This window comes from Streptomyces sp. SID5464, assembly GCF_009862985.1.
In the GTDB taxonomy this organism is placed as follows: Bacteria; Actinomycetota; Actinomycetes; order Streptomycetales; family Streptomycetaceae; genus Streptomyces; species Streptomyces chartreusis_D.
Map to the genome: position 1 here is coordinate 204,258 of NZ_WWIQ01000071.1, position 40,918 is coordinate 245,175.

A 40,918-nucleotide genomic window follows, 5' to 3' on the forward strand; every position below is an offset into this window, starting at 1 on the left:
GGAAGAAGATCTTCTCGCCGGGGATGTCCTCGATGCCCTTGGGGTCCGAGCCGCGCGAGAGGATGTGGAAGCTGTCCAGGCAGGTGCCGAGCGCGGGGTGGCCGGCCGACTCGACGATGTGCCAGGCGTGGTCGTAGGTACTGACGTGCCGCCCCCAGGCGAGCGCCTCGTAGGCCACCCGGACCCCGCAGTCCCGGGCGAGGTCGGCGAGTCGGCTCAGCTGCTCGGCGGCGAGGGCGTCGTCGTCCACCGCCCGCGGGGAGACGCTGGAGCAGACGAGGACCGTGTCGGTGCCGAGCCTGCGCATCAGGTCGAACTTGTGCCGGGCCCGCCGCAGGTTCCGGGCGAACTCGTCCTCGGGGACGGCCTCGATGTCCCGCATCGGCTGGTACAGGTCGATGGAGAGGCCGAGGTCGGCGCAGCGGGCGCGGATCTCCTCGGGGGTGAGGGGGCTGGCCAGCAGGTCGTTCTCGAAGATCTCCACCCCGTCGAACCCGGCCCGGGCCGCGGCCGTGAGCTTCTCGGTGAGGGACCCGCTGAGGGAGACGGTGGCGATGGACGTACGCACGTGTCGGTACCCCTTTTCTAGTTGCGTGCCCCTACGGCCCCGGCCAGTGCGGTCAGGTCCGCCAGCATCCGCGCGGCGTCGGGTTCCCGCCCGGTGAACAGGCGGAACGCGTCGGCGGCCTGGAAGGCGGCCATGCCGCCGCCGTCGAGGGTGGCGCAGCCCAGCGCGCGGGCGGTGCGCAGCAGTTCGGTCTCCAGCGGGCGGTAGACCACCTCGGCCACCCACAGCCCGGGGTGGAGCAGCTCGGCGGGCAGCGGCAGGCCGGGGTGGGCCGCCATGCCGGTGGGCGTGGCGTGGACGATGCCGTCGGCGTGCGCGAGCAGCCGCGCCTGCCGGTCCGGGGTCGCGGCGTCTGCACGGCCCCGTCCGAAGGCGCGGTTCAGGGAGTCGGCCAGGGCGGCGGCCCGTTCGGGCAGGGCGTCCACGACCGTGACCCGCTCGGCGCCGAGGGTGAGCGTGGCGTGCGCGACGGCCGCGCCCGCGCCGCCGGCGCCCAGCTGCACGACCCGCTCCAGCGGCGCGTCGGGCAGCCCGCGTGCGAAGGACGCGGCGAAGCCGGTGACGTCCGTGTTGTGGCCGACCGCGCGGCCGTCCTCGAAGACGACGGTGTTGACCGCGCCCAGCGCCTCGGCCTGCGGGGCGAGCGCGTCCAGGTGCTCGATGACGAGCTGCTTGCAGGGATGCGTGATGTTGAGCCCGTCGAACCCGAGGTCGCGGGCGGCCCGGACCAGATCGCCCACCGCCTCGGGCGGCACCCCGAGCGGGTCGATGTCGATGAGCCGGTACAGCAGGCGCAGGCCCTGCCGGTCGCCCTCCCGCTCGTGCAGCGCCGGGCTCAGCGACGGGCCGATGCCGGAACCGATCAGTCCGACGAGATACGAGTCCTTGGGCACACGGTCCTCCCGAGCGGCTCACTAATGTACGAACTAGTACGTTAGCTATATCAGCCGAGTGCGACCACGGGAAGCCCCCGGTGGGACACGGGCCCTGCTTCTACAATCACCGGCACCGGCCCCTCCGCCCGAAGGAACCTGATGACCAGCGTCGAAGAACCGGCACGCCCCGGCGAGCGCGAGCGCATCCGTGACGCCGCCCGCACCCAGGCCGAGATCCTCGACGTCGCCACACAGGAGTTCGCCCGGGCCGGCTACGACGGTGCCCGGGTGGACGAGATCGCCGCCCGCACCCGCACCACGAAGCGGATGATCTACTACTACTTCGGCGGCAAGGAACAGCTGTTCACGGCCGTGCTGGAGCGGGCCTACGGCGTGATCCGCGAGGCCGAGCAGGAGCTCGACGTCGAGCATCTCGACCCGGTGGCGGCCATCCGGCGCCTGGCCGAGGTGACCTTCGACCACCACGAGCAGCACCCGGACTTCATCCGCCTGGTCAGCATCGAGAACATCCACGAGGCCCAGCACATCGCCGCCTCCGAGATGCTCGGGAGGATCGGCTCCCCCGCCCTGGACGTGATCCGCCGCATCCTGGAGGAAGGCCGCAGGTCAGGGCTGTTCACGGCGGACGTCGACGCCGTCGACCTGCACGCGATGATCTCCTCCTTCTGCTTCTTCCGGGTCTCCAACCGGCACACCTTCGGCGCGCTGTTCGGCCGTGACCTGGTCGACCCGGCGCAGCGCGCGCACTACCGCACGATGCTGGGCGACATGGTGATCGCGTATCTGACGGCGGAGCGCGCGGCGGACTGAGCGTCCGGCACCGGACACCTGGCGCACGACCCCTTGACACCGGCGGCCCACCGGCGCAGCATCCCTAGCCAACCCCTACTAACTATCCAGTGGGTTAATTAGCCGCGATCCGGCACGTCCCCCTTCGCTCGTCCTTCTGTCCACTCCGCCTAGGGTGGAGCCCTCAAAGGAGCCGCCGTGTCCGTCCCCGCCATGCCCCGAGGGGCCGCAGCCCCGCCCGGTCAGCCCAGGAAAGCCGCGACCGCCGCCTGGATCGGCAGCGCGCTGGAGTACTACGACTTCTTCATCTACGGCAGCGCCGCCGCGCTGATCTTCCCCGCGGTGTTCTTCGACGAGTCCGACCCGGCCACCGCGACCCTGCTGTCGCTGGCCACGTTCGGCGTCGCGTACGCCGCCCGCCCGGTCGGCGCGCTGGTGCTCGGGCACTTCGGCGACAAGCTCGGCCGCAAGAAGATCATGGTCTTCACGCTGATGCTGATGGGCCTGTCGACGTTCCTGATCGGCTGTCTGCCGAGCCGGGACCAGGTCGGCACGCTCGCCCCGGTCCTGCTGGTGCTGTGCCGGGTTCTCCAGGGCATCTCGGCGGCGGGCGAACAGGCCAGCGCCAACTCCATGACGCTGGAACACGCACCGCCGGACCGGCGCGGCTTCTTCACCAGCTTCACCCTCAGCGGCACGCAGGGCGGCCAGTTGCTGGCCACGCTGGTCTTCCTGCCGGTCTCCGCGCTGCCCGAGGAGCAGCTGCTGTCCTGGGGCTGGCGGGTGCCGTTCTGGCTGAGCGTCGTGGTCGCCGTCGTCGGCTGGGTCATCCGGCGCAAGCTGGACGAGACCCCGGCCTTCGCCCAGCAGGCCGCCCGGGCGGGCGTCGTAAAACTGCCGCTGGTGGTGCTGCTGCGCGAGCACTGGGCGGACGTGCTGCGGGTGATCGCGGGCGCGCTCATCGCCTCGGTCAGCACCATCTTCACGGTGTGGGCGCTGGCGTACGCCACGAGCGACGCGGTCGGCATGTCGCGCACCGCCATGCTGTGGGTGGGGGCCCTGGCCAACGTCGTCGCGCTCGCCGCGATCCCGCTGTGGGCCACCCTCTCCGACCGGATCGGCCGCCGCCCGGTGTATCTGATCGGCGCGGTCGGCAGCGCGGTGACGATGTTCCTTTACCTGTGGGCCGTCTCCACCGGCTCGTACCTGCTGACGTTCCTGCTGGGCATCCTCTGTTTCGGCGTGGTCTACAGCGCCGCGAACGGTGTGTGGCCCGCCTTCTACGGCGAGATGTTCACGACCCGGGTCCGGCTGTCCGGCGTGGCCATCGGCACGCAGATCGGCTTCGCGGCGGCCGGCTTCGCGGTGACGTTCGCCGCGCGGATCGCGGGGCCGGGCGGCGACGACTGGTCGGCGGTGGCCCTGTTCACTGCGGCCCTGTGCGTGCCGCCGGTCATCGCCGCGCTGTCGGCTCGCGAGACGCACCGGGTCCCGACCCAGGCGCTGGGGGAACGCCCGGCGCGGGCGACCGCGGAGCCGGAGAAGGTGACGGCCGCCTGAGCCGGACCACCCCCTGCCGGGTCCTTCGGGGGCCCGGCGGCGGGTGGTCGGCCGGGTGCGGGGGGCCGGTCGTTCAGCTGTTGGACCAGGCCCGGCGGCACAGCACCAGGCGATAGCCGTCGGGGTCCTCGATGGTGACGCCCCACTCGTTCCAGTAGGGGTTGGGGGATGCGACCCGCTTGCCGCCGTGCTGCTCCAAGCGGGCGACCAGATCGTCCGGGACCGGGTCGTCGGCGTAGACGACCAGCAGATCCTCCTCGGTGGGGCGGGGCTCCACCGGCCGGGCGGGCTCGTGCACGAGCTCCAGATGCCAGTCGGCGTCGGGCCAGCCGAGCATCAGCAGGTCGTGGTGGCCCGGTCCGGATCCGCCCTCCGACCGCCACACGACGCTGAGCCCGAGTCCCTCGCGCCAGAACCGCTCGGCCGCCGAGAGGTCCTTGGAGGGGCGGGCGATCCTGATGTGGCTGCGACCGTTCACGGGCATGGCGACCTCTTCTCGTGGCGTCCTGGTCTACGACGGCGATGCGCCTCGCAGCCTAGGGAGCCGGCCGCCGCGTGACATCGGCCATCGGCCCTGGGTCCCGGAGACTAGGCCTTGGCGTGCACGAGCTGGATCAGGTTGCCGCAGGTGTCGTCCAGCACCGCCGTGGTGATGCTGCCCATCTCCAGCGGCTCCTGGATGAACCGGACCCCGAGCCCGCGCAGCCGCTCGAACTCGGCCCGCACGTCGTCCACGGCGAAGGACGCGGCCGGGATGCCGTCCTCCACGAGCGCCGTCTTGTACGGCTGCACCGCGGGATGGCCTGACGGTTCGAGGAGGAGTTCCGTCCCGTCGGGGTCCTCCGGCGAGACCACGGTCAGCCACCGGTCCGCGCCCACGGGGACGTCGTGCTTCTTCACGAAGCCCAGCACGTCGGTGTAGAAGCGCATGGCCTTGTCCTGGTCGTCGACGAAGACGCTGGTGATGTGGATCCTCATGAGTTGTCCTCCGGTGCGTCGGGCTTGAGCCAGCGGGTCATGACGCGCTCAAGGGGTGTGGTGTTCAGGTCGTGGAACTTGTAGCGGCCCTCACGCCGGGACACGACCAGACCCGCCGATTCCAGGACGGCCAGATGCTGGCTCACCGCCTGGCGCGACAGCCCCAGACCGTGCTTGGTCACCAGCCGCGTACAGATCTCGAACAGGCTCTGGCCGTCCCGCTCGGCCAGCTCGTCCAGGATGCGCCGACGGGTGGGGTCGGCCAGCGCCTTGAAGACATCCTCCGCCATGACCCAACGATAGGCAAGTAGCCACTTGCCTATCAAGGCCGGTGCGCCGCGCGATCACGAATGGTTCCTGCACGAGGATGAGGTCTGAGGCGGACCGGTCGGGGTATGCCGGATCTCACCTCGACGAGCGCGACGGAGGACGAGTGATGGCACAGCTGCGACAAGAGGTCGACCCGGGTGCGGCCGGGCTGGATCCGGGGGCGCTGGCCCGCATGGACCGGCACTTCGCCGGTCTCGTCGACGAGGGCAGGTTGCCGGGCTTCCTCGTGTCCGTCGCCCGCGCCGGACGCGTCGCCCACCTCACGACGCACGGCCTGCGCGACATCGCGGCCGGGCGGCCCGTCGAGCCGGACACGCTGTGGCGTGTCTACTCCATGACGAAGCCGGTCACCGCGGTCGCCGCGCTGCTGCTGGTCGAGGAAGGCCGGCTGTCGCTGGACGACCCGGTCGCCGACCACCTGCCGGCCTTCGCCGACCCCCGCGTCTACGTCGGCGGCTCCGGGGCCGACGTCCGAACCCGCCCGGCCACCGGCCCGATACTCGTCCGCCACCTGATGACCCACACCTCGGGCCTGACCTTCGGCTTCTACCACACCCACCCGGTGGACGCCCTGTACCGCGAGGCCGGTCTGGAGTCGTCGGTGCCCCCGGGCGCGGACCTGGCCGAGACAATCGAGGTGTACGCCGGCCTGCCGTTGCAGTTCGAGCCGGGCACGCAGTGGAACTATTCGGTTGCGAGCAACGTCCTGGGCCGGGTCATCGAGGTCGTGTCGGGGCAGCCGCTCGACGTGTTCTGCGCCGAGCGGATCTTCGGCCCGCTCGGCATGACGGACGCGGGGTTCCACGTCACGGACGAGCAGGCGCCCCGGCTCTCCGAGATGTACGGGGAGAAGGAGGGCGGCGGCATCGAGCGGATCCCCGGGCTGCCGCTGCGCGGAGGCCGGCCGCGGTTCCTGTCCGGCAGCGGCGGCATGGTGGCCTCCGCCCATGACTACCACCGCTTCATGGAGTTGCTGCGCCGCCGGGGCGAGCTCGACGGCGTCCGGCTGCTCGCCCCCGGGACAGTGGACCTCATGACCCGCAACCACCTGCCCGGCGGCGCCGATCTGCGCGCCTTCGGCAGCCGCCCGGCCCACGACGAGCCCGGAAACGAGGGGGTCGGCTTCGGGCTCAGCGTCTCCGTGGTGATCGACCCGTCCCGCACCCAGGCGCCCTCCGGGCTCGGCGCCTACGGCTGGAGCGGGGTGGCCACGACGACGTTCTGGGTGGACCCGGGCCGTGACCTGACGGTGCAGTTCATGACGCAGGTGCGGCCCAGGTCCTCCCACACGGTGTTCCGCGACCTCAAGAGGTTCGTCCACGAGGCCGTGTCGGACTGACCCCCGCTACTGGTCGACGCGGAGCGTGAACTCGACGCCGTCCCGGGCGAGTTCCCGCAGCCACTGTCCGGACCGGGCCGCCGTCTCGGCGGCCCGGTTCAGGCCCGGCGGCAGCGAGCCGGCCAGGACGTGGCGGACGCCCAGGGCGAGTGTGCGCGAGACGCAGCGGGCCATCGCGCTCTCCCGCTCGTCGCCCACCAGGTCCAGGAGGTATCCGCCCGCCCAGGACCGCCCGGTCTCGGCCCGGACGTCCAGCGACACGGCGAGGACGACCCGGTCGCGGTCGTCGTCCGTGGTGGGGTAGGCGGCGGCCAGCTCCTGGGCCAGGGCGGTGATCCGCGCGTCGTCGCCCCTCTTCAGCTCCTCGAAGACGCCGTCCCAGGCGCGCAGCCAGCCCTCCAGTCGCAGGGTGCCGCGTACGAAGGTGCGCGGTGCCCAGGCGTCCGGCAGTCCGTACTGCTCGACGAAGGGGACGCTGTCGCGGTTGGGGTAGACCTCGAAGGTCTCCCCGTCGAGGACGTGCCGCCGGGTCGCCTCCCACGGGCGGTCGGCGACCGTCTCGGCGCCGCCCTCGATGTAACGGGCCGGGGAGCGCAGGGCGTTGAGGACACCGGCCGGTGCCCAGCTGAAGCGGTACGTGAAGTCGTTCGGGACGGCCGGGACGCCACCGCAGTACGACGTGAGGGTGTACGAGGCGGGTGTCTCGTCGCCGATCGCCTCCCGGGCCCGGGCGACGAGGGCGTGGGCGAAGAGGTGGTCGATGCCCGGGTCCAGCCCGGCCTCGGTGAGGACGACGACCCCGGCCTTCTCGGCGGCGGGCACCTGCTCGAGGACCGCCTGGGACACGTAGCTGGAGCAGGCGAAGTGCGCCCCGAGCCGGACGCACTCGCCGAGCAGCGGCGCGTGCTCCGGCGCGGGCAGCATGGACACCACGACGTCGCCGGGCGCCAGTTCGGCGGCGAGGGCGGGCAGCGTGTACGCGCGGGGCTCGGCCCGTCCGGCGAGGCCCAGCCGGTCCAGGGCGTCGGCCGCGCGGCTCTCGGTGCGGTGCCAGAGCCGTACGCGCTCGGCGGTGTCGCACAGCGCGGCCAGGCCGCTGCCCGTGGACAGGCCGGCGCCGATCCAGTGGACGGTGCCGCTCGCGGGTACCAGGTCAGTGGTCAAGGATCTCCCCCTCTTCGAGGCCGTGTTCACGGTATGCCCGACGGAACCGGTCCAGACAGCGTCCCCAGGGCCCGGTGACGCCGAAGTCGAGCAGGTGGGGCAGGAGGGCGGCCGAGAAGTCGGCACTGGACTCCAGCGGCAGCAGGGAGGGCAGGTTGTCGATGGCGATCAGGTCGAGCGGGGGTTCCTCGCACAGCCGGCGGACGGGCTCGTCCCAGTCGGTGGTCTCGTCGTACACCGGAAGGACGTTGAGCGGGGAGCCCACGTCGCACGTCACGTCGCACAGGGTGCGCAGGCGGCGGTCCGGGGTGTCGAGGTCCTGCTCGCGGAGGAAGGGCGGGACGGGGGTGGTGGCGAGCACCGCGTTGACCATCACGTCGTGGCCCAGCAGGGCACGGCGGTCCAGGTCCCGGGTCTCGGCGAGGTCCCAGCAGGTCGGGTCGACCCCGGCGGTGGCGAAGGCGGCGCGGGCACCGCGGCCGCTGCGGCCCAGGGCACCGATGACCAGGCCGGTGAACCCGGCGTCGGCCGCCCCGGGCTGCAGCGTCTCGTCCAGTGCCTCCTTCGTCGTGGGCGTCAGAGGTGCCCGCAACCGGCCCCGGTGCTGGAGCACCGCGAGGGCCGCGCCCAGGTAGCCGGCCCAGAACCCGAACGCGGCGAGGCGCCGCCCGCTGTCGTCGACCAGGTACTCCAGGTCGAACAGCGCCCCGCCCCCGGCGGCGAACCGGCGCAGCAGGCCGGCCGCCCCGGGCTGGCCCTTGTAGGCGTGGCCGAAGAAGATGTGCCGGTGCGTCAGCTCGGCCGGTTCCTCGGGCAGTTCCTTCAGGCCCAGCACGACGGCGTCCCGCGGGGCCGACACCCAGGAGCCCGCGGGGGCGACGCGGCAGCCGGCCGCCTCGTACTCCTCGATCGGGTAGACCCGCTGCGGGGAGTCCTCGACGGTCAGTGCCACTCCGTTCTCGACGAGCCGCCGGGCGTCGTCGGGCACGACCGGTGTGCGTCGCTCGGTCGTTCGGGCCTCGTGGCGCAGCCACAGATGGAGCTCGGTCATACCAGGTGGGCCTCCGGACGTGAGGCGTCGGCCGCTGACTGAGGGCCGACGCTCAAGGGGCGGACGTCCACGAAGCGTACGCGGCCCGTCCGCGGGTCGCGTACGACTGCGCCCAGGTCACGTCGCGGGACACCCGAACCCGCCCCGGCCTCTCAGGAGGAGCTGACCACCGCGTCGAGGTGGGGCAGGTGGTGGTCGAGGCGCTCCCGCTTGGTCCGCAGGTAGGTGATGTTGTTCTCGCACGGCGGGATCAGCAGCGGCACCTGCTCGGCGACCTCGATGCCGTGGTCCACCAGCGCCTCGCGCTTGCGCGGGTTGTTGGACATCAGGCGGACGGACTTGACGCCCAGGTCCTCCAGGATCCGGGCGGCCACCCCGTAGTCGCGGGCGTCCACCGGCAGGCCGAGGGCGAGGTTGGCCTCGACGGTGTCCAGGCCCTCCGCCTGGAGGGCCATCGCGCGCAGCTTGGCGAGCAGGCCGATGCCGCGGCCTTCATGCCCTCTGAGGTAGACGACGACACCGGCGCCCTCGGCGACGACCGCGCGCAGGGCGGCGTCGAGCTGGTCGCCGCACTCGCAGTGCTGGGAGCCGAAGGCGTCGCCGGTCAGGCACTCCGAATGCAGCCGGATGAGCACGTCGTCCGTGCCGAGGTCGCCGTAGACCAGCGCCACTTGTTCGTCACCGCGGTCGTGGTCGAGGTAGCCGACCGCCTGGAATTTCCCGTAGACGGTGGGCAAGGGCGCATTCACAACGCGTTCCACGCCGGTCCGCTGCGGTGACTTCTTGCCGAGTATGCCAATTTTTTCTGTCATGATTCTCGAGTTCCTAAGCAGAGACGAAAGGCCGTGACGTGATGAGTGATCTGGTGCCGGCGGACACCACGGAAGACGTACGGACGCGGGGCGCCGGTGTCTCACGGCAGGTCGCGGTGCTTCCCGTGGGGAGCTTCGAGCAGCACGGTCCGTATCTTCCGCTGGCGACCGACACGCTCGTCGCCTGTGCCGTCGCGCGGGAGATAGCCGGCGCGTACCCGGTGCACCTCCTTCCTCCGGTGACGATCTCCTGCTCGCACGAGCACGCGGCCTGGCCGGGGACCGTGAGCATCTCCTCGGTGACCCTTCATGCGGTGGTACGGGACATAGCGGCTTCGCTGAGCCGGTCCGGCGTCGACGCCCTGGTGGTGGTCAACGGGCACGGCGGAAACTACGTACTGGGCAACGTCGTTCAGGAATCCTCCGCCCGCGGCGAGCGGATGGCACTGTTCCCGGCCCCGGAGGACTGGGAGGCGGCGCGCGAGCGGGCGGGTGTGGTCGCCTCGCTGCTCACCGACATGCACGCGGGGGAAATAGAGACCTCCATCCTTCTGCACGCTCATCCCGAAATGCTCCGACCCGGTTATGAGACGTCCGATTTCGTCGCTGACGACCGGCGTCATCTGCTCACACTCGGCATGTCCGGCTATACCGATTCCGGTGTCATCGGCCGTCCTTCGCTGGGTTCGGCGGAAAAAGGGAAGGAACTCCTGGCGAGCCTGGCGGATTCCTTCGGGGCGTATTTCTCGCTGCTGACCTCCGACGCGTAGCCGGACACGGTGGCGGGGCCGGGTCCAGGGGCCGGTGAAGCGGACCGGGGCCCGGCACGCAGGCCCGCGTACCAGCGGGCGACGAGCACGATCAGGCCGGGCAGGCTGGCCACGAGGCTGAGCACCCCGTAGACGACCGCGACGGCGAGTCCCCGGCCGGCGCCCAGGCCCGCGGCGCCGAACGCCCAGGCCGTGACGCCCTCCCTCGGTCCCCAGCCGCCGACGTTCAGCGGCAGGCCCATGGCCAGCAGCGCGAGTACCGCGAGCGGCACCAGCACGGCCACGGAGGCGGCGGCTCCGGCGACGCGGGCGGCGAGGACGAACATGGCGACGTAGCCGGCCAGGACGACCACGGAGGAGACGACGACCCCGGGCCCGTTGCAGCGGGACAGCAACCCCTCGCGGGCCTCGGCGAGTACGGTGCGCAGCGCCCGGCCCCGGCTGGAGGGCGCCGCCCGGTTCATGCGCACGGCGAGGACGACGGCGACTGCGCCGAGTGCGGCCAGGGCCGCGAGCGGGGCGATGTGCCGGGCCTGGGCCAGCACCGGGGACGGCATGGTCAGCAGGACCACGGCCCCCACGGCGCACAATGCGATCTGTCCGGCGGCCCGTTCGAGGACGACGGCCTTCACGCCCCGCCGCACATCCCCTCGCTCTGCCCGTGCCGTACCGCCCGGTGCACGTCGCCGAGCACACCGCCGGGCAGCGCCGCGTTCAGGAACAGCGCCCGGTAGTAGTCGGCGACGGCCGGCCCGAAGGGCAGCCGGATCCTGAGGCTCCGTGCCACGAGCGCCCAGCGCCACGCGCTGAACACGGTGGTGACGAGTCCGATCCCGAGCGCGAGCAGCACCGACGCGGTGTCGATCCGGCCCAGCCCGTCCAGGAAGACGCCGGTGCCGAGCCGCCAGAGCAGTATGCCGAGGATGAGGACGCCGGCGAGGGTGCCGAGATGCGTACGGACCTTGGGGGAGCCGAGGCGGGCGAGGGCGGTACGGATCGGGCGACGGGGCGACGAGGCGGCGGCATCGCCGCCGCGCGGGTGTGCAGGCTCCGGGGCGTCGGCGCACAGGGCATCGGAGCCGATCGTGTCCGCGCCGGGGCCGGCTGACCCGCCGGACGGGCCCGGGTCGCCGCCGGTGTCCGGCAACCGCTGGGCGTCGACGAACGTCGGCCGCTCCCACACCGCCGTCAGCGCGCCCCGGGGCACCGCCGTCGTTCCCGTCGCCTGCGGGCTCATGACGCTCCGCCCGCCGGGCGGCTCAGGGCCAGGAGGTCGGTGTGGTGGACGGTGACGCGCAACCGGCCCGCGGCGCAGTCGGCCAGGCGTTCGGCCAGATAGGCGTCGGCGCGGGCGCGCAGGTCGGGGCGCTGCTCGACGGCGGCGCCGACCCAGCCGCGCAGCCACTGCTCGGTGAGCGCGGCCTGCTCGGGGCCGAGCCGCCAGGGGCTCGGAAGCAGCCGTACCGTCGCGCCGTGCTCGGAGAAGGCCTCGGTCGCCGCCGCCACCGCGTCCGGACCGAGCAGACCGTCGCGGCGCTGGTGGTCGTTGAACGCCTGGGCGATCTCCGAGTCCAGCGGATGGGACGGCGTCAGTTCCACCCGGCCTGCGACGGAGAGAGTGAGCAGGGCGGGGCAGCCGGCTCCGGCGCAGGCGGCGGCGAGGGTCTCGACCTCCTCGCGGGTGAGGACGTCCAGCAGTGCGGACGCCGTCACCAGGGACGCGCCGTGCAGGGCGTCCGGGGTGAGGCGGGCGACGTCACCGCGCCGCGTCTCCACGGTGACCCGGCTGCCGTCGGCCGCCGAGCGCGGGGAGGCGACGGCGGCGAAGTGCAGCAGATACGGGTCGCGGTCGTGCAGGATCCAGTGCTGCGGGCCGTCCAGGCAGGGGGCGAGCCAGCGGCCCATCGAGCCGGTACCGCACCCGAGGTCGTGGATGACGACACCGCCGGACTTGCCCGGCAGGTTGGCGAGCCGGATGCGCAGCGGGTCGAGCAGATCGTGCGCCCGCGCGGCGGCATCGGCCGGCTCCCGCAACTGCAGCCACTCGGGCGCGTAACGGGGCGGGTCGTCCGGGTCGGCCTCACGCAACTTCACGGTGGGCCGCACACCGGGATGCCCGCTGGGACCGGCACCCGGGATCACGGTGTCCACCGGCCGGGCCGGGATCGTCCCGCTCTGGTGGGTCGTCGCCGGGTTCGTCATGCGGCCCTCCGGGGGTCGGTCGGGAGCCGGCGCAGCACGGCCGCCAGGCTCTGTGCGGTCGTCGCCCAGCCGCCGAGGGCGGCGCGGCGGCCGCGGGCTGCGGCCTTGAGGCGACGGCGTACGTCCGCCTCGCCGAACCAGCAGCGCAGCTCCGCGGCGATGGCGGCGGAGTTCTCCGGCGGGACGAGGATGCCGGGCACGCCACCGTCGGGGGCGCGGCCGACCGCCTCGGGGAGCCCGCCGACGTCCGTGGCCATGACCGGGATGCCGCGCGCCAGTGCCTCGGTCACGGCCATGCCGTACGTCTCGGCGTAGGAGGTGAGGACCATCAGGTCGGCGGTGGCGTAACTGGCGTCGAGTGCGGCGCCGGACTGCGGGCCCGCCAGCTCCAGCCGGTCCTGAAGGCCGTGCTCGGCGATGAGGGACCGCAGATGGGCGACGTACTCCGGGTCCTGGGTGAGACTGCCGACGCACACACAGCTCCACGGCAGGTCGGTCACCGTGGCCAGCGCCTCCACCAGCCGGTGCTGTCCCTTGCGCGGGGTCACGGCGGCCACGCACAGCAGCCGTGAGACACCGTCGGTGCCGGGCGCGAGCGGCGCGATGTCGGCACCGGGGGCCGCGACGTGCACCCGCTCGGGGGGAAGGCCGTGGTGGGCGACCAGCCGGCGGACGGCCCAGTCGCTGGTGGCGACCACCGCCGGTACCGCCCGCAGCACCGCCCGTTCCCTGGCGTCGAGTTCGGCGGCCACGGCCGGGTCGAGCCCGGTCTCGTCGCCGAGCGGGAGGTGGACGAGAACGGCCATGCGCAATCGTTCCGCCTCCGGCACGACGATCTCCGGGACGCCGCAGGCGACCAGCCCGTCGAGCAGGACGACGGCGCCGTCGGGCAGGCCGCTCAGGGCGCGGGCGAGTTCCGTACGGGCCGCCGCCGCCGGCCGGGGCCAGTCACCGGCCACGGCGTGCTTGGTCACCTGCCAGCCGAAGCCGGGCAGGTCCAGGCACACGCGCCGGTCGTAGGCGTTGCCGCCGCTCGGCGTCGTCGGGTCGTCGACGCCGCCCGGCAGCACGAAGTGCACGGTGCGCAGGGACATGGGGATGATCTCGGCGTTCTTCAGGACGGCGTGCTGCACGGGAACGTAGTTCAGCCGCGCCGGTGCCGGTCCGGTCTGCTCGGGCCGTTCGATCGTCGTGTCGGTCACAGCGCACGCTCGTAACTCGCCCAGGCGATGTGCGACTCGTGCAGCGTGACGGTCAGGCCCGCGATGCCCTTGGCGCCCTCGCCCAGCGCGCCCTTGTGGATGCGCTCGGCGAGCCGGTCGGCGATGACCTTGGCGAGGAACTCCGTGGACGTGTTGACACCGGCGAAGTCGGGCTCGTTGTCGAGGTTGCGGTAGTTCAGCTCGCTGACCACCGCCCCGAGTTCCTGGGTCGCCAGACCGATGTCGACGACGATGTTGTCCTCGTCCAGCTGTTCGCGCCGGAACGTGGCGTCCACGAGGAACGTGGCCCCGTGCAGGCGCTGGGCCGGTCCGAAGACTTCGCCACGGAAGCTGTGGGCGATCATGATGTGATCGCGGACGGTGATGCTGAACAACGGACGACCCTCCAGGTGCGGCGCGTCTGCTCCCCCGCTATGGCTGCCGGGGATGCCGAGTAGTACGGCTGTCTGCCTTCCCCTGTTCAGTCTCCGGTACGTCTTTTCTCAGGTCAGGCGCTCTCGTCGTAGCGGACGCGGTGGCACAGCGCGGGGATCTCGCCGGAGGCGAGCTTCGGCAGCACGTCCGGCAGGTCCTCGAAGGCGGACTCGCCGGTGACGAGGGCGTCGAGGGCCGGGTCGGCGAGCAGATCGAGGGCGAGGGCGAGCCGGTCGGCGTAGGTGCGGTTCGGCCGGGCCGGGGAGACGGTGCCGACCTGGCTGGAGCGGATGACGAGCCGCCGGGAGTGGAAGGCCTCGCCGAGCGGCAGGCTCACCTGCCGGTCGCCGTACCAGCTCAGTTCCAGCACGGTCCCTTCGGCGGTGAGGAGTTCCAGGGACCTGGCGAGGCCCTGCTCGGTGGCGCTGGCGTGGACGACCAGGTCGCATTCGCCGAGGGCGTCCTGCGGGGAGGCGAAGCCGACGCCCAGGGCCTTGGCGATGCCGGCCCGGCCGGGGTCGGCGTCGACCAACTGGACGCGGACGCCTGGGAACCGGGCGAGCAGTGCGGCCACCGAGCAGCCGACCATGCCCCCGCCGACGACGGCGATCCGGTCGCCGACCAGGGGCGCGGCGTCCCACAGGGCGTTGACGGCGGTCTCCACGGTCCCCGCGAGCACGGCCCGTTCGGCCGGCACCGAGTCGGGTACGGGCGTGACGGCGCTCGCCGGGACGACGTACCGGGTCTGGTGCGGGTAGAGGCAGAACACCGTACGGCCGGTGAGCGACTCGGGCCCTTCCTCCACCACCCCGACGTTGAGGTAGCCGTACTTCACCGGGCCCGGGAAGTCCCCCTCCTGGAACGGCGCCCGCATGGCCGTACGCTGGCTGGCGGGCACGCCGCCGCGGAAGACCAGCGTCTCCGTGCCACGGCTCACGCCGGAGAAGAGTGTGCGGACCAGCACCTCGCCCTCGCCGGGGTCCGGCAGGGTGACGTCCCGGATGCCGCCCCGCCCGGGCGAGGCGATCCAGAACGCACGTCCGGTGTGCTCCATCGAAGTCCTCCTGAACGATCGGGAAGTCGCTTGCGTACCGAGGGGTGCACAGGCCGCGCACAAGGTAGCGGCGTTGATCGACTCTGTCACACGGCCGGAGGGTGTTCGGTGGCCCTGAACAACACTTACGACGCGAGGCTCGTACAGCAGGAGACCGCCGTGGGGGCGGGCGTGCAGATCCTGCTGCTGGCCCTGATCGGTACGGCGATCGGGATGGGCCCGGCGGGCTGGCTGACCGGCCTCGCGTTCGCGATCGCCACCTGGGCGGTGCTCTCCCGGGCCCTGCACCGCTCCCGGCTGCGCTCGTTCGGCGCGGCGAACCGGGTCACCCTCGGCCGGGCCACCCTCGTCGGCGGGGTCACCGCGCTGGTCGCGGACTCCTTCCAGAGCTCGCCGCCCGTGTCCCTGTTGGTCGGCCTGACGGCGGTGGCCCTGATCCTCGACGGCATCGACGGCAAGGTCGCCCGCCGCACGGGCACCTCGACCCCGCTGGGCGCGCGCTTCGACATGGAGGTCGACGCGTTCCTGATCCTGGTGCTGAGCGTGTACGTGTCGATGGAACTGGGCCCGTGGGTGCTGCTGATCGGCGGGATGCGGTACGTCTTCGTCGCCGCCGCCCGGCTCTGGCCCTGGCTGACCGCCGCGCTCCCGCCGAGCACCGCACGCAAGACGGTCGCGGCACTCCAGGGCGTGCTCCTGCTGCTGGCGGGCGCCGACCTGCTGCCGTACGCGGTCAACTTCGGGGTCGCGGCCCTGGCCCTGGGTCTGCTGGTGTGGTCGTTCGGACGTGATGTGCTGTGGCTGTACCGGACCTCGCGGGTCTCGGCGACCTCCGCCCGGCGGCAGGTGCGGGAACTGGTCGCGAGCTGACGCCCTGGCCGGTCAGGCGTCGAACCGGCCGCGCGCCGACTCGATGTGCCCGAGGTACTGGTGGGTCCAGCCGCAGATCAGGTCGACCGTGGCGCGCAGGGCCCGGCCCGGTTCGGTGAGCGTGTACTCGACCTTCGGCGGCACGGTGGGGTGCACCTTCCGGTCGACCAGGCCGTTGCGCTCCAGCATCCGCAGGTTCTGGGTGAGCATCTTGTGGCTGACGCCCTCGACCTCGTCCCGCAACTCGCTGAAGCGCAGGGTGCGTTCGCCGAGGGCCTCGATGATCAGCAGCGCCCACTTGTTGGCCACGTCCGAGAAGATCTCCCGCGCCAGGGAGTCGGCCCGCCGCAGGTCCGCGTTCTCCGGCAGGTCCCTCAACTGCTTGGTCACCATCTGGTTCCCCAGTCACTGAAAAGTGCGTTCTTCCAGGTCGCCGGTCACTCTCTTACAGTTCCCGAGTAACCGCAAGAGAGCGCGGGTTCGCGCTCGACAGAAGAAACAGAAGGACGGGAACGGGAACCATGACCACGATCGATGTCTACGACCACGCCATCCCGGCAGAGAGCCACTTCGGCTATGCGCAGGCCATCAGGTCCGGCGATCTGATCCACGTCTCGGGACAGCTCTCGTTCGACGAGGCGGGCGTTTTCCGCCCCGAGGACGACATCGCCGCTCAGCTGGCGGGGACCTACGCCAACATCGACAAGGTGCTGGCCCATTACGGCGTCACGCGCAACCAGATCGTCTCCCAGACGCTGTACGTGGTGGACCTGGTGAAGAACGCCGACGCGGTGGCCGAGGGCAACCGGGCCTACTTCGGCGCCCACCGCCCGGTCAGCACGGCCCTGGGCGTCACCGAACTCACCTTCCCCGGGCAGGCCGTCGAGATCAGCTGCGTGATCGACACGAAGCTGCCCGCCTGAAGCGGTCGGTCAGCGGCGCGTCCCGGCGCCCACCAGGGTCCGTTCGTACGGGTCGAGGACGACGCCCCGGACCTTGGTGGAGACGCCGGCGATGATCCGCTGGTGGGCCAGCGGCACGACCGCGTCCGTGCGGAGGATCGCGGCCTCGGCGGCCATGGCCGCGTCCTGCCGCTCGCCCGTGCCGTCGGTGCCGTCGGCCTTCTGCACGGCCCGGTCGACGTTCTCGTCGCACAGCAGGGCCAGGTTGTAGCCGCCGTCGCAGGTGTAGTCACCGGCGAGGATGCCGACCGGGTCGCCGGTGTCCAGCAGGCTGTTGCGGGCACCGATGAACGCGTCGAACTTCCCGGCCAGCGCGTCGCTCTCCAGCCGTGAGTACTCGCGGACTTCCAGCTCGACCGTGAAGCCCGCCTTTTCGAGCTGCTGTTGTACGACCTGGGCGGCCTCGGGGAGTTCGGGCCGGTTGTCGTAGGTGGCGAGGGTGATCCGCGTACCGTCGGGCCGGGCGGCGTCCGCGCGCCCGGTCGGCGTCACCCGCTTGCTCTCGGCCCAGGTGACGGCGGGTCCGTAGATGCCCGCTCCGGGGTCGGCGTACCCCTCGAAGACGCCCTTGACGATGACGGAGGAGTCGATGGCCGTGCGCGCGGCCGCGCGCAGCTCCGGGTCCTTGAAGGGGCCGGTCCTGGTGTTGAGGTGAAGGCTGGTCGTCCGGGTGGTGCCGGCTTCCTTCAGGGTCGCCTTGTCGAGGGTGGCGGCCTGGGCGACGGGGATCGCCTCGGCGATGTCGACGTCGCCGGTGCGCACCGCGTTGGCGCGCGCGGTGCCGTCCTTGACGAAGCGTGCGTCGATGCCCGAGGCGTGGGCGCGGCCGCCCCAGTAGTCGTCGAAGCGGTCGAGGGCGGCGGAGCCGCCGCTGGTGACCTCGGTGATCTCGAAGGGCCCGGTGGCGGTGCCGACGGGCGTGGGGGCGCCCTGCTGCTCGTACGCCTTCGGGGAGAGGATCGCCAGGCCCGGGCTGGACAGGCGCATGGGCAGGACGGGATCGGCCGCGGCGGTGGTGATACGGATGCCGCGGCTGCCGTCGGGCTCGGCGTCGAGGGTGACACCGGCGAGGGCGGCGGGCACGGGCTTGGCCTTCGTGGCGCGGGTCAGCGCGTCGGCCACGGCGGACGGGGTGACGTCCGTGCCGTCCTGGAAGGTTGCCTCGCGCAGGGTGAACCGCCAAGTGCGGTCGTTCTCGCGGCGCCAGGACTCGGCGAGCGCGGGGGCCGCGGCACCGTTGGCGTCCAGGGCGGTCAGCCCCTCGGTGACACCGAGCCGGCTGAGGAGCGTGGCATCGGCTCCGTACGGCGAGAAGTTCTCGGCGGGCGGGAAGGCGAGGGCGACGCGCAGCCGCGAGCCCGGCTGCCCGCCGTCCGACGACGACTCCCCGCCGGGGGAGGCGAAACAGCCGGCCAGGGCCGGGACGAGGACGAGGGCGGCGAGGAACCGGACGGGACGCTTGATGCTCAACACACGCACTTGCACAGCATATGCATCAAGCGCGCCCCGGCGGCCGGCCGGGGGGCCGCCATCCGCCCACCGCACCCAACCCCCATATGGAACAGGCGATTTGACAGCGGCGACGATCACTCCCTAAACCTAACCACATGACATCCATTTTCAAAAAGGTGGAGCGGTCGTGAGGGTCGCGTTCGTCGGCAAGGGCGGCAGCGGCAAGACCACGCTGTCGGCGCTCTTCTCCCGCCACCTGGCGCGCTCCGGCGCTCCGGTCCTCGCCATCGACGGCGACATCAACCAGCACCTGGCCGAGGCGCTCGGCGAGGAGGAGAAGTCCGCCCCGCCCCTCGGCGAGCACCTGGCCGACATCAAGGACTTCCTGCGCGGCACGAACCCACGCATCACCTCCCGCGAGGCGATGATCAAAACGACTCCCCCGGGACGCGGTTCCCGTCTCCTGCGCCCACTCGGCGACGACGAACTGCACGCCCGGCACGTCGGCCGGGCAGGCGGCGTCCCGCTCATGGTCACGGGCGAGTTCGACGATTCCGACCTGGGCGTGGCCTGCTACCACTCCAAACTGGGCGCGGTCGAGTTGTACCTCGGCCACCTGGTCGACGGACCCGGCGAGTACGTCGTGGTCGACATGACGGCGGGCGCGGACGCCTTCGCCTCGGGCCTGTTCACCCGCTTCGACATCACCTTCCTGGTGGCCGAGCCCACCCGCAAGGGCGTCTCGGTCTACCGGCAGTACCGCGACCACGCCGAACAGTTCGGCATCCGCATCGCCGTCGTCGGCAACAAGGTGACGGGCGAGGACGACCTCCTCTTCCTCAAGGACCAGGTCGGGGACGACCTCCTGACCTACCTGATCCACTCCCCCTGGGTCCGCGCGGCCGAACAGGGCCGGACCGAGGGCGGCCCGGACACACTGGCGTCTTTGGAGCCGCACAACCGCCACGCACTCACGATCCTCCGCGAGGCCGTCGACTCCCACCCCCGCGACTGGGACCGGCTCCACCGCCACGCCGTCGAGTTCCACCTGCGCAACGCCCATGCATGGGCGGACGCCCGCACGGGCGAGGACCTGGCCGCCCAGGTCGACCCGGACTACACCCCGGGCACCCCGCCCACCACCTGACCCCCTCCGGCCTCTCTCCCGCCACCCCCGACCAGACAGGACGACACTCCCCATGTCCCTCGACGTCTCCCCGAAACTCCTCGCCGCAGCCGAGCAGGGCGACATCGGCGAGGAGGACTTCGTGGACACGGTCCGCACGTCCCTCCCCTACGCCTACGACCTGATCGCCTCCCTCGCCACCGACCTCCACGACGGCAAGGCCGAGTTCACCGACAACCAGACCCCTCCCCCCTCGGAACAGGAACGCGGCCAACTCCTGCGCGCCCTGGCCAGCGACGCGATCCGCACCAGCCTGGAACGCCACTTCGGCATCACCCTGGCCTTCCAGAACTGCCACCGCGTCGCGGCGTTCCGCCCGGAGGCGCGCGACGGCGAGACGCACACCCGCTTCACCTCCGCCCGCTCCCAGATCCTGAACCAGTCACCGGAGTTCAGGGACTGCTGACGCTCCCGCCCTCATCCAGAAAGGCCATCACGGCCGCTACGAACAGCCCCCGATCGTCCAGCCAAGGAAAGTGCCCCGCCCCCTTCTGCACGGCCGGCTCGGCGTTCGGGCACAGCCCCGCGTACTCCTTCATCACGCGCGCAGGCGCCGCCACGTCGTACTCCCCGGCGAGGACGAGCACCGGTGAGGGAAACGCGGCGAGGGCGCTGCGGGTGCCATCGGGGTCGAAGGCGCCCTCCGAGGCGTAGTGAGCGGCGGCTTCGTCGTTGCGCTGTCGCTGCTCCGCCGCGCGGAGGGCCCGGGCCTCATCGTCCCACCGGCCGTACCAGAACGGGGCGACGGCGTCCCAGTCGTCGGCCGTCGCCCGGCCGGCCGTGATGGCCTCCAGGGACGCCTGCGCCGGGGCGAACCAGGGTTCGTCCCGGCGCAGGCGTGCCGTCTCCAGGCGGTCCTCGGCGGTGATGCCGAGGCCGACGGCGAAGACGCTGGGCGTGATCAGGGCGAGCCGGTCCACCCGGTCCGGATGGCGGGCCGTGTACAGCGCGGCCAGATTGGCACCGGCGGAGTGCGCGAGCAGATCCAGCCGCTCCAGGCCCAGCTCCTCACGCAGCGCCTCGACATCGGCGACCTGCCGGTCACAACGGTACGACGCCGTGTCCCGCGGCACCGCCGACCGCCCGGTCCCCCTGAGGTCGAGCCGGATGAGGGTGCGGTGGGCGGTCAGGCCGCCCAGATCGCCCAGATAGACCGAGTCCTGCATCGGACCACCGGGGAGACAGACCAGGGGCGGGCCGTCCCCCGTCACGTGGTAGGCGAGGGTGGTGCCGTCGGGAGCGGTGAAGGCAGGCATGATCGCGAGATTGGCAGGGGGCGGAGGCCGGGGACAACTGGATATCCGTGGGTCAGGCAGCTCTGCGTGCCTGACTCCGATGGGTTCGGACGACCTCCGCGTACCGGTGGCCCGTGCCCTTGATCGTGCGCCGCTGCGTCGCGTAGTCGACGTGGACCAGGCCGAACCGCTTGTCGTAGCCGTACGCCCACTCGAAGTTGTCCAGCAGGGACCAGGCGAAGTAGCCGGCCAGCGGGGCGCCCTTGCGGGCGGCGGAGGCGCAGGCCGCGAGGTGTCGCAGCAGGTAGTCCTGCCGCTCGGGGTCGTCGACCGTGCCGTCGGGGCGGACGGCGTCGGGGAAGGCCGAGCCGTTCTCGGTGACGTACAGCCGGCGCGCCCCGTAGTCCTGCGTCAGCCGCAGCAGCAGCGTCTCGATGCCGCTCGCGTCGATCTCCCAGTCCATGCCGGTGCGCGGGACGCCCTCGCGCCGCACGGCCCGGGCGTACGGTGCCGGACCGTCCGGGTCGTCGGCGACGGTCTGCGGGAAGTAGTAGTTCAGGCCCAGCCAGTCCAGGGGCGCGGCGATGGCTGCCGAGTCGCCGGGCTCTTCCGGGAGTTCGACGCCGTAGGCCTCGCGCATGTCGGCCGGGAAGCCGCGGCCGTGCACCGGGTCGAGCCACCAGCGGTTGGTGTGGCCGTCCATGCGGTGGGCGGCGGCGAGGTCCTCCGGGCGGTCGGTGGCGGCGTGGATGGTGGAGAGGTTGTTGACGATGCCGATAAGGGCTCCCGGGGCCGCCGCCCTGACGGCGCGGACCGCCAGGCCGTGGCCGAACAGCAGGTGGTAGGAGGCGCGGACGGCGGCGGTCAGGTCCGTCCAGCCGGGTGCCATCGTGCCCTCCAGGTGGCCGATCCACGCCGAGCAGAGGGGCTCGTTGAGGGTGGCCCAGTGGGTGACGCGGTCGCCGAGGCGCTCCGCCACGACCGAGACGTAGTCGGCGAAGGCGAAGGCCGTGTCGCGCTCCGGCCAGCCGCCCCGGTCCTGGAGCGCCTGCGGCAGGTCCCAGTGGTAGAGGGTGACGGACGGGGTGATGCCGGCGTCCAGCAGACCGTCGATCAGCTCGTCGTAGAAGGCCAGGCCCTTGGCGTTGACCGGGCCGTCGCCGTCCGGGACGACGCGCGGCCAGGCGATCGACAGGCGGTAGGCGTTCACCCCCAGCCGGCGCATCAGGTCGATGTCCTCGCGCCAGCGGTGGTAGTGGTCGCAGGCGGTGTCGCCGTGGTCGCCGCCGGCGGTCTTCCCCGGGGTGTGCGAGAAGGTGTCCCAGATCGACGGTGCGCGGCCGTCCTCCGCCACCGCTCCCTCGATCTGGTACGCCGAGGTGGCCGTGCCCCACAGGAAGTCGTGCGGGAGTGCGGCGAGGTCGATGGTCACGGAAGTCCCTTCGTGAACGGGTGAGTCGGTCACTTGACGGCTCCCGCCGTCAGGCCGGCGACGAGGTAGCGCTGGAGCAGCAGGAAGCCCGCGACCACGGGGACGCTGACGACCAGCGAGGCGGCCATGATCTGGTTCCAGTACACGTCATTGAGGGTGGAGTAGCCCTGGAGGCCGACGGCGAGGGTGCGGGTGGTGTCGTTGGTCATCACCGAGGCGAACAGGACCTCGCCCCAGGCGGTCATGAAGGCGTAGACGGCCACCGCGACGATGCCGGGGACCGCCGCCGGGACGACGATCCGGAACAACGCGCCGAGCGGGCCGCACCCGTCGACCAGCGCCGCCTCGTCCAGATCGCGCGGCACCGAGTCGAAGTAGCCGATCAGCATCCAGATCGAGAACGGCAGGGAGAACGTCAGGTACGTGAGGATCAGGCCGCCGCGCGAGCCGAACAGGGCGATGCCGGTGGCGTTGCCGATGTTGACGTAGATGAGGAACAGCGGCAGGAGGAAGAGGATGCCGGGGAACATCTGCGTCGACAGGACGGTGACCGTGAAGACCCGTTTGCCGCGGAAGTCGTAGCGGCTGACGGCGTAGGCGGAGAAGACCGCGATCACCACCGAGCAGACCGTCGCCGCGCCCGCCACGACGAGGGAGTTGACGAAGTAGCGCGCGAGCGGGACCGTCGACCAGATGTCGATGTACGGGCGGACCGTCAGCTCGCTCGGCAGCCAGCGGAACGTGCCCGTGACGTCCGCCAGGGGCTTCAGCGAGCTGGAGACCATGACGTAGACCGGGACGAGGACGAAGCCCGTCAGCAGGGTGAGGAAGATGCGCCGGGACCACAGGAAGGACCGCGGCGGGGCCAGGGGCGAACTCATGATGCGGTCCTCCGTCCGCGCGAGGTGAGCGCCAGGTACCCGCCCGTCACCAGCAGCAGGAAGAGCAGCAGGAGGACGGACATCGCGGAGCCGGTGCCGAAGTTCCAGGTGACGAAGGACGCCTGGTAGATGTGCACCGAGACCAGGTCGGCGGCCTCCGGGGCGGTCCTGCCGAACAGGACGAACGGCGTGTTGAAGTCGTTGAACGTCCAGAGGAACAGGACGAGGACCAGGACCTGGTTGACGGGGCGCAGGGACGGCAGGGTGATGCGGCGGATCTGCTGCCGGATGCCCGCGCCGTCCAGAGCGGCCGCCTCGTACAGTTCGCGCGGGATGTTCTGGAGACCGGCCGTGACGATGAGGAAGGCGAACGGCCAGCCCTTCCACACGGACACGGTCAGCAGCGCGATGAAGCTGTTGTCGCCGATGAGCCAGAAGGACGGCTTGCCGGTGAGGCCCAGCTGGTCGTGCAGGACGTGGTTCACCAGGCCGTTGTCGTGCTGGAACATGAAGACCCAGGTGATGACGGCCGTGTAGACGGGCAGGGCGTAGGGGACGAGGAACAGGGCCCTCAGCAGGCCGCGGCCCCGGAAGGTGTCCTGCATGCAGATCGCCGCGGCCGTGCCGATGAGCCAGCACAGTCCCACCGACAGCAGGGTGAAGGCGACGGTGACGAGGAAGGAGTGGAGCAGGGCCTCGCCGACGGGGGCGTCGAAGTCCACCGACACCTGGTAGTTGTCGAGGGCGGACCAGGGGGCGGCGCCCCAGTCGCGGATGTAGAACTGTGTGAGCTCCTTGAAGCTCATGACGATGCCGATGGCCATCGGCACCAGGTGGACGAGGAGTTCGAGGAGCAGGGCGGGCAGGAGCAGCAGGTAGGGCAGGCCGGCGCGGCGGCGGGGGGTGCGCGGCGCCGCACCGGGCGAGCTGTTGTGGACCGGCGGCGTGCCGGCGTCAACCGTGGTGGTCATGTCGCTCAGGCCGCCGGCATCTGCTGCTGGGCCTTCTCCAGGGCCGCCTTCACCGAGCCGGTGGTGACCGCGCGCCCGGCGGCGGCGTCGGCGAACAGCTCCTTGACCGCCGTGCCGACCGCCGTCTCGAACTGTGACTCGTCGGCGACCTGCGGCAGCGCGGCGGCGCTCTTGGCGAGGGTGTCCTTCAGCACGGCGTTGGCCGGGGTGGTGAACGCGGCGTCGCTCTGGGCGGACTTCACGGGCGGTATCGAGCCGTAGGCCTTGTTGAGGATCTTCTGCTCGGTGTCGCTGGTCATGAACTTCACGAACGTCGTGGCGCCGTCGAGGTTGTCGGTGTTCTTGAAGACGGCGAGGTTGATGCCCGCGACCATCGAGTTCACCTGCTTTCCGGGGCCGGGGGTGCCGGACTGCACGGGCACGGGTGCGATGCCGTAGTCGTCCTCGCTCATGCCCTGCGACGTGAGGTTGGCGGACGCCGACTGCCACAGCAGCATCGCGGTCCTGCCCTTGGCGAAGTCGCTGACGGACTGGTTCTGCGCGTACTCGGCGTTGCCCGGCGCGATGACCTTGTCCTTGGCCATCAGGTCGACGTACTGCTTGACCGCGGCGACCGTCCCGTCACCGGTGAAGTCGGGCTTGCCGTCAGGGGTGAAGAAGTCGGCGCCGTGCTGCTCGGCGAAGACGAAGGCGTGGTGGACGTTCTCCGACGGGTTCGAACCCTCGGCGCCCAGGCCCCACTTGCCGTCCTTTGACAGCTTCTTGCCGTCGGCGACCAGCTCGTCCCAGGTGGCGGGCGGCTCGGCGATGCCGGCGTCGGCGAACATCTTCTTGTTGTAGTAGAGCGCGTACGCCATCGAGTACAGCGGCACCGCGGCCGGGTCCTGGCCCTGCGCGCCGGTCGAGCCGAGTGCCGAGTCGACGAACCGGTCCTTGCCTCCGATCTTGTCGAAGTTCTTCGCGTCCCACGGCAGCAGCGCGCCGGTGGCCTGGAGCGAGGCGCTCCAGGTGTTGCCGATGTTCAGCACGTCCGGGCCCTGGCCGGAGGTGGTGGCGGTGAGGATCCGGTTCAGCAGGTCGGACCAGGGGACGACCTCCAACTGCACCTTGATCCCGGTCCGCTGCTCGAACTTGTCGAGTTCGGGCTGGAGGACCTTCTTGTCGACCTCGATGCCGGCGCCCTGGTTGGACGCCCAGTACGTGAGCGTCTTGGGCGAGTCGTTCGATCCGCCGCCCGTCGGGGAGCCTCCTCCGCAGGCCGTGGCCGCGAGGGTGAGTGACAGGGTGACGGCACCGGCGGCCGCGGCTCGGATGCTGCGCATGGCTGCTCGTGTCCCTTCCGGGAGTACGTCTCCCCCGTCGAGAGGGAGCCGTCATGGCTTAATTTAGGACGTGAGTTAATCCGCGCCAGGGGACTCCGTCAAGGGTTTGGACACACTCTTGGAACTCTTGCCGCACCCCTTGACGCATCTGTTCCACGGATGAACCATTCAGCGGCGAGAGAGCGCTCCCCGCACCCCACTTCGTTCACTTCCTGAACCAGGAGAGCCGCCCCATGCCCCCTGACTCCCCGTCATCCGGCCTGCCCTCGCCCGCCCGCCGGACCGTCCTCGGTGCCGCCGCGGCGGCCTCCGTGCTCGCGGGCCTGCCCGGCACCGCGACGGCGGCCCCGGCCACCCCGTCCGCCCCTGCCCCCCGGAGGAAACCGCGCGCCCTGCCCGGTGGCGGCGACCTCGGCCCGAACGTGCTGGTCTTCGACCCCGCCACGCCGAACATCCAGGCCAGGCTGGACGAGGTCTTCCGGCGGCAGGAGTCGGCCCAGTTCGGCACCGGCCGCTACCAGCTGCTGTTCAAGCCGGGCGCGTACCACGGCCTCAACGCGCAGATCGGGTTCTACACCTCCATCGCGGGGCTGGGCCTGTCCCCCGACGACACCACCATCAACGGCGACATCACCGTCGACGCGGGCTGGTTCGGCGGCAACGCCACCCAGAACTTCTGGCGTTCGGCGGAGAACCTCGCGGTCGTCCCCGTGAACGGCACCAACCGCTGGGCGGTCTCGCAGGCGGCCCCGTTCCGCCGGATGCATGTGCGCGGCAACCTCAACCTCGCCCCGACCGGCTACGGCTGGTCCAGCGGCGGCTACATCGCCGACAGCCGGATCGACGGCGAGGTCCAGCCGTACTCGCAGCAGCAGTGGTACACCCGGGACAGCGTGATCGGCGGCTGGCTCAACGGCGTGTGGAACATGGTCTTCTCCGGCGTCGAGGGCGCCCCCGCGCAGGGCTTCCCGAACCCGCCGTACACCACGCTCGCCACGACGCCCGTCTCCCGTGAGAAGCCGTTCCTGTACCTCCAGGGCAGCGAGTACCGGGTGTTCCTGCCGGAGAAGCGGACCAACGCCCGCGGCGTCACCTGGGGCAACGGCACCCCGAGAGGCACCTCGCTGCCCCTGTCGCGGTTCTACGTCGCCAAGCCCGGAGTCTCCGCGGCCACGCTCAACCAGGCCCTCGCCCAAGGGCTCCACCTGCTGTTGACACCCGGCATCTACCACCTCGACCAGCCGGTCCGGGTCGACAGGGCCGGCACGGTCGTGCTCGGCCTCGGCTACGCCACGCTCATCCCCGACAACGGCGTCACCGCCCTGAAGGTCGCCGACGTCGGCGGCGTACGCCTCGCCGGGTTCCTCGTCGACGCCGGGCCGGTCAACTCCGCGACCCTGCTGGAGGTCGGCCCGCGCGGTGCCTCCCGGGACCACTCCGCCGACCCGACCACCGTCCAGGACGTGTTCGTCCGCATCGGCGGGGCCGGCCCCGGCAAGGCCACCACCGGCATGGTCGTCAACAGCCGCCACACCATCGTCGACCACACCTGGGTCTGGCGCGCCGACCACGGCGACGGCGTCGGCTGGGAGACCAACCGGGCGGACTACGGCGTCGTCGTCAACGGCCACGACGTGCTGGCGACCGGCCTGTTCGTCGAGCACTTCAACAAGTACGACGTGCAGTGGTTCGGGGAGCGCGGCCGGACGATCTTCTTCCAGAACGAGAAGGCGTACGACGCGCCGAACCAGGCCGCGATCCAGAACGGTTCGACCAAGGGATACGCGGCCTACCGGGTCGGGGACGGCGTCACGACGCACGAGGGCTGGGGTCTGGGCAGCTACTGCTACTACAACGTCGACCCGACGATCGTGCAGCACCACGGGTTCGCCGCCCCGAACCGGCCCGGGGTGCGGTTCCACGACCTGCTCGTGGTCTCGCTGGGCGGCAACGGGCAGTACGAGCGCGTCATCAACGACGCCGGGGCGCCGACGTCGGGGACGTCCACGGTGCCGTCGACGGTGGTGTCCTACCCGTGAGGACCGGCCCCTCCCTTCCGGTCGGAAAGGGAGGGGCCTTCCCGGCGCTACCGCACCGGCGTCGCGACCGGCGCCGGCGCGTAGCCGGTGGGCCGGGCCGTGAAGGTGCCGCGGCCCTGGGTGCGGCTGCGCAACCGGGTCGCGTAGCCGAAGAGTTCGGCCAGCGGCACGGTGGCCGTGACGACCGCCGCGCCCGCCCGGGTGACCGAGCCGGTCACCCGGCCGCGCCGGGCGGCGAGGTCGCCGAGCACGCCGCCCACCGCGTCCTCGGGCACGGTCACCGTGACCTCGACGACCGGCTCCAGCAGGACCATCGCGCAGGCGCGCAGGGCCTCGCGGAGCCCGAGGCGGCCGGCCGTGCGGAACGCCGTGTCCGAGGAGTCCTTCACATGGGTCGCCCCGTCGGTGAGCGTGACGCGCAGCCCGGTCACCGGGTGCCCGCCGAGCGGCCCCTCGGCGAGGGCGTCCCGGCAGCCCGCCTCGACCGCCCGGACGTACTCCTGCGGCACGCGCCCGCCGACGACGGCCGAGCGGAAGTCGAAGCCTCCCTCCTCGTACGGCTCCACGTCGAGGACGACATGGGCGAACTGCCCCGCCCCGCCGTCCTGTTTGACGTGCCGGAACACCAGCCCGGACACACCCCGTGCGACGGTCTCCCGGTAACCGACCCGTGGGCGGCCTACGTTGACCTCCAGCCCGAGATCGCGCCGGAGCTTCTCCACCGCCACCTCCAGATGCAGCTCGCCCATGCCCGACAGCACCGTCTGCCCGGTCTCCCGGTCGGTCCGCACGACCAGCGAGGGATCCTCCTCGGTCAGCCGGGCCAGCCCGGACGCCAGCCGGTCGGTGTCGCCGGCCCTGCGGGACTCGACCGCGACCGACACCACCGGCTCGGGCACGCCCGGCGGTTCCAGGACGAGCGGGGCGTCCGGCGCGCACAAGGTCGAGCCGGCACGGGCCGACTTGAGCCCGACGACGGCGACGATGTCCCCGGCGACCGCCCGGTCCAGCGGGGCGTGCCGGTCGGCCTGGACGCGCAGGATCCGGCCGACGCGCTCGGTGCGTCGCGCGCTCGCGTCCCAGAGGGTGTCTCCCTTCTGGATCGTCCCGGAGTAGATCCGCAGGTAGGTCAGCCGTCCGGTCGGGGTGGCGTGCACCTTGAAGGCGAGGGCGGCCGGCGGAGCCGCCGGATCGGCGGGCCGCTCCCGCTGCCCGCCCTCGTGGCTGCCGCGGACCGGCGGCACGCCCAGCGGCGACGGCAGATAGGCCACCACCGCGTCGAGCAGCGGCTCCACACCCCGGTTGCGGTACGCGGACCCGCACAGCACGACCACGCCCTCGCCGTCCCGGGTGAGGTCCCGCAGCGCCGAGGAGAGGGTCCGCTCGCCGAGCGTGCCCGTGGCGCAGAACTCCTCCAGGGCGCCCGGATGGAGTTCCGCCACGGCCTCCTCCAGCGCCCGGCGGCGTGCGAGGGCCTCGTCCCGGAGGTCGTCCGGCACCGGCGCCTCCTCGAGGGCGTCGCCGTCGGCCCACCGCTGGGCGCGCATGCGTACGAGGTCGACGACGCCGGTGAAGGCGTCCTCCGAGCCGATCGGCAGCTGCACGACCAGCGGGGCGGGGTGCAGTCGCTCCCGGATCGACGCGACGGCCACGTCCAGGTCGGCGCCGGCACGGTCCATCTTGTTGACGAACGCGATCCTCGGTACGCCGTGCCGGTCGGCCTGCCGCCACACCGACTCGCTCTGCGGTTCCACCCCGGCCACCGCGTCGAACACCGCCACCGCGCCGTCGAGGACCCGCAGCGCACGCTCCACCTCGTCGGCGAAGTCGACGTGCCCCGGGGTGTCGATCAGGTTGATCCGGTGACCGTCCCAGGCGCAGCTCACCGCCGCGGCGAAGATGGTGATGCCCCGGTCCCGCTCCTGCGGGTCGAAGTCGGTGACGGTCGTGCCGTCGTGGACCTCGCCGCGCTTGTGCGTGGTTCCGGTGGCGAACAGGATCCGTTCGGTGACGGTGGTCTTGCCGGCGTCGACGTGGGCGAGGATGCCGAGGTTGCGGACGACGGCGAGCGGGTTGTGGTTGGTGCGCACGGCCCAGGGCCTTTCGGAGCGTTCAGGAAAGGGGCAGCGCGATTACCGGGCGAGAAGGGCAGGGCGGCCATGGCCCTGACGGCACGTCAAGGCACGTGATGGCGGCCGGGTGTCGTCCCGGTCAGCCGGTGCCGCCGCGCAGCGGGCACCGGAGCGACGAGGACACGAGGATCACCTCGTAGCGCGGCAGGGAGACGGTGGCAGCGGTGCGGTCACGCACGGCCGTCTCCCTTCGTTCGTCACGACGGTGCGCCGCCCGGGTCGTGGGCGGCGCGGGTACGTGCGTGAGTGTAGGGAGGGCGGGGGGAGCCGGGCCAGGGATTATTCCGGCGGGGTCGGGGTGTCGTGGGTGCGGTACATCGCCTGCACGTCCAGTTCCAGTTGCACGGTGGGGCCGACCACCGCGATGCCCCGGGCCAGCATCGAGCGCCAGTTCAGCGTGTAGTCCTCACGGTGCAGTTCCGCCGTCGCCAGGGCCGCGCAGCGCAGTTCCTGGCCGTAGCCGCCGTTCACGGTGCCGAGGTACGTGGTGTCCAGGGCCACCGAGCGGCTCACGCCGTGCATCGTGAGGGAGCCCAGCAGCGACCACTTGCTGCCGCCCCGGTAGGCGAAGCGCGTGCTCGTGAAGTCGATGTACGGGAAGCGCTCGACGTCCAGGAAGTCGGCAGACCGCAGGTGGTTGTCGCGCGTGGTGTTGCCGGTGGTGATGCTGGAGGCGTCGATGCGGACGCGCACGCGGGAGTCGGCCATGTCCTGGGCGATCTGTATGCCGCCGTCGAAGCGTTCGAAACGGCCGTGCACATGGGCCATGCCGACGTGCTTGGCGATGAACCGGATCGCGGTGTGCGGCGGGTCGAAGAGCCAGGTGCCGGGCGTCGGCAGCTGGAGCGCCTCGGCCGGTTGCAGCCAGACGCGCTCGGTGGGCGTCGAGGTGCCCGCGGCCGTCTCGATCGTCTCGCGGTGCGGCCGCAGGCCCTCGGCCGAGATGAGCAGGCTGTACCGGCCGGGCGGCAGCGCGGCGAGGAAGTAGCCGTAGGGGTCGGTCGTGCCGCGGGCGGCCACCCGGTGGCTGTCCAGGGCGGTGACGGTGACATCCGCGGCGGCCAGGGGCGAGCCCATCGGGTCGACCACCTCGCGGGCGACGGCACCCGCACCGGGTGGGAGGGGGAGGGCGAGGCCCGCCGCCGCGGCCGAGGCGCTCTTGTGCCATCGGCGCCGGAGCAGTGCGAGGGCCATGTCGTTCACCTTTCTTCAGCGGCCCGCGGCGGCGATTCGGCGCACGCCGCCGGCCGCACCTTGCTGCGGTCACACCCCCTTGTCGATCTTGAAGGACCGTGCGGCACGGCGGGTGTCTCATTACGAGACAGTCAGGACCGCTCCCGGAAGGCGTCCGCGTGCTCGGCGGCCCACTGGGCGAAGGTGCGCGCCGGGCGGCCGGTGACCTTCTCGACGGTGCCCGAGACCGTGCGGCCCGCCTCGGGGGTGTTCCCGTACACCTCGAGCAGGAAGCCGATCACGTCCTCCGGCAGGTACGCCGCCCGCCACTGCTCGACGGCCTGCTCCTCGGTCAGCTCGACCAGCGCGATCTCCCGGCCGACGGCGGCGGCGATCGTCTTCACCTTGTCGGCGACGGTGAGCACTTCGGGGCCGGTGATCACGTACTCCTGGCCTGCGTGGCCCTCCTCGGTCAGCGCGACCGCGGCGACGGCGCCGATGTCGCCCTCGTGGACCATGGCACTCAGCCGTGCGACGAACGGCTCCCGCACCTCGCCCGAGGCCGTGATCCCGTCCGCCCACTCCAGGGCGTTGGCCATGAACTCGACCGGCTTGAGCACGGTCCAGTCCACACCGTCGTCGGCACGTACCGCGTCCTCCAGCGGGGTGGGTCCGCCGCCGTGCAGCACGGTGATCCGGCGGACGCCGGCCGAGCGCGCCAGTTCCAGGATGCGCGGGCCGGTCTCCAGCGGAGTGAAGGCGGCACCGCCGAAGGTGATCAGGTGCAGTCCGCTCACACCCTCCAGCGCGGGGGCCAGGCCGTCGGACTCGGTCAGGTCGCCCTCGACGACCTCGACTCCGGCCGGGAAGGCGGCCTTCGCCGCGTCGCGTGTCAGGACACGCACCTCGTGGCCCCGGGCGAGCAGTTCGGCGACGACCTGGCGTCCGACGGTTCCGGTGGCGCCGGTGACAAGAATCCTCTGCGTCTGCGTCATGCCCCGACCTTAGGAAGACTCGCGGTCACCTTGTGTCCGCAAGGCCATCGCAAGACCGGGGCGGGTGGGGCTCTGTTCTCCGTCGCCGGACGAGGCGTCATCGGCGCGGCGGGCGCAGCGCCGTCAGGTCGTCCGGAAGCAGCTGCGGGTGGTACGCCGCCAGGGCCGCGCCGCCGAGCCACCAGCCGCGGTGGACCAGGGCCCGGCACAGGCCGGGGTCGAGGCGGTCGAAAACGGTCGGGACGAGGGCGAGGTGCCGGCCGTCGAAGGCCGGGTCCTCGGGGAAGGCCGCGTGCCATCGGCGCAGGGCGTCCGGGCCGTCCGCCGGGAAGTCGGTGGAGAGCTGGACGAGGACCCCGCGGCGGGCACCGCGCGGCAGTTCACCGTCCGGGCCCGCGGCCCTCGCGCGCTCGAAGCGTTCGACGACGGCACGGGTCCGCAGCGTGGTGCTCTGCCGGTACAGCAGCGAGTTCGCCCGGGCCAGGTCCCGGACCACCGGGACGCGCCCGTACACGCCGGGGCGCAGCAGCCCCCCGGCGTTGAGGACGCACAGGAAGGTGTGCCGGTATCGGTCTGAGTCGATGGCCTCCAGGCCCGTGTTGTCGTACGTACCGCCGTCGAGCAGCGCGGGCGGGTGGGTGGCGCACGGGAAGGGGTCCTGGTCGAGGACGACGGGCGGGAACGCGCCGGGCACCGCCGCGGAGGCGGACACGGCCCGGCTCAGCCGCAGCCGCGTGCCGGCCGTGGGGGCCAGGCCGATGGTGTAGTCGCCGTACACGTCGCGTTCGAAGGTGAAGCGGGCCCCGGTGGTCTGGTTGGCGGCGTTGACGATCCAGCGCACCTCCGGGTCCAGCCGCTCCAGTTCGGTCTCGCCCAGGAACCACTCGTCCAGGCACCTGGCCAGGAGATCCGTACGGGTCGAGGGGCCGAGGGTCCGCCACAGGCCGCCGACGAGGGCACGCTTGAGGGAGCGGGAGGAGACGCGGTCGACGACCGGCGCGACGACCAGCTCGTCGACGGCGTCCGCGGTGAAGTTCTCCCGCCGCAGCGCGGGCCAGGCGGTCGCCAGGCAGCCGTTGGCGATCGAACCGCCGGACACGGACGAGGAGTACCGCAGCCGGGGAAGCAGCCCGGTGTCGGCCAGCAGCCGCACGAAGCCCAGGGCGGCGAGAGTGGCACGGAACCCGCCGCCGGACAGGGCGAGCGCGACCGGGTGGTCGGTGGCCGGTGGTTCGGCAGGGCGGAGGGCGTCACCGCAGGGACGCGCCGTGAGGCCGGTGCCGGCAGCCGGCGAGTCCACGGCCCACTGCGGACCGGCGCCCGGCACGGCGCCGGCCGGAAGCGCGGAAGGGGCGGAGGGGGCGGAAGGGGCGGGGGGCCGCCGGGAGGTGGTCATGGCGGGTCTCCGATCGTGATGAGGAGCGCTTGCTCGGCGGGCGCCCGGACGTCGACGCCGAAGGCGCGGCCCTCGCTCAGTCGCGTCAGTTCCTCCTCGGCGAACGGGATGTGGTTGGTCAGGTGGACGACGTACTCGTCGTCCGGTGCCCGGGACTCGACGAGCCAGCGCAGGGTGTCCTCGCTGGGGTGGTGGTGGCGGACGCCGTCGGCGGATATCACGTAGTGGTCGGCCCGCACCTGCTCGAAGAAGCCTGCTTCCACGTTGCGGTCACTGCCGTGGTGCGGCAGTTTGAGCAGGTCGATATGGAAGGGTTCCGAGTCGTCGAGCAGGCCCAGTTCGCGCAGCCCGGTCAGGACGCGGTCGCCGCGGGCGTCACCGGTGAGCAGAGCGGTGCGGCCCTCGTGGCGCAGCAGCAGGACGATGCTGGAGAGGTTCGGCACCGACCCGTCGGTGTAGCCCGCGGTGATGACGTCGGGATCGCCGCGCTGTTTCGCCTTGCGCCAGCGTCCCTCCAGCTCCTCCAGCGCTTCCTGGTCCGGCGCGACGACCGTGACGTCCAGGTCGTCGAGGACCGCCTCGGCGCCCTCGGTGAGCGGGCCGCCGAACGGGGCGTTGCCGTCCAGGTGCAGCGCGGTCGCCGCGTTGCGGATGTCGCGGCCCTGCTGGTAGCTCGCCCCGACCGCCGCGTCGGTGGCGGCGCGTTCGAGGAGCGGCCGGACGGAGGCGCTCAGCCCGGGGGCACGCCGGTCGACGAGTTCCTCCACGGAGTTGAACCACAGGGCGTCCACCGCGTACGGCAGGGCGTCCCCGTCCTGCTGGGCCTGCCGCATGTCGCGGAAGAGCCGGACGAGCCCGCCGGCGTGGTCGTCGTCGACATGGGAGAGGCACACGACGTCGAGGTGCGGCGCAGCGCCGCCGCCCGGTCCGCCGAGCTGCCGCAGCCGGCCGCGGAGCGTGGCCCGGTAGACGTCTCCGGGACCGCCGTCGACGAGCATGACCCGCTCGGGGGGTGTGCCCCAGTGGACGAGGAAGCAGTCGCCGTGGCGGGCGTCGAGGAAATCGAACGTGAGCATGTCGGCTCCTGGCTGGTGGACCGATCCGTCAGACGGACTGGATGGCACGCAGCACGTCGACGAGCCCATGGCCCTGGAAGTGGCGTTCGCGGGCCAGGTCCGTCGCCGTGGCGCACAGGATCTCCTTCACGCGTTCCGGGCGGCCGATCAACTCCCGGTTGCGGGCCAGCAGCATGGCCGCGGCTCCGCTGACATGGGCCGCCGCCTGGCTGGTGCCGTGCATGGCGGCGATGCCCTCGCCGGGGATGGGGCCGTCGATGTCCTCCCCCGGGGCGACCAGGTCGGGCTTGGGCCGACCGTCGCCGGTGGGGCCGCGGCTGGAGAAGTAGCTGACGCCGTGGCGGTGCGGGTTGCTGCGGTGGGTGGAGCCGACGGTGATGACGGACTCCGCGTTCCCGGGGTCGGAGATGCTGATGTTCCGGTAGTCGGAGCCCAGGGTCCGCGCGGTGCCGGCGAACCCCGCGTTGCCGGCCGCCGTCACGACCACGACGCCCGACCGGGTCAGGCGGTCGCACTCGACGCACACGGGTGTCCACCCGGTGGAGTGGCTGGCGACGTCGTGCGGGACCGACAGGCTGATGTTGACCCCGGCGACGATGAACCGCCCGGCCGTCTCGTTGATGTGACGGATCGCCTGGAGCGCGGTGACGATGGAGAACTCGTCGCCTCCGCCGTCGTCGTCGAGGACCCGGAAGTCGTACAGCCGGATGTGCGGGCAGATGCCGCGGAAGTCCAGCTCCGGCCAGCAGCCGCCGATGATGCCGGCGATGTGGGTGCCGTGCTGGTCGCCGGGCGTCGGCCGGGCGGGCCGCCCCGGGGACGGGGTGGTCTCCACGGACGGCAGGGCGGCCGCCCAGTTGACCAGGCCGCCCACGAGCACGTCCGCGGAGAGTTTCTCCCGTACGCCGGTGAAGTCGAAGGAGCGGGCGATGCGCGTCTCGAGCTGCTGCGGCGTGGGGCCGGTGGTGTCCCAGTCGTGGAAGGCGGGGTGCCGCGGGTCGATGCCGCTGTCGACCACGGCCCAGCCGATGGAGGCGGTGTCCACCGAGAAGACCTGCTCCGCCGCGTCGGCTTTGATCGTCCGGCGGGACCGTACGACCGCTCCGGTCGCGGGCCGGTTCGTCGTCACGGAGACGACCGGGTACTTCTGTCTTCGGTCGACCACCCGTCCGACGGGTGCGTGCGGCCGGCGCGCGGGGCCGGTGTCCACGACGACGGCGTCCAGCATGTCGACGAGTACGTCCGTCACGGCCCGTTCCCGCGTCTCGTCCCGGGCGAGGTCCGGCCGCGCGTTCCGCACCACGCGGTGCAGCAGCCTCAGCAGCCAGGTGACGTGGCGGCCGCGCTCCTGGCGGCGTTCCATGCTGTCGTGGATCTCGCTGGTGGCCGGGGTCCTGACGTGTCCGGCGAGGGCTGCTTCGATACTCTCGGTCCCGCCGCCGCGGGCGAGTTCGTGGGCGACGCGCACCGCACCGGCCAGGCTGGTGAGGGGCAGGATGTCGCTGACGAGTTCCTTGAGGGTCAGCTGCGCCGCCACGAAGCTGCCGGCGGCGATCGGACGGCACTTCTCCATCAGCCCGCGGCTCTGGAATCGCTCCAGCACCTGCTCGACGCCGTACTCCTCACGGATCGCGAGAATCAGGTCCTGCCGTCCCCGCTCCCCCGTCCGGGCCGCCGCTGCCGGACCGGCGCCGGCGCCCGGGCCGTCGGCGTCCCCCCGCGAGGACGGCGGCCGGGCGAACGCCAGCCATACGTCGAAGTGCACGGGGCAGTAGGTGGCCCACAGGACAGGTACGGGGCCCTCCCCGTAGAACACTGCTGAGAGGTCGGCTCGGTCCATGTGGACTCCCGGTGCGCGTGCGTGCGGCCCTGCGCAAGGCGTGGGAGACGGCGGCAGCGGCCGAGGGCCTGTTTCCATGCTCCACCCAGGTCAGGGGCGCTGCAACCGCACGGGCCGGGCGGCAGCGCGCTGACGCCGCATCAGGCAGTCTGGGGTGATGCCGGGTCACGGCGGTGGGGGCGGCTGACAGCGGGTGGGGGTCTGACGGCGGCTCCTACGGCGTCACGGGCGGCCCGCCGTCGTACGCCGCCCGCAGCACCGAGCGGACCCCCTCCGCCGTCACTTCGCGCGGGTTGGCGTAGGGCTCGCCCGCGACCCGGTCCGCCGCGGGTGCCAGATCGCTTTCCCGCAGGCCGAGTTCGGCGAGGGAGCGAGGTGCGCCGAGGCGGGCGGCCAGGTCCCACAGGGCACGCGGCGCGTTGTCGGTGTCGAGGGCGCGGCACAGTACGGTCAGCGCCTGGGGCGCGGCGGGGGCGTTGTGGGCGAGGGCGTGGGGCAGGACCACGGTGTGCGTCTGGGCGTGCGGCAGCCCGTAGGTGCCGCCCAGGACGTGGCACAGCTTGTGGTGCAGCCCCATCGTGGTCGAGCCGAGGCACGAGCCGCACAGCCATGCCGCGTACAGCGCCCGGCTGCGCGCGTCCAGGTTCTGCGGGTCGGCGGCCAGTCGCGGCAGCGCCTCGGCCATGGCCCGCACGCCCTCCTCGGCCATGACCGAGACCAGCGGCGAGGTGTCCGGGGCGTAGAGCGCCTCGACCGCGTGCGCGAGCGCGTTGACGCCGCTGGTCACGGTCAGCGGCACGGGCAGCGAGAGGGTGAGCCGGGGGTCGTAGACGACGCTGCGGGGCTGGACGACCGGGTCACGGCCGGTGCGCTTGGTGCCGTGGTCGGTCAGGCCCCACACGGGCGTCATCTCGGAACCCGAGTAGGTCGAGGGCACGGCGATCAGCGGCAGTCCGGTGCGCAGGGCGATCGCCTTGCCGAGCCCGATCGCGGAGCCGCCGCCGACCGCGACGCAGCCGTCCGCCCCGGCCGCCCGTACCGCCGCGACGGCCCGGTCGGCGTCCTCGACGGGCACGTGCATCCGGGCCTCGGCGTGCACTCCCGCGCACGCGTCGCCGAGCGCGTCCGCGACCGCCCGGGCGACGGCTTCGCCCCTGCTGCCGCAGACCACGAGCAGCCGCCGCAGGCCCAGGCGTGCGGCCTCCCCCGGGGTCGCGGTGACGGCCGCGCCGGGCCGGAAGACGACCCGCACGGGCCGGGTCTCGTACGAGAACTCGCTGCGGAACGTCATGCGGCACGCTCCAGGACGAGGTCGAAGCGGGCGTGCCGGAAGGGGTTGGGCACGCCGAACTCACGGGCCAGGGAGGGGTCGTCGGTCTCCGCGAAGTCCTGGACCAGGCTCTGTTTCACGGCGAACACCGCGTCGGAGTCGAGGTAGTCGCCGCCGGCCACGAAGATGTGCGTGGTGAGGGGCGTGTGTCCCTCGGCCGTGGCGATGAAGTGGATGTGCGCGGGACGGTAGGGGTGCCGCCCGGTCGCGCGCAGCAGGCCGCCGACCGGGCCGTCGGTGGGGATCGGGTACGCCGCCGGGACGCAGGTGCGGAACCAGAAGCGGCCCTCGGTGTCGGCGGTGAACAGGCCGCGTCCGTTGCCCGCGGGCTGGACGCCGGGCTGCTGGACGTCGTAGAAGCCCTTGTCGTCGGCCTGCCAGACGTCGACGACGGCGCCGGGCAGCGGGGTGCCGTCCTCGGACCGTACCCGGCCGCTGACGACGCACGGTGCGCCGCCGCCGACCAGGTCGATGTCGTCGCCGAGTTCCCGGACCGGGGACTCGGTCATGTGGAACGGGCCGAGCACGGTCGATTCGGTGGCCCCCGGGGCGCGATGGCCGTGGACGGTCTCCACCAGCATGGACAGCCCGAGCACGTCCGACAGCAGGATGAACTCCTGCCGGGTGTCGGTACAGGCCTGCCCGGTCGCCGTCAGAAAGGCGATCGCCCGCTCCCACTCCTCCTGGGTCAGCCGGGTCTCGCGCGCGAAGTCGTGCAGATGGCGGACGAGGCCGGTGAGCAGCTCGCGCAGCCGCGGGTCGGCGGTCCCCCGGAGGCTGGCGAGGGCCTGCTCGGTGACGTCGGCCCCGGTCGCTTCGGTGGTCATCCCGGCTCCTCGCTGTCGACGTCCGCTGCTTCCCTTGCTTCCATGATTGCTCGTTCAGGCGCGTCCGAGGATGCTCCGCAACGCGTCCGTGAGCAGTTCGCCGGCGTCCGGTGCGGCGGACGCGTGCCGGAAGGCGACGAAGCCGTCGGGGCGCACGAGCAGGGCACCCGCGTCGGAGATCTCGCTCAGGCGCGACCAGTCTCCGTACGGGTCCTCGTACTCCTGCCCGGGACCGATCACCACGGTGGCGATCTCCACTTCCTGCGCCCCGGCCGCCCGCACCCAGTCCTCTCCCCCGATGCCGGTGAGCAGGGTGAAGCGGCCCCGGCCGACCGTGTCGAGGGTGGACAGCGTGCGGGAGCCGGAGGTGATCCAGGCGTGCGGGAGCCGGGCGCCGGGGCGGGAGGACGGCTGGTGGTGCAGCTCGGGGTCGCGGGCGAAGCCGGGGTCGGGCGTGCCGTCCGGGACGATCGCGCCGGAGCGGTAGCGCTGGTTGAGGTCGACGCCGTGCGCGTTGAACTCGTACGCCTTGAAGGCGATCGCCTCGCGCAGCTCGGCGCGTTGTTTCCCGGCGGCCTCGGTGGTGTCCTTGCGGGCGGCGATGTTGGCCCACAGCTGCTCGGGGGTCTGCGGGGAGAGTCCGTCGAGGGCCTCGAAGATCGGGGCGGTCTCGCGGATGGACTGGTTGGCGCGGGTGACGATCTGCCGGCCGATGGGCGCGCGTTCGGCGGTGTAGCTGTCGAGCAGCCTGGGGTGGGCGGTGCCGTCGAGGACGAGTTTGAGCTTCCAGGCCAGGTTGTAGGCGTCCTGGATGGAGGTGTTGGAGCCGAGGCCGTTGGACGGGGGATGCCGGTGCACGGCGTCGCCGGCGCAGAAGACGCGGCCGTTGGCGTAGCTCTCCGCGTACATCTCGTTGACGGTCCAGGCTGAGGACGACTTGACCGTCACGGGGATGTCGTCGTCGCCGACGAGCTTGCGCACGACGGACTCGGCGTACTCCGTGGTCAGGTCGGGGGCGCCCGCGGCGACGTCGTAGCCCCACACGATCAGCCACTCGGTCCAGGGACGGACACAGCGCACCAGGCCCGCGCCGATGCCGCCGACGGTCGCGCCGGGCGCGAGGACCCAGTACAGCGTGGACGGGCGATGGGCGGTGTACCGCGTCAGGTCCGCCTCGAAGACGATGTTGATGCTGCCGGCCACGCCCATCTGGCCGCCCATCGGCAGTCCGGCGTCGGTGGCGACCTTGGACCGTCCGCCGTCGGCACCGATCAGGTACTGGGCACGGATCTCGTACGTGTCCCCGCGCAGCCGGTCGCGGACGGTGGCCGTGACGCCGTCGGCGTCCTGGGTGTGCGAGAGGTACTCGGTCTCGAAGCGCAGCCGGGTGCCGCGGGCGACGGCCGCGTTCACGAGGACCGGCTCCATGAGGTGCTGCGGCATGTCGCACATGCGGGTGGGGCTGGCGAGTTCGTGTTCGGCCTGCGCGAGCGGGTCGTTGCCCCAGGAGCGCACCCGGCCCAGTTCCTCGCCCGCGAGGCTGGTGCAGAACGTCGTGTTGCCCATCAGGTGCTGCGGGGTGGCCTGCGCGATGACGTCCTGTTCCACGCCGAGGTCGCGCAGCACCTCCATGGTGCGCTGGTTGGTGATGTGCGCGCGGGGCGTGTCGGCGAGGCTCGCGTAGCGGGTCACCACGATGTTGGGCACGCCGTAGGTGCTCAGGGCGAGCGCGGCCGAGGCACCGGCGGGGCCGCTGCCCACGATCAGGACGTCGGTCTCGACGACGGTGGACACGGGGCGCTCCTGCGGGAATCTCGGGGCGGACAACGAGCGTCCATGATCATGGGGTGGTTGGGCCGGTCGCGGGTGTCTCATTACGAGACACCTGGTGGGTGGCGGGTCCGTGAGGGGCGCCAGGGGACAGCAGTTGTTGCCCGTTCAACCGAACCCGCTACGGTGTTGCATGCCGTGACCACGACCGAGCCTTCCCCCGCAGCCACCGCCCGGCCCTCGCTGCGTCTCGCCCGCGAGCGGTTCCTGTCGGGGTGTCCGCTGCCCGGTGGCGTTCCCGAGGAGGTCGTCGCGGCGTGGCGGCGGGCGCGGTTCTTCGGTGTGCCGCACGACTTGAAGGAGCCGGCCGTCCCTCCCTCCCGACCGGTGGAGTCGGCGCTGCTCGGTGCCGCCCGGCCGGTGCTCGACCGGATCGTCCCGGCCCTGGACACGGACCGGTCCCTCCTCGTCCTGACCGACGAGCGGCTGCGCGTGCTGTGGAGCGCGGGGAGCGTACCCGGGCTCGAACCGTGTCCCGTCCTGTCGGAGCAGGAGGTCGGCAACAACAGCGCGGCTCTCGCCCTGCGCACCCGGCGCCGGGCCGAGGTGCACGGGCCCGAGCACTTCCTCGACCGGTGGCAGGACGTGTCCGCCGTGAGCGTTCCGGTGCTCGCCCCGGAGGGCGGCCGGGTCGTCGGCACGCTGACCGTCGCGTCGCTCACGTCGCGGCTGGGCGCCTCGGGTTCGCCGCATCCTCATGCGGCACTCGCCGAGGCCGCCGCCGCGGCGGTCGAGACGGAGCTGCGTGCGCGGGCGGGGCGGGCTGAGCGGGTGTTGCTGGACGCGTATCTGCGGGCGGCGGGGGGATCGGGCCGGGGG

General features: G+C 72.3%; 39 protein-coding genes and 1 pseudogene. 10 read left to right on the top strand and 30 right to left on the bottom strand.

The window, feature by feature from the left end; all coding sequences use genetic code 11:
- Together GTY47_RS33625 and GTY47_RS33630 are read right to left on the bottom strand one after the other, a co-directional pair.
- The coding region (locus tag GTY47_RS33625) for a sugar phosphate isomerase/epimerase family protein (protein WP_010043088.1) at positions 1-568 on the bottom strand (568 nt) is incomplete at its 3' end.
- A gap of 17 nt (positions 569-585) precedes the next feature.
- Positions 586-1,461 (bottom strand): shikimate dehydrogenase, encoded by an 876-nt coding sequence (locus tag GTY47_RS33630; RefSeq protein ID WP_010043090.1) that lies wholly within the window; start codon positions 1,459-1,461, stop codon positions 586-588.
- Positions 1,462-1,602: 141 nt separating this feature from the next.
- On the opposite strand from GTY47_RS33630, the gene GTY47_RS33635 reads away from it, so the two are divergent.
- On the top strand, positions 1,603-2,274 hold the full coding sequence (locus tag GTY47_RS33635) for a TetR/AcrR family transcriptional regulator (protein ID WP_010043091.1): 672 nt from the start codon (positions 1,603-1,605) through the stop codon (positions 2,272-2,274).
- A gap of 177 nt (positions 2,275-2,451) precedes the next feature.
- Complete coding sequence (locus GTY47_RS33640; RefSeq protein WP_010043095.1) at positions 2,452-3,813, top strand: MFS transporter; 1,362 nt, start codon at positions 2,452-2,454, stop codon at positions 3,811-3,813.
- Positions 3,814-3,886: 73 nt separating this feature from the next.
- Here the strand turns inward: GTY47_RS33640 and GTY47_RS33645 are convergent, their stop codons facing one another.
- From GTY47_RS33645 to GTY47_RS33655, 3 genes are all read right to left on the bottom strand, one after another.
- Complete coding sequence (locus tag GTY47_RS33645) at positions 3,887-4,297, bottom strand: VOC family protein (protein ID WP_010043098.1); 411 nt, start codon at positions 4,295-4,297, stop codon at positions 3,887-3,889.
- 104 nt (positions 4,298-4,401) lie between these two features.
- A complete protein-coding gene (locus GTY47_RS33650) occupies positions 4,402-4,791 on the bottom strand; it encodes a VOC family protein (RefSeq protein WP_010043103.1) in 390 nt (129 codons plus the stop codon).
- Positions 4,788-5,081 carry a metalloregulator ArsR/SmtB family transcription factor gene (locus GTY47_RS33655; RefSeq protein WP_010043104.1) on the bottom strand — a complete coding sequence of 98 codons (294 nt, stop codon included), beginning with the start codon at positions 5,079-5,081 and terminating at the stop codon, positions 4,788-4,790. Before GTY47_RS33655 ends, GTY47_RS33650 begins: the two co-directional genes overlap by 4 nt.
- A gap of 146 nt (positions 5,082-5,227) precedes the next feature.
- Between GTY47_RS33655 and GTY47_RS33660 the strand changes: the two genes are divergently transcribed.
- Positions 5,228-6,460, top strand: a complete 1,233-nt coding sequence (locus GTY47_RS33660) for a serine hydrolase domain-containing protein (protein ID WP_010043106.1) — start codon at positions 5,228-5,230, stop codon at positions 6,458-6,460.
- Between the two features lie 6 nt (positions 6,461-6,466).
- Here the strand turns inward: GTY47_RS33660 and GTY47_RS33665 are convergent, their stop codons facing one another.
- The 3 genes from GTY47_RS33665 to ribA all read right to left on the bottom strand — a co-directional run bounded on the left by GTY47_RS33665 (position 6,467) and on the right by ribA (position 9,487).
- Positions 6,467-7,624, bottom strand: a complete 1,158-nt coding sequence (locus tag GTY47_RS33665) for a saccharopine dehydrogenase family protein (protein WP_010043108.1) — start codon at positions 7,622-7,624, stop codon at positions 6,467-6,469.
- On the bottom strand, positions 7,614-8,675 hold the full coding sequence (locus GTY47_RS33670; RefSeq protein WP_010043110.1) for a saccharopine dehydrogenase: 1,062 nt from the start codon (positions 8,673-8,675) through the stop codon (positions 7,614-7,616). The genes GTY47_RS33665 and GTY47_RS33670 overlap by 11 nt, the downstream gene beginning before the upstream one ends.
- Positions 8,676-8,827: 152 nt before the next feature.
- Positions 8,828-9,487, bottom strand: a complete 660-nt coding sequence (gene ribA, locus GTY47_RS33675) for a GTP cyclohydrolase II (protein ID WP_029181391.1) — start codon at positions 9,485-9,487, stop codon at positions 8,828-8,830.
- A gap of 41 nt (positions 9,488-9,528) precedes the next feature.
- On the opposite strand from ribA, the gene GTY47_RS33680 reads away from it, so the two are divergent.
- A complete protein-coding gene (locus tag GTY47_RS33680) occupies positions 9,529-10,257 on the top strand; it encodes a creatininase family protein (RefSeq protein ID WP_010043112.1) in 729 nt (242 codons plus the stop codon).
- A gap of 155 nt (positions 10,258-10,412) precedes the next feature.
- Here GTY47_RS33680 and GTY47_RS41750 read toward each other — a convergent pair.
- The 6 genes and pseudogenes from GTY47_RS41750 to GTY47_RS33705 all read right to left on the bottom strand — a co-directional run.
- Positions 10,413-10,901: pseudogene (locus GTY47_RS41750) on the bottom strand (lysylphosphatidylglycerol synthase domain-containing protein); the annotation flags it as partial.
- Positions 10,886-11,494, bottom strand: coding sequence for a lysylphosphatidylglycerol synthase transmembrane domain-containing protein (locus GTY47_RS41755; protein WP_267880846.1), 609 nt, complete (start codon positions 11,492-11,494; stop codon positions 10,886-10,888). The pseudogene GTY47_RS41750 and the gene GTY47_RS41755, both read right to left, overlap by 16 nt.
- A complete protein-coding gene (locus tag GTY47_RS33690) occupies positions 11,491-12,459 on the bottom strand; it encodes a class I SAM-dependent methyltransferase (protein WP_010043113.1) in 969 nt (322 codons plus the stop codon). The genes GTY47_RS41755 and GTY47_RS33690 overlap by 4 nt, the downstream gene beginning before the upstream one ends.
- Positions 12,456-13,661 carry a glycosyltransferase family 4 protein gene (locus tag GTY47_RS33695; RefSeq protein WP_010043116.1) on the bottom strand — a complete coding sequence of 402 codons (1,206 nt, stop codon included), beginning with the start codon at positions 13,659-13,661 and terminating at the stop codon, positions 12,456-12,458. Before GTY47_RS33695 ends, GTY47_RS33690 begins: the two co-directional genes overlap by 4 nt.
- Entirely contained in the window at positions 13,658-14,056 is a 399-nt protein-coding gene (locus GTY47_RS33700) for a 6-carboxytetrahydropterin synthase (protein WP_010043117.1), read from the bottom strand. Before GTY47_RS33700 ends, GTY47_RS33695 begins: the two co-directional genes overlap by 4 nt.
- Positions 14,057-14,169: 113 nt before the next feature.
- Complete coding sequence (locus tag GTY47_RS33705) at positions 14,170-15,150, bottom strand: zinc-binding alcohol dehydrogenase (protein ID WP_010043118.1); 981 nt, start codon at positions 15,148-15,150, stop codon at positions 14,170-14,172.
- Positions 15,151-15,258: 108 nt separating this feature from the next.
- Here GTY47_RS33705 and GTY47_RS33710 point away from each other — a divergent pair, with 108 nt between their 5' ends.
- Positions 15,259-16,020, top strand: coding sequence for a CDP-alcohol phosphatidyltransferase family protein (locus GTY47_RS33710; RefSeq protein ID WP_010043119.1), 762 nt, complete (start codon positions 15,259-15,261; stop codon positions 16,018-16,020).
- 12 nt (positions 16,021-16,032) lie between these two features.
- Here GTY47_RS33710 and GTY47_RS33715 read toward each other — a convergent pair whose 3' ends face one another.
- Positions 16,033-16,413, bottom strand: coding sequence for a helix-turn-helix domain-containing protein (locus GTY47_RS33715; RefSeq protein ID WP_010043120.1), 381 nt, complete (start codon positions 16,411-16,413; stop codon positions 16,033-16,035).
- 128 nt (positions 16,414-16,541) lie between these two features.
- Here GTY47_RS33715 and GTY47_RS33720 point away from each other — a divergent pair, with 128 nt between their 5' ends.
- Positions 16,542-16,943 carry a RidA family protein gene (locus GTY47_RS33720; protein ID WP_010043122.1) on the top strand — a complete coding sequence of 134 codons (402 nt, stop codon included), beginning with the start codon at positions 16,542-16,544 and terminating at the stop codon, positions 16,941-16,943.
- 9 nt (positions 16,944-16,952) lie between these two features.
- Here GTY47_RS33720 and GTY47_RS33725 read toward each other — a convergent pair whose 3' ends face one another.
- Positions 16,953-18,467, bottom strand: a complete 1,515-nt coding sequence (locus GTY47_RS33725) for an ABC transporter substrate-binding protein (RefSeq protein ID WP_086012552.1) — start codon at positions 18,465-18,467, stop codon at positions 16,953-16,955.
- 154 nt (positions 18,468-18,621) lie between these two features.
- Between GTY47_RS33725 and GTY47_RS33730 the strand changes: the two genes are divergently transcribed.
- Positions 18,622-19,581 (top strand): ATP-binding protein, encoded by a 960-nt coding sequence (locus tag GTY47_RS33730; RefSeq protein ID WP_010043128.1) that lies wholly within the window; start codon positions 18,622-18,624, stop codon positions 19,579-19,581.
- A gap of 52 nt (positions 19,582-19,633) precedes the next feature.
- Positions 19,634-20,026: an SCO5389 family protein gene (locus GTY47_RS33735; protein WP_010043130.1), complete on the top strand. Its 393-nt coding sequence runs from the start codon at positions 19,634-19,636 to the stop codon at positions 20,024-20,026.
- Here GTY47_RS33735 and GTY47_RS33740 read toward each other — a convergent pair.
- The 5 genes from GTY47_RS33740 to GTY47_RS33760 are packed head-to-tail and all read right to left on the bottom strand — an operon-like array spanning position 20,013 to position 25,461.
- Complete coding sequence (locus GTY47_RS33740) at positions 20,013-20,876, bottom strand: alpha/beta hydrolase (RefSeq protein WP_010043131.1); 864 nt, start codon at positions 20,874-20,876, stop codon at positions 20,013-20,015. The two genes, GTY47_RS33735 and GTY47_RS33740, sit on opposite strands and share 14 nt — an antisense overlap.
- A 52-nt stretch (positions 20,877-20,928) precedes the next feature.
- Positions 20,929-22,287, bottom strand: a complete 1,359-nt coding sequence (locus tag GTY47_RS33745; RefSeq protein WP_010043132.1) for a GH1 family beta-glucosidase — start codon at positions 22,285-22,287, stop codon at positions 20,929-20,931.
- A gap of 29 nt (positions 22,288-22,316) precedes the next feature.
- Positions 22,317-23,156, bottom strand: coding sequence for a carbohydrate ABC transporter permease (locus GTY47_RS33750; protein ID WP_029181392.1), 840 nt, complete (start codon positions 23,154-23,156; stop codon positions 22,317-22,319).
- An 8-nt stretch (positions 23,157-23,164) separates the two neighbouring features.
- On the bottom strand, positions 23,165-24,139 hold the full coding sequence (locus GTY47_RS33755) for a sugar ABC transporter permease (RefSeq protein ID WP_010043138.1): 975 nt from the start codon (positions 24,137-24,139) through the stop codon (positions 23,165-23,167).
- A 5-nt stretch (positions 24,140-24,144) separates the two neighbouring features.
- Complete coding sequence (locus tag GTY47_RS33760; RefSeq protein ID WP_010043140.1) at positions 24,145-25,461, bottom strand: sugar ABC transporter substrate-binding protein; 1,317 nt, start codon at positions 25,459-25,461, stop codon at positions 24,145-24,147.
- Between the two features lie 233 nt (positions 25,462-25,694).
- On the opposite strand from GTY47_RS33760, the gene GTY47_RS33765 reads away from it, so the two are divergent.
- Positions 25,695-27,500: a hypothetical protein gene (locus GTY47_RS33765; protein WP_010043141.1), complete on the top strand. Its 1,806-nt coding sequence runs from the start codon at positions 25,695-25,697 to the stop codon at positions 27,498-27,500.
- A gap of 47 nt (positions 27,501-27,547) precedes the next feature.
- Here the strand turns inward: GTY47_RS33765 and fusA are convergent, their stop codons facing one another.
- The 9 genes from fusA to GTY47_RS33810 all read right to left on the bottom strand — a co-directional run bounded on the left by fusA (position 27,548) and on the right by GTY47_RS33810 (position 40,063).
- On the bottom strand, positions 27,548-29,590 hold the full coding sequence (gene fusA / locus GTY47_RS33770) for an elongation factor G (RefSeq protein WP_010043143.1): 2,043 nt from the start codon (positions 29,588-29,590) through the stop codon (positions 27,548-27,550).
- Positions 29,591-29,911: 321 nt separating this feature from the next.
- Complete coding sequence (locus GTY47_RS33775) at positions 29,912-30,826, bottom strand: YceI family protein (RefSeq protein ID WP_029181393.1); 915 nt, start codon at positions 30,824-30,826, stop codon at positions 29,912-29,914.
- A gap of 131 nt (positions 30,827-30,957) precedes the next feature.
- Positions 30,958-31,800: an NAD(P)H-binding protein gene (locus GTY47_RS33780; RefSeq protein ID WP_010043145.1), complete on the bottom strand. Its 843-nt coding sequence runs from the start codon at positions 31,798-31,800 to the stop codon at positions 30,958-30,960.
- A 97-nt stretch (positions 31,801-31,897) separates the two neighbouring features.
- The gene (locus tag GTY47_RS33785) at positions 31,898-33,196 is read right to left on the bottom strand and encodes a patatin-like phospholipase family protein (RefSeq protein WP_010043149.1); all 1,299 of its coding nucleotides are present in this window, start codon (positions 33,194-33,196) and stop codon (positions 31,898-31,900) included.
- The gene (locus GTY47_RS33790) at positions 33,193-34,272 is read right to left on the bottom strand and encodes a hypothetical protein (protein WP_010043152.1); all 1,080 of its coding nucleotides are present in this window, start codon (positions 34,270-34,272) and stop codon (positions 33,193-33,195) included. The genes GTY47_RS33785 and GTY47_RS33790 overlap by 4 nt, the downstream gene beginning before the upstream one ends.
- 28 nt (positions 34,273-34,300) lie before the next feature.
- On the bottom strand, positions 34,301-36,112 hold the full coding sequence (locus GTY47_RS33795) for a S8 family serine peptidase (RefSeq protein WP_029181394.1): 1,812 nt from the start codon (positions 36,110-36,112) through the stop codon (positions 34,301-34,303).
- A gap of 214 nt (positions 36,113-36,326) precedes the next feature.
- On the bottom strand, positions 36,327-37,403 hold the full coding sequence (locus GTY47_RS33800) for a maleylacetate reductase (RefSeq protein ID WP_010043156.1): 1,077 nt from the start codon (positions 37,401-37,403) through the stop codon (positions 36,327-36,329).
- Positions 37,400-38,269 carry an intradiol ring-cleavage dioxygenase gene (locus tag GTY47_RS33805; protein WP_010043158.1) on the bottom strand — a complete coding sequence of 290 codons (870 nt, stop codon included), beginning with the start codon at positions 38,267-38,269 and terminating at the stop codon, positions 37,400-37,402. The genes GTY47_RS33800 and GTY47_RS33805 overlap by 4 nt, the downstream gene beginning before the upstream one ends.
- Before the next feature lie 54 nt (positions 38,270-38,323).
- A complete protein-coding gene (locus GTY47_RS33810) occupies positions 38,324-40,063 on the bottom strand; it encodes an FAD-dependent monooxygenase (protein WP_010043159.1) in 1,740 nt (579 codons plus the stop codon).
- Between the two features lie 174 nt (positions 40,064-40,237).
- Between GTY47_RS33810 and GTY47_RS33815 the strand changes: the two genes are divergently transcribed.
- Positions 40,238-40,918 (top strand): GAF domain-containing protein (locus tag GTY47_RS33815; RefSeq protein ID WP_010043161.1); only part of this gene is annotated, 681 nt, incomplete at its 3' end.

What these genes read in the sequence shown, in the direction of transcription:
- GTY47_RS33635 (WP_010043091.1), top strand. Translation starts at nt 1,603, where the DNA reads ATGACCAGCGTCGAAGAACCGGCACGCCCCGGCGAGCGCGAGCGCATC.
- GTY47_RS33645 (WP_010043098.1), bottom strand. Translation starts at nt 4,297, where the DNA reads ATGCCCGTGAACGGTCGCAGCCACATCAGGATCGCCCGCCCCTCCAAG.
- GTY47_RS33650 (WP_010043103.1), bottom strand. Translation starts at nt 4,791, where the DNA reads ATGAGGATCCACATCACCAGCGTCTTCGTCGACGACCAGGACAAGGCC.
- GTY47_RS33655 (WP_010043104.1), bottom strand. Translation starts at nt 5,081, where the DNA reads ATGGCGGAGGATGTCTTCAAGGCGCTGGCCGACCCCACCCGTCGGCGC.
- GTY47_RS33660 (WP_010043106.1), top strand. Translation starts at nt 5,228, where the DNA reads ATGGCACAGCTGCGACAAGAGGTCGACCCGGGTGCGGCCGGGCTGGAT.
- GTY47_RS33670 (WP_010043110.1), bottom strand. Translation starts at nt 8,675, where the DNA reads ATGACCGAGCTCCATCTGTGGCTGCGCCACGAGGCCCGAACGACCGAG.
- ribA (WP_029181391.1), bottom strand. Translation starts at nt 9,487, where the DNA reads ATGACAGAAAAAATTGGCATACTCGGCAAGAAGTCACCGCAGCGGACC.
- GTY47_RS33680 (WP_010043112.1), top strand. Translation starts at nt 9,529, where the DNA reads ATGAGTGATCTGGTGCCGGCGGACACCACGGAAGACGTACGGACGCGG.
- GTY47_RS41755 (WP_267880846.1), bottom strand. Translation starts at nt 11,494, where the DNA reads ATGAGCCCGCAGGCGACGGGAACGACGGCGGTGCCCCGGGGCGCGCTG.
- GTY47_RS33690 (WP_010043113.1), bottom strand. Translation starts at nt 12,459, where the DNA reads ATGACGAACCCGGCGACGACCCACCAGAGCGGGACGATCCCGGCCCGG.
- GTY47_RS33705 (WP_010043118.1), bottom strand. Translation starts at nt 15,150, where the DNA reads ATGGAGCACACCGGACGTGCGTTCTGGATCGCCTCGCCCGGGCGGGGC.
- GTY47_RS33715 (WP_010043120.1), bottom strand. Translation starts at nt 16,413, where the DNA reads ATGGTGACCAAGCAGTTGAGGGACCTGCCGGAGAACGCGGACCTGCGG.
- GTY47_RS33720 (WP_010043122.1), top strand. Translation starts at nt 16,542, where the DNA reads ATGACCACGATCGATGTCTACGACCACGCCATCCCGGCAGAGAGCCAC.
- GTY47_RS33735 (WP_010043130.1), top strand. Translation starts at nt 19,634, where the DNA reads ATGTCCCTCGACGTCTCCCCGAAACTCCTCGCCGCAGCCGAGCAGGGC.
- GTY47_RS33740 (WP_010043131.1), bottom strand. Translation starts at nt 20,876, where the DNA reads ATGCCTGCCTTCACCGCTCCCGACGGCACCACCCTCGCCTACCACGTG.
- GTY47_RS33755 (WP_010043138.1), bottom strand. Translation starts at nt 24,139, where the DNA reads ATGACCACCACGGTTGACGCCGGCACGCCGCCGGTCCACAACAGCTCG.
- GTY47_RS33760 (WP_010043140.1), bottom strand. Translation starts at nt 25,461, where the DNA reads ATGCGCAGCATCCGAGCCGCGGCCGCCGGTGCCGTCACCCTGTCACTC.
- GTY47_RS33765 (WP_010043141.1), top strand. Translation starts at nt 25,695, where the DNA reads ATGCCCCCTGACTCCCCGTCATCCGGCCTGCCCTCGCCCGCCCGCCGG.
- GTY47_RS33775 (WP_029181393.1), bottom strand. Translation starts at nt 30,826, where the DNA reads ATGGCCCTCGCACTGCTCCGGCGCCGATGGCACAAGAGCGCCTCGGCC.
- GTY47_RS33780 (WP_010043145.1), bottom strand. Translation starts at nt 31,800, where the DNA reads ATGACGCAGACGCAGAGGATTCTTGTCACCGGCGCCACCGGAACCGTC.
- GTY47_RS33785 (WP_010043149.1), bottom strand. Translation starts at nt 33,196, where the DNA reads ATGACCACCTCCCGGCGGCCCCCCGCCCCTTCCGCCCCCTCCGCCCCT.
- GTY47_RS33790 (WP_010043152.1), bottom strand. Translation starts at nt 34,272, where the DNA reads ATGCTCACGTTCGATTTCCTCGACGCCCGCCACGGCGACTGCTTCCTC.
- GTY47_RS33795 (WP_029181394.1), bottom strand. Translation starts at nt 36,112, where the DNA reads ATGGACCGAGCCGACCTCTCAGCAGTGTTCTACGGGGAGGGCCCCGTA.
- GTY47_RS33800 (WP_010043156.1), bottom strand. Translation starts at nt 37,403, where the DNA reads ATGACGTTCCGCAGCGAGTTCTCGTACGAGACCCGGCCCGTGCGGGTC.
- GTY47_RS33805 (WP_010043158.1), bottom strand. Translation starts at nt 38,269, where the DNA reads ATGACCACCGAAGCGACCGGGGCCGACGTCACCGAGCAGGCCCTCGCC.